This window comes from Brevibacterium sp. FME17, assembly GCF_014897515.1.
GTDB lineage: Bacteria > Actinomycetota > Actinomycetes > Actinomycetales > Brevibacteriaceae > Brevibacterium.
In genome coordinates this window covers 170,262-227,932 of sequence record NZ_JABUYD010000004.1, presented here as the reverse complement: position 1 = coordinate 227,932, position 57,671 = coordinate 170,262, and the positions used below count along the sequence as shown (strand labels likewise).

The 57,671-nt window shown below is 62.7% G+C and carries 52 protein-coding genes and 1 pseudogene (2 of these 53 cut by a window edge); 42 read left to right on the top strand and 11 right to left on the bottom strand.

Going from position 1 to position 57,671, the window contains the following annotated elements:
• Together INT40_RS06310 and INT40_RS06305 are read left to right on the top strand one after the other, a co-directional pair.
• Positions 1-1,394, top strand: partial view of a 3-hydroxyacyl-CoA dehydrogenase NAD-binding domain-containing protein gene (locus tag INT40_RS06310; RefSeq protein ID WP_193095746.1) — the 3' portion only. The gene continues 784 nt to the left of window position 1, outside the view; only the last 1,394 of its 2,178 coding nucleotides appear in the window; its start codon lies beyond the left edge, outside the window; it ends in the stop codon at positions 1,392-1,394.
• 180 nt (positions 1,395-1,574) lie between these two features.
• Positions 1,575-2,495, top strand: coding sequence for an NADP-dependent oxidoreductase (locus INT40_RS06305; RefSeq protein ID WP_096167110.1), 921 nt, complete (start codon positions 1,575-1,577; stop codon positions 2,493-2,495).
• 19 nt (positions 2,496-2,514) lie between these two features.
• Here the strand turns inward: INT40_RS06305 and INT40_RS06300 are convergent, their stop codons facing one another.
• Positions 2,515-3,129: a TetR/AcrR family transcriptional regulator gene (locus INT40_RS06300; RefSeq protein ID WP_069601284.1), complete on the bottom strand. Its 615-nt coding sequence runs from the start codon at positions 3,127-3,129 to the stop codon at positions 2,515-2,517.
• Positions 3,130-3,285: 156 nt separating this feature from the next.
• On the opposite strand from INT40_RS06300, the gene INT40_RS06295 reads away from it, so the two are divergent.
• The 4 genes from INT40_RS06295 to cls all read left to right on the top strand — a co-directional run bounded on the left by INT40_RS06295 (position 3,286) and on the right by cls (position 9,828).
• Positions 3,286-4,899 (top strand): carboxyl transferase domain-containing protein, encoded by a 1,614-nt coding sequence (locus INT40_RS06295; RefSeq protein ID WP_193072269.1) that lies wholly within the window; start codon positions 3,286-3,288, stop codon positions 4,897-4,899.
• An 8-nt stretch (positions 4,900-4,907) separates the two neighbouring features.
• Positions 4,908-6,968 (top strand): acetyl-CoA carboxylase biotin carboxylase subunit, encoded by a 2,061-nt coding sequence (locus INT40_RS06290; protein ID WP_193095745.1) that lies wholly within the window; start codon positions 4,908-4,910, stop codon positions 6,966-6,968.
• Positions 6,969-7,029: 61 nt separating this feature from the next.
• The gene (locus tag INT40_RS06285; protein WP_193095744.1) at positions 7,030-8,202 is read left to right on the top strand and encodes an acyl-CoA dehydrogenase family protein; all 1,173 of its coding nucleotides are present in this window, start codon (positions 7,030-7,032) and stop codon (positions 8,200-8,202) included.
• Positions 8,203-8,355: 153 nt separating this feature from the next.
• Positions 8,356-9,828: a cardiolipin synthase gene (gene cls, locus INT40_RS06280; RefSeq protein WP_101570651.1), complete on the top strand. Its 1,473-nt coding sequence runs from the start codon at positions 8,356-8,358 to the stop codon at positions 9,826-9,828.
• 257 nt (positions 9,829-10,085) lie between these two features.
• On the opposite strand, the gene INT40_RS06275 is transcribed toward cls, so the two are convergent.
• From INT40_RS06275 to INT40_RS06265, 3 genes are read right to left on the bottom strand one after another with little or no spacing between them, the layout of a single operon-like run.
• Positions 10,086-10,907: an HAD-IIA family hydrolase gene (locus INT40_RS06275; protein WP_101570649.1), complete on the bottom strand. Its 822-nt coding sequence runs from the start codon at positions 10,905-10,907 to the stop codon at positions 10,086-10,088.
• A 46-nt stretch (positions 10,908-10,953) separates the two neighbouring features.
• Positions 10,954-12,414 (bottom strand): purine-cytosine permease family protein, encoded by a 1,461-nt coding sequence (locus INT40_RS06270; protein ID WP_193072265.1) that lies wholly within the window; start codon positions 12,412-12,414, stop codon positions 10,954-10,956.
• Positions 12,411-12,578 carry a hypothetical protein gene (locus tag INT40_RS06265; protein ID WP_180958930.1) on the bottom strand — a complete coding sequence of 56 codons (168 nt, stop codon included), beginning with the start codon at positions 12,576-12,578 and terminating at the stop codon, positions 12,411-12,413. The genes INT40_RS06270 and INT40_RS06265 overlap by 4 nt, the downstream gene beginning before the upstream one ends.
• Positions 12,579-12,760: 182 nt before the next feature.
• Between INT40_RS06265 and INT40_RS06260 the strand changes: the two genes are divergently transcribed.
• The 13 genes from INT40_RS06260 (at position 12,761) to INT40_RS06200 (ending at position 27,668) form a co-directional block, all read left to right on the top strand.
• The gene (locus tag INT40_RS06260; protein ID WP_319020922.1) at positions 12,761-13,090 is read left to right on the top strand and encodes a metalloregulator ArsR/SmtB family transcription factor; all 330 of its coding nucleotides are present in this window, start codon (positions 12,761-12,763) and stop codon (positions 13,088-13,090) included.
• Positions 13,091-13,113: 23 nt separating this feature from the next.
• Positions 13,114-13,578 (top strand): SRPBCC family protein, encoded by a 465-nt coding sequence (locus INT40_RS06255; RefSeq protein ID WP_193072264.1) that lies wholly within the window; start codon positions 13,114-13,116, stop codon positions 13,576-13,578.
• Between the two features lie 136 nt (positions 13,579-13,714).
• Positions 13,715-14,254, top strand: coding sequence for a MaoC family dehydratase (locus INT40_RS06250; protein ID WP_219618845.1), 540 nt, complete (start codon positions 13,715-13,717; stop codon positions 14,252-14,254).
• 8 nt (positions 14,255-14,262) lie between these two features.
• Positions 14,263-15,066 carry an HpcH/HpaI aldolase/citrate lyase family protein gene (locus INT40_RS06245; protein WP_101570927.1) on the top strand — a complete coding sequence of 268 codons (804 nt, stop codon included), beginning with the start codon at positions 14,263-14,265 and terminating at the stop codon, positions 15,064-15,066.
• 46 nt (positions 15,067-15,112) lie between these two features.
• On the top strand, positions 15,113-15,778 hold the full coding sequence (locus tag INT40_RS06240) for a peptide deformylase (RefSeq protein ID WP_193072263.1): 666 nt from the start codon (positions 15,113-15,115) through the stop codon (positions 15,776-15,778).
• Between the two features lie 67 nt (positions 15,779-15,845).
• The gene (locus INT40_RS06235) at positions 15,846-16,970 is read left to right on the top strand and encodes a hypothetical protein (protein ID WP_101570640.1); all 1,125 of its coding nucleotides are present in this window, start codon (positions 15,846-15,848) and stop codon (positions 16,968-16,970) included.
• A gap of 56 nt (positions 16,971-17,026) precedes the next feature.
• The gene (gene msrA, locus INT40_RS06230) at positions 17,027-17,557 is read left to right on the top strand and encodes a peptide-methionine (S)-S-oxide reductase MsrA (RefSeq protein WP_101570638.1); all 531 of its coding nucleotides are present in this window, start codon (positions 17,027-17,029) and stop codon (positions 17,555-17,557) included.
• Entirely contained in the window at positions 17,558-18,433 is an 876-nt protein-coding gene (locus INT40_RS21165) for a nitroreductase family protein (protein WP_319021951.1), read from the top strand.
• Between the two features lie 137 nt (positions 18,434-18,570).
• Positions 18,571-19,791 (top strand): MFS transporter, encoded by a 1,221-nt coding sequence (locus INT40_RS06220; RefSeq protein WP_101570923.1) that lies wholly within the window; start codon positions 18,571-18,573, stop codon positions 19,789-19,791.
• 138 nt (positions 19,792-19,929) lie between these two features.
• Positions 19,930-23,616 carry an efflux RND transporter permease subunit gene (locus tag INT40_RS06215; RefSeq protein WP_319021950.1) on the top strand — a complete coding sequence of 1,229 codons (3,687 nt, stop codon included), beginning with the start codon at positions 19,930-19,932 and terminating at the stop codon, positions 23,614-23,616.
• A 24-nt stretch (positions 23,617-23,640) separates the two neighbouring features.
• The gene (locus INT40_RS06210) at positions 23,641-24,402 is read left to right on the top strand and encodes a CPBP family intramembrane glutamic endopeptidase (protein WP_101570635.1); all 762 of its coding nucleotides are present in this window, start codon (positions 23,641-23,643) and stop codon (positions 24,400-24,402) included.
• Positions 24,403-24,532: 130 nt separating this feature from the next.
• Positions 24,533-27,019, top strand: coding sequence for a PhoX family protein (locus INT40_RS06205; RefSeq protein WP_193095743.1), 2,487 nt, complete (start codon positions 24,533-24,535; stop codon positions 27,017-27,019).
• A 163-nt stretch (positions 27,020-27,182) separates the two neighbouring features.
• Positions 27,183-27,668, top strand: coding sequence for a GNAT family N-acetyltransferase (locus INT40_RS06200; RefSeq protein WP_193095742.1), 486 nt, complete (start codon positions 27,183-27,185; stop codon positions 27,666-27,668).
• A gap of 74 nt (positions 27,669-27,742) precedes the next feature.
• Here INT40_RS06200 and INT40_RS06195 read toward each other — a convergent pair whose 3' ends face one another.
• Positions 27,743-28,387 (bottom strand): VOC family protein, encoded by a 645-nt coding sequence (locus tag INT40_RS06195; RefSeq protein ID WP_193095741.1) that lies wholly within the window; start codon positions 28,385-28,387, stop codon positions 27,743-27,745.
• 89 nt (positions 28,388-28,476) lie between these two features.
• On the opposite strand from INT40_RS06195, the pseudogene INT40_RS21160 reads away from it, so the two are divergent.
• From INT40_RS21160 to INT40_RS06185, 3 genes and pseudogenes are all read left to right on the top strand, one after another.
• Positions 28,477-29,487 (top strand): annotated as a pseudogene (locus INT40_RS21160) (phosphatidylglycerol lysyltransferase domain-containing protein); the annotation flags it as partial.
• A gap of 217 nt (positions 29,488-29,704) precedes the next feature.
• The gene (locus INT40_RS21325; protein ID WP_413463551.1) at positions 29,705-30,010 is read left to right on the top strand and encodes an amino acid--tRNA ligase-related protein; all 306 of its coding nucleotides are present in this window, start codon (positions 29,705-29,707) and stop codon (positions 30,008-30,010) included.
• Complete coding sequence (locus INT40_RS06185) at positions 29,997-30,323, top strand: hypothetical protein (RefSeq protein ID WP_193095739.1); 327 nt, start codon at positions 29,997-29,999, stop codon at positions 30,321-30,323. The genes INT40_RS21325 and INT40_RS06185 overlap by 14 nt, the downstream gene beginning before the upstream one ends.
• A gap of 62 nt (positions 30,324-30,385) precedes the next feature.
• Here the strand turns inward: INT40_RS06185 and INT40_RS06180 are convergent, their stop codons facing one another.
• Positions 30,386-30,871: an inorganic diphosphatase gene (locus INT40_RS06180; protein WP_101570621.1), complete on the bottom strand. Its 486-nt coding sequence runs from the start codon at positions 30,869-30,871 to the stop codon at positions 30,386-30,388.
• 113 nt (positions 30,872-30,984) lie between these two features.
• On the opposite strand from INT40_RS06180, the gene dacB reads away from it, so the two are divergent.
• The 3 genes from dacB to tilS are packed head-to-tail and all read left to right on the top strand — an operon-like array spanning position 30,985 to position 34,476.
• Positions 30,985-32,451 carry a D-alanyl-D-alanine carboxypeptidase/D-alanyl-D-alanine-endopeptidase gene (gene dacB, locus INT40_RS06175; RefSeq protein ID WP_193095738.1) on the top strand — a complete coding sequence of 489 codons (1,467 nt, stop codon included), beginning with the start codon at positions 30,985-30,987 and terminating at the stop codon, positions 32,449-32,451.
• The gene (locus tag INT40_RS06170) at positions 32,448-33,464 is read left to right on the top strand and encodes a zinc-dependent metalloprotease (RefSeq protein WP_193072257.1); all 1,017 of its coding nucleotides are present in this window, start codon (positions 32,448-32,450) and stop codon (positions 33,462-33,464) included. The genes dacB and INT40_RS06170 overlap by 4 nt, the downstream gene beginning before the upstream one ends.
• Positions 33,451-34,476, top strand: a complete 1,026-nt coding sequence (gene tilS / locus INT40_RS06165) for a tRNA lysidine(34) synthetase TilS (RefSeq protein ID WP_319020920.1) — start codon at positions 33,451-33,453, stop codon at positions 34,474-34,476. The genes INT40_RS06170 and tilS overlap by 14 nt, the downstream gene beginning before the upstream one ends.
• 41 nt (positions 34,477-34,517) lie before the next feature.
• Here the strand turns inward: tilS and INT40_RS06160 are convergent, their stop codons facing one another.
• Complete coding sequence (locus INT40_RS06160) at positions 34,518-35,768, bottom strand: amidohydrolase family protein (protein WP_193072251.1); 1,251 nt, start codon at positions 35,766-35,768, stop codon at positions 34,518-34,520.
• Positions 35,769-35,879: 111 nt separating this feature from the next.
• On the opposite strand from INT40_RS06160, the gene INT40_RS06155 reads away from it, so the two are divergent.
• From INT40_RS06155 to INT40_RS06085, 15 genes are all read left to right on the top strand, one after another.
• Positions 35,880-37,184, top strand: coding sequence for a CynX/NimT family MFS transporter (locus INT40_RS06155; protein WP_193095737.1), 1,305 nt, complete (start codon positions 35,880-35,882; stop codon positions 37,182-37,184).
• Positions 37,185-37,231: 47 nt separating this feature from the next.
• Positions 37,232-37,783, top strand: coding sequence for a hypoxanthine phosphoribosyltransferase (gene hpt / locus INT40_RS06150; RefSeq protein WP_101570611.1), 552 nt, complete (start codon positions 37,232-37,234; stop codon positions 37,781-37,783).
• Positions 37,784-37,950: 167 nt separating this feature from the next.
• The gene (gene ftsH / locus INT40_RS06145) at positions 37,951-40,089 is read left to right on the top strand and encodes an ATP-dependent zinc metalloprotease FtsH (RefSeq protein ID WP_193072248.1); all 2,139 of its coding nucleotides are present in this window, start codon (positions 37,951-37,953) and stop codon (positions 40,087-40,089) included.
• Between the two features lie 2 nt (positions 40,090-40,091).
• Positions 40,092-40,715 carry a GTP cyclohydrolase I FolE gene (folE, locus tag INT40_RS06140; RefSeq protein WP_193095736.1) on the top strand — a complete coding sequence of 208 codons (624 nt, stop codon included), beginning with the start codon at positions 40,092-40,094 and terminating at the stop codon, positions 40,713-40,715.
• Positions 40,716-40,724: 9 nt separating this feature from the next.
• Positions 40,725-41,606: a dihydropteroate synthase gene (folP, locus tag INT40_RS06135; protein ID WP_193095735.1), complete on the top strand. Its 882-nt coding sequence runs from the start codon at positions 40,725-40,727 to the stop codon at positions 41,604-41,606.
• Positions 41,603-42,496 carry a 2-amino-4-hydroxy-6-hydroxymethyldihydropteridine diphosphokinase gene (gene folK, locus INT40_RS06130; RefSeq protein WP_193095734.1) on the top strand — a complete coding sequence of 298 codons (894 nt, stop codon included), beginning with the start codon at positions 41,603-41,605 and terminating at the stop codon, positions 42,494-42,496. Before folP ends, folK begins: the two co-directional genes overlap by 4 nt.
• Before the next feature lie 28 nt (positions 42,497-42,524).
• A complete protein-coding gene (locus INT40_RS06125) occupies positions 42,525-42,986 on the top strand; it encodes a DUF3180 domain-containing protein (RefSeq protein WP_101570601.1) in 462 nt (153 codons plus the stop codon).
• Positions 42,983-43,483: a PH domain-containing protein gene (locus INT40_RS06120; protein WP_101570599.1), complete on the top strand. Its 501-nt coding sequence runs from the start codon at positions 42,983-42,985 to the stop codon at positions 43,481-43,483. Before INT40_RS06125 ends, INT40_RS06120 begins: the two co-directional genes overlap by 4 nt.
• A gap of 35 nt (positions 43,484-43,518) precedes the next feature.
• On the top strand, positions 43,519-45,282 hold the full coding sequence (locus INT40_RS06115; RefSeq protein WP_226830869.1) for a PH domain-containing protein: 1,764 nt from the start codon (positions 43,519-43,521) through the stop codon (positions 45,280-45,282).
• Positions 45,279-46,184, top strand: coding sequence for a Rossmann-like and DUF2520 domain-containing protein (locus INT40_RS06110; RefSeq protein WP_101570595.1), 906 nt, complete (start codon positions 45,279-45,281; stop codon positions 46,182-46,184). Before INT40_RS06115 ends, INT40_RS06110 begins: the two co-directional genes overlap by 4 nt.
• A 66-nt stretch (positions 46,185-46,250) precedes the next feature.
• The gene (lysS, locus tag INT40_RS06105; RefSeq protein WP_193095732.1) at positions 46,251-47,810 is read left to right on the top strand and encodes a lysine--tRNA ligase; all 1,560 of its coding nucleotides are present in this window, start codon (positions 46,251-46,253) and stop codon (positions 47,808-47,810) included.
• A 4-nt stretch (positions 47,811-47,814) separates the two neighbouring features.
• A complete protein-coding gene (locus INT40_RS06100; RefSeq protein WP_101570591.1) occupies positions 47,815-48,060 on the top strand; it encodes a hypothetical protein in 246 nt (81 codons plus the stop codon).
• Complete coding sequence (locus tag INT40_RS06095) at positions 48,026-48,364, top strand: histone-like nucleoid-structuring protein Lsr2 (protein ID WP_101570589.1); 339 nt, start codon at positions 48,026-48,028, stop codon at positions 48,362-48,364. The genes INT40_RS06100 and INT40_RS06095 overlap by 35 nt, the downstream gene beginning before the upstream one ends.
• A gap of 628 nt (positions 48,365-48,992) precedes the next feature.
• Complete coding sequence (locus INT40_RS06090) at positions 48,993-51,545, top strand: ATP-dependent Clp protease ATP-binding subunit (RefSeq protein WP_101570587.1); 2,553 nt, start codon at positions 48,993-48,995, stop codon at positions 51,543-51,545.
• Between the two features lie 94 nt (positions 51,546-51,639).
• Positions 51,640-52,224, top strand: a complete 585-nt coding sequence (locus tag INT40_RS06085; protein ID WP_193072241.1) for an amino-acid N-acetyltransferase — start codon at positions 51,640-51,642, stop codon at positions 52,222-52,224.
• Positions 52,225-52,245: 21 nt separating this feature from the next.
• On the opposite strand, the gene INT40_RS06080 is transcribed toward INT40_RS06085, so the two are convergent.
• Entirely contained in the window at positions 52,246-53,280 is a 1,035-nt protein-coding gene (locus INT40_RS06080; protein WP_101570917.1) for an A/G-specific adenine glycosylase, read from the bottom strand.
• Positions 53,281-53,316: 36 nt separating this feature from the next.
• Here INT40_RS06080 and INT40_RS06075 point away from each other — a divergent pair, with 36 nt between their 5' ends.
• Entirely contained in the window at positions 53,317-54,099 is a 783-nt protein-coding gene (locus tag INT40_RS06075) for a hypothetical protein (RefSeq protein WP_226830868.1), read from the top strand.
• A gap of 21 nt (positions 54,100-54,120) precedes the next feature.
• Here INT40_RS06075 and INT40_RS06070 read toward each other — a convergent pair whose 3' ends face one another.
• Both INT40_RS06070 and radA read right to left on the bottom strand, forming a co-directional pair.
• Positions 54,121-54,513, bottom strand: coding sequence for a VOC family protein (locus INT40_RS06070; RefSeq protein WP_226830867.1), 393 nt, complete (start codon positions 54,511-54,513; stop codon positions 54,121-54,123).
• Between the two features lie 42 nt (positions 54,514-54,555).
• Positions 54,556-55,908, bottom strand: coding sequence for a DNA repair protein RadA (gene radA / locus INT40_RS06065; protein WP_101570581.1), 1,353 nt, complete (start codon positions 55,906-55,908; stop codon positions 54,556-54,558).
• Between the two features lie 185 nt (positions 55,909-56,093).
• Between radA and INT40_RS06060 the strand changes: the two genes are divergently transcribed.
• The gene (locus INT40_RS06060; RefSeq protein WP_193072240.1) at positions 56,094-56,867 is read left to right on the top strand and encodes a DUF981 family protein; all 774 of its coding nucleotides are present in this window, start codon (positions 56,094-56,096) and stop codon (positions 56,865-56,867) included.
• Between the two features lie 92 nt (positions 56,868-56,959).
• Here INT40_RS06060 and map read toward each other — a convergent pair whose 3' ends face one another.
• Positions 56,960-57,671 carry the 3' portion of a type I methionyl aminopeptidase gene (gene map / locus INT40_RS06055; RefSeq protein WP_193095731.1) on the bottom strand. 56 nt of this gene lie beyond the right edge of the window, so 712 of the gene's 768 nt are visible here — the last part of the coding sequence; its start codon lies off the right edge, out of view; it ends in the stop codon at positions 56,960-56,962.

The window sequence follows — 57,671 nt, the reverse complement described above, 5'->3', positions numbered from 1 at the left end:
CGGCCATTGCCGCCGCCGTCGAAGGTGCCTACGTCGACATCGACACGGCACTGGCAGTCGAAACCCGCTACTTCGTCCACCTCACTCACACGCCGGTGGCGAAGAACATGATCAAGGCGTTCTTCTTCGATCTCGGACACATCAACTCCGGCGGCTCGCGTCCCGATGGCTTCGAACCTCGCCAGGTGAAGAAGCTCGGCGTCCTCGGCGCCGGAATGATGGGTGCCGGCATCGCCTACACCGCAGCGAAGGCCGGCATCGACGTCGTCCTCAAGGACGTCGAGATCGAAGCCGCCGAACGTGGCAAGGCCTATGCGGCCAAGCGTGAGGAATCGGCACTGGCCAAGGGCAAGACGAGCGAAGAGAAGAGCAAGGCTGTTCTAGACCGGATCACCCCGAGCGCCTCGGTTGAGGACTTCGCCGGAGTCGACTTCGTCATCGAGGCGGTCTTCGAGTCCGTGCCCGTCAAGCAGCAGGTCTTCAGTGAGATCCAGGACATCGTCGAGTCCGACGCAGTCCTTGGTTCCAACACCTCGACCCTGCCGATCACGGAACTGGCCACCGGTGTGAAGCGCGATTCCGACTTCATCGGCGTCCACTTCTTCTCACCCGCTGACAAGATGCCCCTGGTCGAAATCATCCGTGGTGAGAACACTTCAGATGAGACCCTGGCGCGCACCTTCGACCTCGTGCAGCAGATCAAGAAGACCCCGATCGTCGTCACCGACTCCCGCGGATTCTTCACCTCCCGTGTGATCGGAACCTTCATCGCCGAGGCTGTCGCCGCCGTCGGTGAAGGAGTGGAGCCGGAAACGGTGGAGCAGGCAGCACTGCAGGCCGGTTACCCGACCGGCGCTCTGCAGCTGCTCGATGAACTGACGCTGACGCTGTCGCAGAACATCCGAAAGGAAACCGAGGATGCAATCACAGCCGCAGGCGGAACGCCAGAAGGCCACCCCTCAGACGGCGTCTTCGACTGGATGATCGAGCAGGGGCGCACCGGACGCAAGGACGGACGCGGCTTCTACGACTACGACGAGAACGGCAAGCGCGCCAAGCTGTGGCCCGGTGTGCGTGAACACTTCAACTCCGGTTCGGCGACGCAGCCTTTCGAGGACCTGCAGGAGCGGATGCTCTTCGCCGAGGCGATCGAGACGATCAAATGCCTCGACGAGGGTGTGCTCACCTCGGTTCCGGATGCGAACATCGGTTCGATCTTCGGAATCGGCTTCCCGGCCTGGTCCGGTGGCGTGCTCCAGTACGTCAACCAGTACGAGGGCGGTCTGAACGGATTCGTCGAACGTGCCAAGGAACTCGCCGCGACCTACGGCGATCGCTTCGCGCCACCTGCCTCACTCGTTGAGCGTGCTGCAGCGAACAACACGTACGAATAGGACTGTCACCGGGTCACTCCGCTGACACAGTCACGGCACTGGGCCGGGTCGGAATCAACCGGCCCGGCCCAGTGCCGTTGAACCTTATAGGAATAGCAGTCGCTGTCATCGTGTTCTGTTTGTGGCAGGCCGGTGACGGCCACGCCTAAGACATGTCGTCCCTTCGAAAGGTCCTCACACATGCGTGCAGCAGTCTATGACCAGTACACCGATGACTTCAGCGACATCACGGTTCGCGACGTTGAAGACCCGAAGGTTCCGCCGGCATCCGTGCTCATCGAGGTCCGCGCCGCGGGAGTCAATCCGGTCGACTGGAAGCTCGTCGGCGGTCACCTCGATCCGGTCATGCCGACCCAGTTCCCAGTCACCCCCGGCTGGGATGTTGCCGGAGTCGTCATCGGACTCGGTTTCGACACCCCGGAATTCTCCATCGGCGATGAGGTCATCGCCTACGCCCGCAAGGACGTACTCGGAGGCGGCACATTCGCTGAGAAGGTCGCGGTCCCCGTCCACGCGGTCACCGCCAAGCCGAAGAGCCTCAGCTGGGAACAGGCGGGTGGACTGCCCTTGGCCGGCGGCACCGCCCTGCGCACCCTCGAAGCTCTGGGTGACATCAACGGCAAAACCGTTCTCGTCCACGGAGCCTCCGGAGGAGTGGGTAGCTTCGCCGTGCAGATCGCGAAATCCTTCGGCGCCCGAGTCATCGGCACCGCCTCGGAGGCCAACCACGACTACCTGCGCACCCTCGGCGCCGAACCGGTCACCTATGGAGACGGGTTGAGCGATCGCGTCCTCGAGATCGCAGGCGGAGAAATCGATGGGGTCGTCGACTTCGTCGGAGAAGTCCTCGAGACCACCCTCGCGGTGCTGAAGGACGGTGGGACACATGCCTCCGTCGCAGATCCCTCGGTGGCCGAGCACGGCGGACGCTACATCTGGGTCCGCCCCTACGGTTCACAGACCGCGCGCGTGGCCGAGCTCGCGGACTCCGGTGAGCTGACAGTGGAGGTGGCCCAGACCTTCAGCCTCGATCAGGTGCCCGAAGCATTCCGCAGCAGCGCGGAAGGACACACACGAGGCAAGCTCGTCATCCTCCCCTGATGTCGGATGGCCTGAAGGCTCAGCCGATCCCCAGTGCAGCCTGAGCGGCGGCACGCAATTCGACCCCGACCACCTCGGCGCTTGAGCGCCTAGCTTGGTACGGGGTCGAATTGATCATGCCGAAGACCGCATGCACGCGCACGGTCGCCGCATCGAGTGACCATCCCGGATTGGCCCGCGCCACGACCTCGGCCCAGCGGCTGACATAGCTTCTCTGCAGGCGACGAACGGTGCGCCGAGAAGCCTCGGGCAAGGCCGCCAGGTCACGGTCCTGAATGCGAATCAGCTCGGGCTCGCTCATCGCGAAGGCGACATGGAAGTCGATGAGCTCGATGAGCGCCGAGGCGGCCGCGTCGTTGTCGTGGCGCGTGATGATCGCGTCCCCGCCTGAGTTCAGATAGTCAGAGATACCGACGAGGAGTTCCTCGAGGACAGCTTCTTTCGACTCGAAATGACGATAGACCGCCGGTGCGGAGATCCCTGCACCCTTGCCCAGGTCATCGAGACGGACTCCGTGGAAGCCATGTTGGGCATAGAGGTTCTTCGCCACCGACAGCAGCTGTTCACGCCGCGCCGCCTTCGCAGCGGCCCGTGACGTGCCGGTTGCCCGGGGTGTCGCCGACTTCGGTGCCATGTCCGTCACCCCAATTCCTTTCTTCGAATTCCGCTCGAGATCTTCGTATTCCGCTCTAGACCATGGACTCGGTATTCCACCGTGCCCGTTGTCACAAAAGCCGTTGAGCAGTATCATAGCAGTCAGTTAACAGTTATTAACTGAAATGAGGATGGAATGAGAGCAGTGGGAACTGCGGTCAGTCCGGCAACGGGGCAGGTCAACGCCGACGCCCATGCCGAACTCATCGCTGAACTCCGGGAACGCATCGCGGCCACCGCGCAGGGCGGTTCCGAGAAGTCCAGGCAACGACACATCGACCGCGGGAAACTGCTGCCTCGGGACCGTGTGGAACATCTGCTCGACCCCGGAACCCCGTTCCTCGAAATGTCCCCACTGGCGGCCAACGGCATGTACGACGATGCCAGCCCCGGTGCGGGAATCATCACCGGCATCGGTCGAGTCAATGGACGCGAATGCGTGATCGTGGCCAACGACGCCACCGTCAAGGGCGGCACCTACTACCCCGTCACGGTGAAGAAGCATCTGCGCGCCCAGGAGGTCGCGAAGGAGAACAGTCTTCCCTGCATCTACCTCGTCGACTCGGGAGGCGCCAACCTGCCCAACCAGGACGATGTTTTCCCCGACCGTGAGCACTTCGGCCGCATCTTCTTCAACCAGGCCACACTCTCGGCAGCTGGCATTCCGCAGCTGGCAGCGGTGCTGGGCTCCTGCACCGCCGGAGGCGCCTACGTTCCCGCCATGGCCGATGAGTCGATCATAGTGAGTGAACAGGGCACAATCTTCCTCGGCGGCCCACCCCTGGTCAAGGCCGCAACAGGCGAGGAAGTCAGCGCAGAGGACCTCGGCGGCGGAGCCCTGCACTCCCGCGTCTCCGGAGTCACCGACCACCTCGCGGCCAATGACTCCCACGCCCTGGAGATCATGCGCGACGTCGTCTCCACACTGGGGCCGAAGGCCCAGGCCAACTGGGACGTCGTCGCAGCTCGGGAACCGCTGCACTCACCCGAGGAACTCACCTCGGTGGTGCCCGTCGACTCGAGGACTCCCTACGATGTCCACGAGGTCATCGCCCGCCTCGTCGATGGTTCCGAATTCCACGAGTTCAAGGCCGAATACGGCACCAGCCTCATCACCGGCTTTGCTCACCTCGACGGCCACCCCGTGGGAATCGTGGCGAACAACGGCATCCTCTTCGGCGAATCCGCGCAGAAGGGCGCCCACTTCATCGAACTCTGCGACCAGCGCAGCGTGCCCCTGATCTTCCTGCAGAACATCTCCGGCTTCATGGTCGGACGAGACTACGAAGCGGGAGGCATCGCCAAGCACGGAGCGAAGATGGTCAACGCCGTCGCCACCGCCCGCGTACCCAAGTTCACTGTGGTAATCGGCGGCTCCTTCGGCGCCGGCAACTACTCGATGTGCGGCCGCGCCTACTCACCCCGCTTCCTGTGGATGTGGCCCAACGCCCGCATCTCCGTGATGGGCGGAGAGCAGGCCGCCAGCGTGCTCTCGACGGTCAAACGCGATCAGATCGAAGGCCGCGGCGAAACCTGGAGTGCCGAGGACGAGGACACGTTCAAGCAGCCCGTGCGTGACCAGTACGAAGCCCAGGGCAACCCGTACTACTCCACGGCCAGGCTCTGGGACGACGGAATCATCGAACCCGGCGACACTCGCCAGGTTCTGTCCCTGGCCCTCGAACTCGCCCGTTTCGGACCTATGGAACGCCCGCTGAATGCCAGCGGCTACGGCGTTTTCAGAATGTGAGCTCATCCATGTTCAATACCGTACTCATCGCCAACCGCGGCGAAATCGCCCTGCGCGTCATCCGCACCTGTCGCCGACTGGGCATCAGGACAGTCGCCGTCTACTCCGACGCCGACGCCCACGCCGCTCACGTCAAGGCCGCCGACACCGCAGTGCACCTTGGCCCCGCCCAAGCCTCCGAGTCCTATCTGCGCATCGATAAGGTCATCGCCGCGGCCAACGCCACCGGCGCTGAGGCGATCCACCCCGGCTACGGATTCCTGTCCGAGAACGCGGACTTCTCCGCTGCCTGCGAGGCGGAAGGAATCGTGTTCCTCGGTCCCGGCGCCGAGGCGATCCGCACTATGGGCGACAAGATCACGGCCAAGAACGCGGTCTCCCAGCGCGGTGTGCCGTTGGTGCCCGGCACCAAAGACGCAGCCATGTCCAAGGAGTCGCTGATCACCGCTGCCGAAGACATCGGCTTCCCGGTGCTCATCAAACCCTCCGCCGGTGGTGGTGGTAAGGGCATGCACGCGGTCTTCGAGCCCTCCGAGTTGCCCGCAGCATTGGATACCGCCCGCCGTGAGGCCGCGAGCTCCTTCGGCGACGACACGCTGTTCCTCGAACGCCTCGTCGCCACTCCGCGACACATCGAAGTCCAGATCATGGCCGACGCCCACGGCAACGTCATCCACCTCGGCGAACGTGAGTGCTCACTGCAGCGCCGCCACCAGAAGGTCATCGAGGAGGCTCCTTCGGCACTGCTCGACGAGGCGACCCGGGACCGGATCGGGCAGGCAGCCTGTGAGACTGCGAAGTCCGTGGGCTACTGCGGGGCAGGCACTGTCGAATTCATCGTCGGCGCCGACCGCCCCGACGAGTTCTTCTTCATGGAGATGAATACCCGCCTGCAGGTCGAGCACCCGGTCACCGAGGAAGTCACCGGAGTCGATCTCGTCGAACTCCAGCTGCGCGTGGGTGCCGGTGAGGAACTGCCGCTGGTCCAGGACGACATCACGATGACCGGCCACTCGATCGAGGCCCGCATCTACGCCGAAGACCCCTCGCGCGGATTCCTGCCCACGGGCGGACGGGCGCTCGACGTCGTCTTCCCCGAAGGAGAGGGCATTCGCGTCGACTCCGGCCTCGACGCCGGGCAGACCATCGCCTCGGACTACGACCCGATGATCGCCAAACTCATCGTCCACGCTCCGGACCGGACTGCCGCGATCGCTCGTCTCGATTCGGCACTCGCCGCCTCAGCAGTACCGGGAATCGTGACGAACATCGACTTTCTGCGCACACTGCTGGGCCTCGACGCGGTGGTCTCCGGTGACCTCGACACCTCACTCATCGACAACCTCGACGAGGATCAGCTGGCCCACACAGCGACCGTGATCGACCGGGAGATTGCTGCCGCCGCGGTGCTCGTCACGGCGGGCCGTGCAGGTACCGACCTCACCGGAGCGATCACGAAGCCTGACCTGTCGGGCACTGTCGGAAACCCAGCGACAGCAGGAAACCCGGCACCAGCCTCGGCGTGGGGGAGACCTACTGCCTGGCGAACCTCACGTCCGGATTTCCGTCCTGTCGTGGAGCTGAACTTCGGGGGCGATGTCTTCAAGGTCGAAGCAGTCGCCGATGATGTCACTGTCGATGACAGCGGCCTGTGGCATGTTCGCGTCGCCGATACCCAGTACACGGCCCGCGTGTTCTCCGATGCTCGGGACCGCAGCATCTGGGTCAGCAGCGACCGCGGCGTCTACGCGTTCACCCGCACCCAGTCCGACACGTCCCTGACCCCGGGTCTCGACGGCGCCGAGGTGCTTGCCCCGATGCCCGGATCTGTCGTCGAAGTCAAGGTCGAGTCCGGAGACCACGTCGAACAGGGCGATCCGATCGTCGTCGTCGAGGCGATGAAGATGGAGCACGTGCTCACCGCACCGGCGACCGGAAGCGTCACCGTCACCGCGGTCCAAGGCGCCCAGGTCGGACTCGACGAGGTGCTCGCCACCGTCGTCGACGAAGCCGCAGCAGAAGCCGCCGACGCAAGCGACGACTTAGCCGCCGCACCAGCAGCCAACTGATCACAACAAACTCATTGACCACAAGAAATCCACTGACCACGCATTGAGCGGGGAGGAAATCATGACAGCTTTCGTTCCGGGCATGCTGCCCGAAGAATACGAGGACCTGCGCCAGGGCGTCGCGAGGTTCGCCGACGAAGAGGTCGCACCGGTCTCCGCCGAACTCGACGCCAAGCACGAGTTCCCCTACGACCTGGTAGCGAAGATGGGCGAGATGGGCCTCTTCGGCCTGCCCTTCGACGAAGAGTACGGCGGCATGGGCGGGGACTATTTCGCCCTGTGCCTGGCCATCGAGGAGATCGGCCGCGTCAACCAGTCGCTGGCCATCACTTTGGAGGCCGGCGTCTCTTTGGGTGCCATGCCGATCTACCGCTTCGGCACCGAAGAGCAGAAGCGCGAATGGCTGCCCAAACTCACCGACGCCTCCGGGCTGGGTGCCTTCGGCCTGACCGAACCCGAAGCTGGCTCGGACGCCGGCGGCACGCGGACCAGGGCCACACTCGAGAACGGCACCTGGACCGTCAACGGCGGCAAGTGCTTCATCACGAACTCTGGCACCGACATCACCCGCCTGGTCACGGCCACCGCGGTGACAGGAACCCGGACCTCGAAGTCCGGCCGTGAGGTCCCCGAGATCTCGACCATCATGATTCCCACAGGAACACCTGGCTTCACCGCCGAACCGGCCTATGACAAGGTCGGCTGGAACTCCTCGGACACACACCCGCTGACCTTCGACAATGTGCAGGTTCCAGAAGAGAACCTGCTGGGTGAGCGCGGCCGCGGCTACGCGAACTTCCTGCGCATCCTCGATGAGGGACGCATCGCCGTGGGCGCCCTCTCGGTCGGTGCCGCGCAGGGCTGCGTGGACGAATCCGTGAAGTACGCCAAGGAACGTCAGGCCTTCGGTCAGCCGATCTCTGACTTCCAGGGCATCTCCTTCAAGATCGCCCGCATGGAGGCCCGCGTGGTCGCCGCCCGTGCCGCCTACTACCTGGCCGCCTCGCGCATGCTCGCCGGGATGCCGTTCAAAAAGGAAGCCGCGATTGCGAAGATGGTCGCCGGTGAGGCAGCGATGGACAACGCCCGCGACGCCACCCAGATCCACGGCGGCTACGGCTTCATGAACGAATACCTTGTCGCCCGCCACTACCGCGACTCGAAGATCCTCGAAGTCGGGGAGGGCACCACCGAGGTTCAGCTCATGCTCATCGCCCGCGAACTCGGTATCTGAGCAGCAGAGACAACACTTCACACCGCCCGCCGAGGTGGTCCCGCGCTTCCGTACGGACGTGCCGGGCCACCTCGGCGGGCGGTGCTGTCATCTGTTGGTTCGCGGCTCCGTTAGTGTGGGGCAGAGGAAAATCCGAGGAGAAGGAGGGGATTTGTGGATCTCAGCGTCGTGACGTCGGTCCTGGGCGTGAGCCTGATCGTCATCGAATATGCGGTGAAGATCATCGCCGTCGGCGTCGTCCCCGAGGACCGCAGGCCGTCCTCGTCCTCGGCCTGGCTGCTGCTGATCCTGTTCGTCCCCCTCGTCGGGATCCCGCTGTTCCTCATGCTCGGCAGCCCCTATATCAACCGGCGCCGGGCACGTATCCAGGCACAAGCCGATGAGCTCATGCACGAAGGCGCCGACGATCTGCCCGACGTGCCGCCATCTCTTGAGGCCCCGTCTGGCTTCGTCTCGATTGCTCAACTGGGTCGCCGGCTCACCGCCCTGCCGATGGTCACCGGCAACAACCACGGCGTCACCAGCGATTACAGGGCCAGCATCGAACGAATGTCAGCTCTCGTCGATGAAGCCCACGAATACGTGCATGTCGAGATCTACATCATGGCATGGGACTGGACGACCGACATCTTCTTCCATGCTCTCGAACGCGCAGCGGACCGAGGTGTGAAGGTCAAGGTCCTCTTCGACCACATCGGTTCTCGCAAGTATCCGGGATTCCACCGCCTCGGCAAGCGACTGACCAAGGCCGGCATCGACTGGCACCTCATGCTTCCGTTCATTCCCTGGCGCGGGAAGCTGCGCCGCATCGACCTGCGCAATCACCGCAAACTCCTCGTCGTCGACGGGAAGAAGGCGATGATGGGTTCGCAGAACATGATCGACTCCTCGTACCTGAAGAAGGCGAACGTGAGGATCGGTCGAGCCTGGCACGACATCATGGTCGAACTCTCCGGCCCCATCGTCGCCGCGGTCGAGGCTGTATTCTCCACCGACTGGTACACAGAATGCGGAGAGTCTCTGGGGATCAGAGCCTATGATCGCGACGCCTACGAGCCCGGTGTGGGCGGTCAGACGAGTGCCATGCAGCTCGTGCCCTCTGGTCCCGGGTTCACCACCGAACCCAACCTCAAGGTCTTCACCTCGCTGATGTACCTGGCGCAGAAGCGACTGGTGATCGTCAGCCCGTACTTCGTTCCCGACGAGTCCCTTCTGGCCGCCGTTGTCACCGCCGCCGAGCGCGGAGTCAACGTCGAACTCTATGTCAGCGAACAGGCCGACCAATTCATGGTCGACCTCGCCCAGTCCTCCTACTACCGCTCGCTGCTCGAGGTCGGCGTGCGGATCTTCCGCTACCCGAAGCCCCAGGTCCTGCACACGAAGTGCCTCATCGTCGATGACGAGTACGCGGTCATGGGGTCCTCGAACCTGGACATGCGCTCCTTCGGCCTCAACTACGAGATCAGCCTGCTGGCGACCGGTGGAGACCTGGTCGATGACATCGCCGAGGTGGTCGTAGATTACCAGCGCGAAAGCAGCGAGCTCTCCCTCGGAGAATGGGAGCAGCGGCCGCTGATCCGCCGCTACCTGGAGTCCGTGATGCGTCTGACGTCCTCGCTGCAGTGAGGACGTGACTGAGGACGTGACTGAGGGCGGCGGCTGCGGCGGACTGCTGCGGCGCATTGAGCCGAGGCACATTGAGCCGAGGCACACGGCACCGAAAGTCGCTTTCGACGAAACTCGGGTTGAGCGTCGACAATCATATGCGCACATATGTTTCTCGACGCTCAACCCGATCCGTGCCGGAAGTGGCTTGCTCGCGGCCCATGTTTCGACGCTGAGACCGTTATTCGTCCGGTGTTTGGCTAGGCAGGTAGGTTGCTTCAGGCGGACCCGGTGACGTCGGGGCCCATCTCCTCGAGCTGGTCGAGAGGGACGTCGAGGAGGTCATGAACTCCGTTGACGATCTCATTGGGGCGGAAGGGGAAACGGTGTACATCCTCGGCGGTGGAGATTCCCGAGAGGACGAGCACGGTGTGCATGCCTGCCTCCATCCCGGCAATGATGTCGGTATCCATCCGATCGCCGATCATCGCGGTGCTCATCGAGTGGGCGCCGATCTGGTTGAGCGCTGAACGGAACATCATCGGATTCGGCTTGCCCACGACATAGGGGTCACGGTTAGTGGCCTTCGTGATCAGCGCGGCGATGGCGCCGGTTGCTGGGAGGACACCCTCGGGGCTGGGACCGGTGGCATCGGGGTTGGTCACGATGAAGCGTGAACCACCGTCGATGAGGCGGATCGCCTTGGTGATCGCCTCGAATGAATAGGAGTGAGTCTCGCCGACAACGACGAAGTCCGGATCGTTCTCCGTCATGATGAAACCGGCCTCATGGATTGCGGTGGTCAGTCCCGCCTCACCGACGACGTAGGCGGTACCGTGCTCGACTTGGTTGGACAGGAAGTCTGCGGTGGCCATGGCGGAGGTCCAGATCTTCGATTCGGGAACATCGAGGCCGTTCGACCTGAGTCGGGCTGAAAGGTCCCTGGCGGTGTAGATCGAGTTGTTCGTCAGGACCAGGTACGGAATGTCGGCCTGACGCCACTGTGCGAGGAGCTCGGCCGCGCCGGGCAGGGGATTGTTCTCCCTGACCAGAACACCGTCCATGTCGGTCAACCAGCATTCGATCGAGTCGCGATCCATGTCTCTCCTGAAGATAGTCGTTGAGCCGATGCGGCTGCCTCCTAGCCTAGTCGGGTTTGGCAGCCTGAGTCTTGACCCTAAGGAATCCGCCCTTGCCGCGGGGAATGGTCACGGTCTTCGTCAGCACGTAGTAAAGGGTTCCGGAGACGAGCATCGAGGGGATCGAAGCCGTGAGCCACCGGAACGCCTCGGTCGGAATGTAGTCGATCGGGTCGAGCAGCAAGGTATAGACGAGGGCACCAGCGGCCATGGTGGTGAACGCGACGAGATTGAAACCGCCGGTGAAGTGATACGGCGATCCAGGTCGGTTGTCATACATCGCACGGATGTCGAGATGCTGCCTGCGCAGTATGAAGAAGTCGACGAACTGGATCGCGCACAGAGGACCAAGCACAATCGCACCCCAAGAGACGAAGCGACCGTAGTTGTTGTACGTGATGTCGGGGAAGAATACGAGTACCACTGCCGGGACGAGAATGAGTCCGCCGAGGACAGGCCAAGGGAGCCTGCGTCCCACGTTGCCGGTGCCACCGCGAACAGCGACGAGCGCCGCGTAGCCTTGGGCGACGATGGAGTTGATGTTGGCGAAACCGACGAAGATGAGGGCGAGGCCGCCAAGGACGAACCCACCGAGTGGAATCATCCACTGTGTGGGATCGTCGGAGCCCAGTGCAAGGGCCGAGAACGCACCCACGATCGCAGCGATCACCGAGGCGAGGAAGAGCCCGATCATGTTCGGCCAGTAGGCCGCGCGCGAGCTTCTGGTCAGGCGGGCCAAGTTGCCGACGTTGGGCCACCACGCGAGGCCCCCGGCGACGTTGAGCTCGATGGCGAGCATAAACGCCATGTGCTTGTCGAAATCGGCGGCGAGTGGTTCCAAAGAGACGAGTTCTGACCAGCCGATCTGCGTGAAGATCAGGACGAGCATGAGAAGGGTGACCACGACGAGGCCGGGGGAGACGACCTTGTTGACGGTCTCGATCGACTTCGGGCCGCGCATCAGGATAAGCCACGAGATGATCACGGCGAGGAGTCCAAGCAGCTTGACGATCAGGCTGTCGGGGGCGAGATCGGTGCCGAAGAGCTCGTTGCTGACGTTGGCGAACGCATGCCCGCACATGATCGCCAGAACTGCAGCCCAAGCGGCTGCGAGCAGTGCGGAGAGGGCGAGCATGATGGCTCGACCACCTGCGGTGCCGAACGATGATCTGAGCGAGACGAACTGTTCGATGCCATATCGGACTGCAGGGATGCAGGGGGCCAGGGCGACGAAGATGATGCTGATTCCATAGCCGATCACTATGCTGGCAACCGCCTCTTTGGCGCCGACATAGTAGGCAACTGCGCCGCCTTGGAGGAACGCCCAGGTTGCGATGGCAAGTCCGATGTTCGCCGCAGAGAAGTCCCAGAAGCTCCAGATCCGGTCCTTCTTCAGGAGCGGCAGGTCGCTGGTCGAGCTGGCGTCATGCAGTGCTGTGCGCTGGAATCGTTGACGGTCGCTGCTCACAGAAAGCACCAGCCCACCACGACGAGAGATGTGACAGCGAGGACGACGATCGAGATGACGATGTCTCCGGTCGGCAATGGCGCAAGGACACCCTCCTCGCTTCCTGGGTCCTCGTAGAGGTCGAGGCGGCGGTCGAGTTCGGTGCGGAAATCCTCGTCCATCATGAGCTGTGGTCTCCTTTGACCAAGTGAGAAAGAAAGTCGTAGATAGGTGCGGTTGTCAGTGTGCCGCATGACACTATACCGTCCGGACGGTTCTGTTTGGCAGAAAACCCTTGACAGCCGATCACACCGGAGTATTGTAGTATTTACTTAATTAAGGAAGTGCTGAAATTAATCTCAACTCTGTGTTCGGTGCTCTGGCCGACCCGACCAGGCGGGCGATGATCGATCGTCTGAGGGAAGGCGACCTCAGCGCCGGTGAATTGGCCGAACCGTTTCCCATCAGCAGATCGGCAGTGTCGCAGCATCTCAAAGTACTTGAAGACGCTGGACTGATCACTCGGTCCAAAAATGCACAGAGACGGATCGTGCATCTCAACGTCGAGGGTCTGAGCGCGGGTACAGACTGGCTGCTGGCAGCACACATGGATTGGGAGCAGTGCTTCGACACACTCGACCAGGTGCTGGCCGAGACTTCGCCCCCAGGCGAACAGGCTGAGGGCAGACAGCAATGATCGACTCACAGAGGAGAACCATCATGAATGAGAACGAAAATGAGAATGAGAAGCCCGGTTTCACAATAGTCCGCGACTTCGCAGCACCTCGGGACCGTGTCTGGGAGGCCTGGACCAACACCGATGTCATGGCCCGCTGGCTCCATCCGGAAACGCTGGTCACACCGCGCGAATCCGTCAGCGTGGACCTGCGCGTTGGCGGTCTCTACACCTACTCCATGCGCATCGAGGAGACAGGACAGGAGTTCCCGACGGCGGGCAAGTACCTCGTGATTGAGAGACCGCACCGGCTCGACTTCACCTGGGGGAGTCCCGGCGACGTCGACGAGGCACCTCAGATCAGAATCGAGTTTGAGGAAGTCGATGCAGGCACCACCCGGATGACGTTTGCGCTGACCGGCATTCCCAATGACTCGGGTTCCGATGCCAGCGCCTACGACGGCTGGGATTCCGCCTTCAACGTCTTCGAGTCTGAGATCGCAGGCTGAGATCGCAGGCGGACCCAGGATCCAGTGCGGACCCGGGCCCCACAGCAGGGACCCGGGTTGCCTGCTGTCCGACGCCAGGCGTTAAGCTCAAATCACGACAATCGGGCAGAGACGCAGTGACACAGAGGAGTGACGCATGAGTGAGCAGAAGGTCATCGAACAAAGAGGTCTGTGGCTGGATGAGATGGAAGTCGGTGCGATCTACAAGCACGCTCCCGGCCGCACCATCACCGAGGCGGACAACACCTGGTTCACGGCTGTGACGATGAATACTCAGGCCCTTCACCTCGATGCAGCCTTCGCTGCGACCGAGCCCTTTGGTCAGCGCCTGGTCAACTCTATGTTCACCCTCTCCACCCTTATCGGGCTTTCGGTCACGCAGCTGACGCAGGGCACGATCGTCGGCAACCTCGGCTTCTCCGAAGTCGCCTTCCCCGCCCCGCTCTTCCACGGCGACACCCTCTACGCCGAGACGACGATCCTTGACAAACGCGCCTCGAAGTCTCGTCCCGGGCAGGGCATCGTGACCCTCGAGCACCGCGGCTACAACCAGGACGGAACCCTCGTGGCCAAGGCCGTGCGTCAGACCATGATGTTCGACTCCAGCCACGCCGGTGAAGCAAAGAAGGTCCCCGCGCAGCAGGAGGACACCATCCAGAACGAAACCGGAAAGTGAGCACCACGATGGCATTGGATTTCAAACCCGCCTGGCTCTTCGTCCCCGGTGACCGCCCGGACCGCTACACGAAGGCCGCCGAACGCTCCGACATCGTCATCCTCGACATCGAGGACGCGGTCAACGACGGCGACAAAGCCACTGCCCGCGAAGCGATCATCGACTACCCGCTCGATCCCACCCGCACGGTGGTCCGCATCAATGCGCGAGATTCGGAGCACCTCGGCGAGGACATGGCAATGCTGGCCAAGACCGAGTACACGGCCGTCATGCTGCCGAAGTCCGAGCACGCCTCCGACCTCACAATCCTTAGCGACTACCAGGTCATCGCACTGATCGAGACGGCGCTCGGGGCCGTCAACGTCGCCGAGATCGCCGCCGCACCCAATACCTACGCACTCATGTGGGGATCCGAGGACCTCATCGCCGACCTCGGCGGAGGATCCTCGCGCAATGCCGACGGAGGCTACCGTGACGTGGCCAAACACGTACGCAACTCGACCCTGCTGGCCGCTCGCGCGCACGGAAAGTTCGCCCTCGACTCGATCTGGGCGAATATCCCCGACCTCGACGGTCTGGGGGAGGAAGCCGAGGACGCCGTCCAATCCGGGTTCAGCGGAAAGGTCTCCATCCACCCCAACCATGTTCCCGTCGTCCGCGATGCGTTCCGCCCCAGCGAAGAGCAGTTGACCTGGGCGAAGGCCGTGCTTGGTCTCGCGAAGACCGAGAAGGGTGCCTTTGCCTACGAGGGCAAGATGATCGACGCCCCACTGCTCAAGCACGCCGAACTCATCGTCGCCCGAGACGTCTGAGCCCGGTGATGACCGGGACGATGCCCCGTCCGCGAGGAGTTGGTCAGTGAATGATGCCGATGCGCTCATCGCCACCCAGATCCGAGCCGTCCTCGTAGCGGCCGCGGACAATGGCGGCGTGGCTCCGATCGTCGAGGCCGGCGACCCGATCCTGCGCCAGGTGACCCGTCCCTTCGACGGACAGGTCGACGACGCCGAGCTGGACCAACTCGCCGAGGTGATGCGAGCGACCATGCTCGGCGCGCCCGGCGTAGGACTGGCCGGACCACAGGTGGGCATCGGCCTGTCCATGTTCGTCGCCGAAGACCCCGGCAGTCTCAATCCGGAGGTTGCCGCGGTGCGGCAACGGACCCCGATGCCCCTACGCGTGGTCCTCAACGCCGACTACAACCCGGCCACCTCGGAAAACGTCGCCTTCTATGAGGGCTGCCTGTCGATCCCCGGCTACCAGGCCATCGTCGCTCGTCCTCGCGAGATCGAACTGCGAGGTCAGAACCTCGACGGCACTGCCATCGCCGAGGTCGCCTCCGGTTGGTCGGCGCGCATCGTCGCGCACGAGACCGATCACCTCGAAGGAGTCATGTTCCTTGACAAAGCTGAGATGCGTTCCCTTTCGACCAACACCTCGGTGGCGAAATTCTGGAACCAGCCATCGACTCAGAAGGCAGCCAGCGAGCTCGGGTTCGCCCTGCCGAGTTCAATGCTGCTCTGAGGCCGGAGGACTCGCCCTCTGGGACGATTTCCATAATTGCCACAGGAGACCATGTTTCGATTGAGGCATGCGTTTTCCCGATATCCCTCTACGTCATCGTCGTCTCGTGCGTGCTATCGCCGTTGCCGGAACCAGCGGCCTCGCACTGGTGCGCAGGCGCGACTTCGCGCCCGAACACGACCGTGCGGCCCGCTTGGGCAATGCGATCGCCAATGCAGGACTGACCTGGATCGCCGGAACGCGGGCCTTCGCGGGGCCGGACGAGAGTGAGCTCGACCTCGGCGCAGCGTTCGGAGCCGTCGGCTCGGAAGCGGGACAGCCCGCCCGGTACTCGACAGTGGACCCGATGGAGCAGGAGGAGAGGACCCGGACCTTTCGCAACCTCACCACCGCTTTCGCCTCCGGTGCCCTCAGCTGGGCCCTGTGGCACCCGACGCAGGACTTCGTCGATAGGATCGACGCCAAATTTCCTGCCGGTTTCGGGCGCGGACTGGGCGCAGGCGCCAGCGGAGCGTTCGTCGCAGGCGGTGCAGCCCTGCTCGACAAATTCGCCGAGCTCGACCAGGCCGAATACTGGGAGAACGCTCCGGTCGAGATCGAACTGCCGGAGCATATCCGCGGAGCCGTCGATCAGCTGCTCGCACAGCCGCATCCGGTCTCTGCCGAGTCCGCTGAGGCGGTGCGAGCACAGTTCGACTCGGCACGATTTTTCGTGTGGGTGACCTATTCGCGCACACAGCATCCGGGTGATGATCCCATCACCTTGGACCCGCAGCAGCTCTCCGCGCTGCTGGACGTTGAAGACATCACCACGATCGATGTCTACCCCGAGGCATCGGCTCGACTCGTTGTGCCGAAGAATCAGACCTATCCCGTGACCGGCGTCCAGGACGTTGCGGGCATCCACGACGCTGAGGGGGCGGCCCCGCAGGAACTTCGCCTCGAGATAGCCGATGGCCTCCTCAGCCGGATCGATCTCAACGCCGTCGACGAAGACTCACCCGCACGCAGCTCAGACGACCTTCCAGGTTCAGAGAGGCCGGGGATGCTCTATCCTTTGGGACTCGACGGTGACGTGGACGGCTACTTGAGCCGCTATGAGATGGAGGATGAGGAATTCGACGCAATGCCCCTCACTCTTGACCGGTGGCCCGGTCCGAAGCAGCTGCGGTTCATCTCTGAATGCGGTTAGGCTCACTACACGTGCCCGCTCGGGAATAAGCACACGCTGACATCGTTGTACGAGATATGAGTGAACTTCGTACTTTGACCCTGGGCGCCGGCTGCTTCTGGTGCCTCGATGCCGTCTACCAGCGGACGAAGGGCGTGACCTCGGTGATCTCCGGATACACCGGCGGTCACACTCCGAACCCGCACTACCGCGAAGTCTGCTCCGGGGCTTCCGGTCACGCCGAGGCCCTGCAGGTCACCTTCGATGCCGAGATCGTGCCCGAAAGCGTCATCCTGGGGCTCTTCTTCACCGGTCACGACCCGACGAGCCTCAACGCTCAGGGCTATGACGTGGGAACTCAGTACCGTTCAGCCATGTTCTACTCCGATGAGGAGGAGAAGGCGCGCTTCGCCGCCGCCATTGCTGAAGCGCAGGAGATCTTCGACCGCCCGATCGTCACGACGCTCGAACCGCTGGGGATCTTCCACACCGCCGAGGCTGTTCACCAGGACTTCTACACCGAGAACAGCAACAACGGGTACTGCCGTGTCATCATTGATCCGAAGCTGTCCCACGCGCGGGAGGCATTTGCGGAATGGGTGAGCTGAGTGTCGAAACACAAGGATTCGTCTGATCATCGCAGCTCGAAGAAGCACAGCGGCTCGAAGAAGTCAGACAAGAAGCGTCCGAAGGACGGTAGTGCCTGCGAGGTGACGAAGGGTCGCGTACGCGCGCACTTCCTCGACGGCGAGACCGGACCATGGGCGAAGAGGCTCGCTGATCAGGCCTCGGCGGCAGACGACGTAGTTGCAACCTCAGCCTCAGCGCCAAAGGCTGACAGCGCGAATGCGGCAGCCGAGGTTGCAGCAGCATCGCCTCGGCACCAGGGCCCTGACTACACGGTGCCGTCCTCGATCGACATCGTTGCCGACCCGGTCCTGCATGCCATGTCCACGAGGCGGTCGATCTCGAAGGTCGATGGCGAGACACCGAACGACTCCGATCTGCGCGAGATCATCCGCTCGCTCTCTTCTGTCGCCGACCACAAGGGCCTGCGACCCTGGAGATTCATCATCCTCCGCGGCGAAGACAGGCACCGCCTCGGCGTAGCCCTCGACGAAGCTGCCGCTGTGACACGAAAGCCGGGGGAGAGGAACGAGAAGCCGTTGCGGGCCGAACTGCTTCTCGCTCTCGTCTCCTCCCCGAGTGAGAACCCGAAGGTTCCCGAATGGGAGCAGCACGCCACTGCAGCTGGCGCCGGACACTTACTCGAACTCGCACTCTGGCAGGCAGGGTGGGGCGTAATGTGGCGCAGCGGAACCATGACCAACGAACCAGCCGTCCGCAGACTCCACCGGCTGAGTCCCGGTGAATTGCTCATGGGCTGGTTCTACATCGGGGCAGTACCCGAACGCTACCGAGAGCGCATGGCGCACAGCACCAGGCCATTGCCCGACCCCGACCAATTCCTTGAAACCCTGTGACCGACTGAGACGACGTGACTGACAAAGACGATGTGCCCGAACACTCTGACGCGCCAAGCACCGAGGCGCTGAACGGCGAAGCGGCGAACCCCGACGCGCTCGCGGCCGCGAAGGCCGCCACCGCCGAATCGCGGCGACTGCCGAAGGAGATCTACGTACTCGTCGCCGCGGCCTTCATCGTGGCGTTGGGCTACGGCATCATCGCCCCGGTTCTGCCGCAGTTCGCCGCGAGCTTCAACTTCGGCGTCACCGCGGCCACGATCGTCGTCTCCTCCTTCGCCTTCTTCCGGTTCGTGTTCTCACCGACGTCGGGCCGCCTCGTCGACTCCTTCGGGGAACGCCGGATCTACATCTCCGGCCTCCTCATCGTCGCCGCCTCCACAGCGGCCGTGGCGTTCGCTCAGAACTACTGGCAGCTGCTGGTCTTCCGCGGCCTCGGCGGTATCGGTTCGACGATGTTCAGTGTCTCCGCGATGGCGCTGATCATTCGACTCGCACCCATCGACGCGCGGGCGAAGGCCTCGAGTACCTATGCCACCGCCTTCCTCGTCGGTAACATCGCCGGACCCGTCCTGGGTGGGGCGATGGCAGGCTGGGGCATGCGCATACCCTTCATCATCTACGCCGTCGGTCTGCTCATCGCGGCCATCGTCGTGCGCATCTTCCTCGCCTCCACCGCAGAAGCGGGATCTTCGACGAAGCTCGGGCGCGCTCGCCTCGAAGCGGCCAAAGGTGACCCACAGCAGGAGGTCATGACTTTCCGGCAGGCCTGGAGCGACTCCGCGTACCGCAGTGCGCTGCTGTCCGCGTTCGTCCAGGGCTGGTCGGCGATGGGCATCCGTGTGGCCATCTACCCGCTCTTCGCCATCCAGGCGCTCAAAGCCGACACCGCAGTGGCTGGGCTGGCGCTGACGATGTTCGCAATCGGCAACGCCTCGGCCGTGACAGTCGTCGGCCGGTTCGCCGACACCTACGGACGCAAACCCTTCATCCAATGGGGTCTGCTTGTCCTCGGACTGACCACCGCAGCCCTGGCCTTCACTGATGCGATCTGGCTGTTCTTCGTCTTCTCCATCGTCGCCGGCGTCGGATCAGGACTGGCGAACCCTGCCCAGCAGGCAACCGTGGCTGATGTCATCGGACGCGACCGCAAGGGCGGGCGAGTTCTGTCCCGCTACCAGATGGCTCTCGACGGCGGTGCCATCGTCGGTCCGATCATCGCCGGAGCTATCGTCGATCGCTTCGACTACTCGTGGGCGTTCCTGCTCACCGGACTCCTCGGCGTTCTGGCCGCTGCCTTCTGGTTCACCGGTCGTGAAACCAAGCCGCGCACGGGTCGGGAATCTCGCGAAGTGTAGGCCGCGAAGAACACCGTGGAGCGCCTGCTCAGGGTTCACTCATGTGTTGCTGACAACTTAACTCACTAGTATGGGGCACCGAAGCATTTTTTCTGCAGGCGATCCCTGCGTTTGCACCGCCGAAAAGAAAGTCCCCACGTGAGTTTTCTGACCCGCCTGAGCCTGCGAAACCGCGCACTCATCGCGCTCATCTCCGTCGTCGCCATCATCTTCGGAGTCATCGGAGCCGGTTCCCTCAAACAAGAGCTGTTCCCCTCTCTTGAGAACCCTCAGGCGACGGTCACCGCCTCCTATGAAGGTGCGACGCCTGAAGCCGTCGAGCAGGAGGTCACCGATCCGCTCGAAGGTGCGCTGACAGCGTTGCCGGAAGTCGAGGACATGACGTCGACGTCCTCGGCCGGCAGTTCGTCGATCACCGTGAGCACGAAGTATGGAGAGGACTCCGATGATGTCGTGAAGTCCCTCCAGCGTGCGGTCTCCCAGGTTGAGTCCACTCTGCCCGATGGGGTCGAGCCCACGGTCAACACCATGGGCACCGACGACATCCCGGTGCTGGCACTGTCTGTGACCTCGGACGCCGACGAGGACAAACTCGCGGCCAACCTCGATGACATCGCCGAACCCGAACTGAAGAAGATCGATGGCGTCTCACAGGTCATGATCTCCGGTGCGAAGACAAAACAGGTCGAGATCAGCATCCGCCAGGACGACCTCGAGGACGAGGGCGCGAGCCTCGACGAGATCGCCGGCATCCTCCAGTCCAACGGCGTTCCCACCTCGGCCGGCGAGCTCAAGGGCGACAGCGGAACTGCCCCGGTCGAGGTCGGCACCCGGATCCGCTCGGTCGACGCGATCAAGGACCTTGTCGTCACCGGCAAGGACGGCCCGATCAAGGTCTCCGACGTCGCCGACGTGAAGATCAAGAACGCTCCCGTCGATTCGATCTCCCGCACGAACGGCAAGCCTTCGCTGTCGGTATCGATCATGAAGGAATCCGACGCGAACACCGTCGACGTCTCGCAGGCGGTTGCCGACAAACTGCCCGGGCTCGAGAAGTCCATGGGCGATGACACGAAGTTCGTCTCGGCCTTCGACCAGGCTCCATTCATCGAGCAGTCCATCCACGACCTGCTCAACGAAGGCGGACTCGGACTGATCTTCGCCGTCCTCGTCATCCTCGTCTTCCTGTTGTCAGTGCGAGCCACGATCATCACTGCGATCTCGATTCCTCTCTCCCTCCTCATCGCTATGGTCGGGCTGTGGATGGGCGGCGAGACCCTGAACATGCTGACTCTGGGTGCGCTGACGATCTCCATCGGCCGCGTCGTCGATGACTCGATCGTCGTGATCGAAGCGATCCGACGACGGCATTCCTCAGGTGGTGAGAAGTTCTCCAACATTCTGGCAGCGGTATCCGAGGTCTCTGGTGCTGTCACGGCCTCGACCCTGACCACTGTCGCGGTCTTCCTGCCCTTGGCATTCGTCAGCGGCCAGACGGGGGAGATGTTCCGTCCCTTCGCACTGACGGCCACCATCGCTCTGCTCTCGAGCCTGTTCGTGGCACTGACCATCGTGCCCGTGCTCGCCTACTGGTTCCTGCGTCAGCGGGAGGCGAAGGTCAAGCTCACGAAGGCGGAGAAGAAGGAGATCCGTCGCAACCGCAAGGGCATGCTCTCGGACTGGCGCAAAGAGACCAAGACCGCCAAGAAGGAGTCGAAGAAGCACAACATCCTCTCCACCGGCCGTCACGACGAGTCCGGCGCCGCGATGGCGGGAGCAGGGACTGCCGACTCACACGAGGGCACTCGCACCGCAACCGCAGGTGCCGCCTCGGCGGACGCTGCCTCCACCGGCCCACGCTACGGCGAGGTCGAGGAGGAAGCCGGAGAGGTCGACGAGCTGGCGGGCATGCACTCGCCGGTCACGCGACTGCAGAAGACCTACATGCCGGTCATCGGATTCTCGACCAAGCACCCTGTCATCATGATCCTCGCCGCGGTCCTCATCCTCGTGGGCACCGGAGCAATGGTCCCGCAGCTGAAGACTGAGCTCTTCGGAGACACCGGCCAGGACAGTCTGCAGGTCGCCCAGACCTTCGACCCGGGCACCGATCTCGACGAGGCGTCGAAGCAGGCCGAACCGGTCGAGAAGATCCTCGAAGACAACAAGGACGTCGAGTCCTACCAGCTCTCCGTCGGTGGAACGACCTTCGGCTTCACCGATGACTCGTCCATCACCGGCACCTACATCGTCAACTCGAAGTCCGGAGTTTCGGCGCAGTCGATCTCTGACAAGCTGCAGAAGGAATTCGACGATCTCAAGGACGTCGGTCAGGTCGAAGTGCAGAGCCAGAGCTCAATGCCCGGCGCCCAGACCATCGACGTCACACTGTCGGGATCCGATGCCAAAGAACTCGACGACGCCACAAAGGCCGTCACGGACAAACTCGAAGGAGTCTCCGGTGCCCAGTCGGTGACCAGCGACCTAGAAGCGGTTCAGCCGGTCATCGAAGTCAAGGTCGATCACAAGAAGGCCGCGAAGGAGAACCTCACTGAGGCCACGATCGGGCAGTACGTCCAACGGGCGATGCACGGACAGAACATCGGCGAAGTCGTCATCGACAACGTTTCGCACTCGGTTTTGCTCTTCGACCGCAACGCGGACACCGTGGACAAGCTCAAGGATCTCAAGATTCCCGGAAAGCCCAAGGAGACGGCTCCACCCGCAGGCGACGCCGGTGCTGCAGGAGCCGCTGATGCAGGCGACGCGGCTGGCGGCGACGCTGGTGGTGCAGCCGGTGGCGCAGGCGGCAATGCTGGTGCAGCCGGTGACCCGGGTGCGCAGGCCGGTGCTCCGGCACCGACGTCGAAGCCGCGCTTCATCAAGCTCGAAGATGTCGCCGAGGTCAAGGAAGTCAAGACCGCTCCGACGATCCGCCACACGGATTCGCAGCGTTCGACCACTGTCTCGGTCACGCCCGAGGGCGATGACCTGGGAACTGTTTCAACTGATGTGCAGAGCGCACTCAAGAATGTCGACCTGCCCGACTCCGTATCCGTTGACACCGGCGGTGCCACACAGGAGCAGAACGAAGCGTTCTCCCAGCTGGGCTTGGCCATGCTCGCTGCGATCCTCATCGTGTTCATCATCATGGTCGCCACGTTCAAGTCGCTGCTGCAGCCGTTGATCCTGCTGGTCTCGATCCCGTTCGCGGCCACCGGTTCCATCGCGCTGTCGCTTCTGACCGATACTCCGCTGGGCCTGACGTCGATGATCGGTCTGCTGATGCTCATCGGCATCGTGGTCACAAACGCGATCGTGCTCATCGACCTGATCAACCACTTCAGAGCTCGAGGGGTCGAACTGCGAGCGGCCATCGTCCACGGTGCCCGGTTGCGCTATCGACCGATCCTCATGACCGCCTCGGCGACGATCTTCGCGCTCGTGCCGATGGCCCTGGGGCTGACCGGCGGGGGAGTGTTCATCTCGAAGCCGCTGGCGATCGTGGTCATCGGCGGTTTGGTCAGCTCGACCTTGTTGACGCTGATCCTCGTGCCCGTCCTCTACCTCCTGCTCGAAGGGGCGAAGGAACGCCGGGCCGAGAAGAAGTACGTGAAGAACATGGCCCGTGGCCAGGTCCTCGATGTCGCCGAGGCGAGAGCCACACAAGGTCCGGATGCGACGGACCGTGCCGCCTCAGCAACATCCACCGCCGAGGCGGGTTCGGTGGCCACAGCCGAACGAACCGAGCGCGACGAGTCGACGCAGACGGTTGGTGACTCCGCGGTGGAGGACCCGGACGGGGACGACGCACCGAAGCACTGACCTGCTCCGGTTACAGTAGGATCCATGAGAAACGAGCTCGAACCGCAGGAGAAGAAGCGCCTGTGGTTCGAGCTCGGCCTCGTTGCAGCACTCTCGTTGGGACAGTCAGCTGTCTATGCGATCGTGCGTCTGTCCGACATCGCCACCCGCGGTCCGATCAGTGAAGCCCAGGCGAAGCTCAACACTTCGATGTCGCCGCGGCCCGGATTCGATCTCATCTACCAGATCCTCGGCATCGGGTTCACTCTTGTGCCCGTGCTCCTGGCCCTGTATCTACTCACTCGCGACACCGATGCCCCGCCCCTGAGTACACGCCTGGGCGTGAGAGGCCAGAGCGGGAAGGACCTCGGTCGCGGAACTCTCATCTTCCTCATCATCGGCATCGGCACCCTGGGTGTCTACGCGGGCGGCAGGGCACTGGGGATCACGGCCGAGATCCAGCCGGCCAACCTCGGCGATCATTGGTGGACCATTCCCGTGCTCATCCTGGCCGCGGCGAAGAACGGCATCCTCGAGGAGGTCATCATCTTCGGCTTCGGTGCAGAACGCCTCCAGCGTTTGGGTTACGGCATGTGGCCGATCATCATCAGCCTGGCCATCTTCCGTGCCAGCTATCACCTGTACCAGGGCATCGGGCCGTTCATCGGCAACGTCGCCATGGGCATCATCTTCGGGTGGTACTTCATGCGTCGGGGCAGGCTGGTGCCCCTGGTGTGGGCACACTTCATCATCGATGCCGTGGGCTTCCTGGCCCCGGGAATCCTCACCCTCATCGACATCGGCTGAACTGGTTCATGCGCAGTTCACCGAACGGTAGTTCTGGGTCCAACTGACCCTGAAAGTCTCGACTTGGTGAGCCCGACTCCGTTTTGTGAGGCGGGGCCGAGAGACTCGATCCGAGGAGACAAGCGAACCGATGGCACCCCTACGTGAACTTCTGCCCATGGCCGGACACGTCCGTGGCAAGCGCAGCCCCGTCACATGTGCACTCAAATGTGACAACGCGTGCACGAAGGCGATCTGCAACACCTCGTCCAACAGCTACTTCCGCGACATCGTCGGGGCACAGCTGTCTCGCCGGGCAGTGCTGGGGGCGTCGGCGGCAGGAGCATTGGCCATCGCAGTCACGACCGCACCGAGCCCGGCCACGCGTGCGGCAGCGGCCGCCGCAGGCACGGGAGGCAGCCTCGACTTCACTGCGATCGACCCGGTCCAGCACGAGGTCGATAAGTTCATCGTCCCCGAGGGGTACTCCTGGCATCCCGTCGTGCGCTGGGGTGACCCTCTGTTCCCGGACGCCCCGCAGTTCGATCCCGAGAACCAGAGCGTCGAGTCACAGCGCCGTCAGTTCGGCTATAACAACGATTTCCTCCAGATCCAGGTCGACGAGGGCGGAGACGGCAACCGGGCTCTCCTGTTCTCGAACCAGGAGTACACGAATGACGCGATTATGTACCCGGACAGCATGGACAAGGCCACCCAGCGTGCCATCAGCCGCGACGCACACGGGCTGACGGTTGCCGAACTGGTCAGGACCAACGAGAAGACACCGTGGAGGGTCGACGTCAACGGTGCAAACAACCGTCGCTTCCTCATCAACACCGAATACGAGTTCACCGGTCCGGCAGCCGGGTCCGATCTGCTCCGGACCAGGGATTATCCCAAGGGCGACAAGGCTCAGGGAACCCTGGGCAACTGCTCTGGCGGACTGACTCCGTGGGGCACGTTGGTCTCCGGCGAGGAGAACTTCAATTCCTACTTCAAGGCACAGGGCACCTCGGCGGCGGACAAACGCTACGGCCTGAGCAACGAAGCCTCCGCGAACGGCTGGGAGGAAGACCTGCAGCGCTTCGACACGAACAACTCCGGCTACGCCAACGAAGCGAACCGATTCGGCTGGATCGTCGAGGTTGACCCGCGTGATCCGGACTCGACCCCGCGCAAGCACACCAACCTGGGGCGTCTCAAGCATGAGGGCGCCAACATCACGATCGCGGACTCGGGCCAGGCCGTCGCCTACATGGGCGATGACGAGAAGTTCGACTACCTCTACAAGTTCGTGTCCAAGGGCAAGTACGTCGAGGGCGACCTGTCCCACAACATGACCCTGCTGACCGAGGGCGACCTGTTCGTCGCGAAGTTCACGGGCAACTCCCCGAAGAACGAGATCGACGGCAGCGGCGATGTGCCGGCCGACGGTGAGTTCGACGGCAGCGGGCAGTGGCTGCCGCTGATCAAGAACGGCAGATCACAGGTCTCGGGCATGGCCATCGACGAGGTGCTGGTCAACACCCGGCTGGCGGCCGACAAGGTCGGTCCGACGAAGATGGACCGCTGCGAAGACGTCGAGCCCAACCCGGTCAATGGGAAGATCTATGTCGCGTGTACGAACAACTCCGACCGTGGTGTGGACGGCAAGGCCGCAGCCGACGAGGCGAACCCGCGCACCGAGAACCGAGACGGACACATCGTTGAACTGACCGAACGCGACGGCGACCACACCGGCACCGAGTTCGACTGGACCCTGCTGCTGGTCTGCGGTGACCCGAAACAGGGTGACACGACCTACTTCTCAGGCTTCCCCGAAGACCAGGTCTCGCCGATCTCCTGCCCCGACAACGTCACCTTCGACTCCGCCGGGAACCTGTGGATCTCCACAGATGGTGCACCAGACGGCATCGGCTACTGCGATGGTCTGTTCAAGGTCACCATCGACGGTGAGCAACGGGGCCGCGTCGAGCAGTTCCTCTCCGTCCCACGTGAAGCCGAGGTCTGCGGGCCACTCGTCCACGACTCATACAACTCGGCGTTCGTGGCCGTCCAGCACCCCGGTGAGGACGGCGAATGGTCAGATCAGCACTCACGGTTCCCCGACTACGTGGATGAGTCGGATGTCGAGAAGGGCGTTGCGGCGGTTCCGCGCCCGACAGTAGTGCAGGTGATCAAGGGCAGCGGCGAAGAGCCCACTGAGGCTCCGACAGAGGACCCGAAGGACACCGACAAGGACACCGACGCCGAAGGCAACGAGGACGGTTCGGCCGACAGCGGCGACGGAAGCTCCTCATCCGAAAGTTCGAAGTCCGGCTCGCACGATGGCGCACAGGACGCTGCCGCGGCGGCCGGAGCGGCGGGTGCAAGTGACGCCGGTTCAAACGGCGGCTCAGGATCAGGGGGTTCGGGAACTGGCGGTTCGGGCGCGAACGGCGGATCCGGCTCCGGAGGCTCGGGTTCCGCTGGTGGCGGTGACCTGCCGCGCACAGGCAACGACAGTACCCTGCCATTACTCGGCGGAGGTGCTGGCCTGCTCGCCGCAGGCAGCGCCATGGCCACTGCCGCGCACATGCGCAGGAAGAAGTCTGGCGAGGGCGTTGAAGACCTTCCCGAGGAGTCGGCGGTGGTCTGATCCGACGGGCCCACCTGAAAAGTAGTCTCCACGACAGGCTCGGGGCGGTCGAAATGCTTCTCGACAAAGTGTCTGTGCGGCGAGTTCAGCACTCCGTCGTCCCACGTAGTCACGGCACAAGTCTATTCTTGCCCGCGCCGAACTGGCATGTTTAGCTGACAGGATGACTGAGACCCTCGCACTCCGCCCGCTGTGTGTCGGCGACGCCGCCGAAATGGCGGTCGTTCTCTCTCATCCTGACCTCTACCGGTACACGGGAGGCGAGCCGCCCAGCGAAGCTGACCTCAATCGGCTCTATGGCATCCAGACGCGCGGTGGGCCTGCCGACCAGTCCGAGGTGTGGCTCAACGACATCGTCATCGTGGGGGACGCGCAGCGAGCTGTCGGATTCGTCCAGGCGACGCTTCCGGCCGATCAGCGATCGGCGGAGATCTCCTGGGTGATCGGGCGCCCGTGGCAGGGCCTTGGGTACGCAAGTCGAGCCGCGCTGCTCCTCATCGACGGCCTGCGTACGCGCGGAGTTGAGCAGGTCATCGCTCATATCCATCCAGATCACGAGGCATCTCAGCGCATCGCCCAAGGCATAGGAATGAAAGCATCCGACGTCGTCGTCGACGGAGAGACCCGGTGGGTCGGGTTCTTCGGATGATTTGAGGGCAGCACACCGAATCGGTGTGCTGCCCTCAATGCTCGCGGCTGTCAACCAGTATGGTCTGCAGCCACTCAGATGGTGACGAGGCCGTTCTTAGCGGTTTCGAAGCTGATCGACATGATGCCGGGGGCGCCGTGTGGTGACGACCAGTCGATGTGGATCTCCGGGATCGGCTTGGGATCCTGGGTTCCCAACCAGTCGCGGAGTCGGTCACGATCCCCGGCAATCTGAAGGGTGTCGATGGCGACGTCGCCATTGGTCTTGTAAGACGAAGGATGCTGAGACGAGTCGGCAGACCACTTGATGAAGAACGGAAGCTGAGGGTCGGCGATGAGCCCCTTGATTCCGATCTGCAGCCACTTGAGTTCCAGACCTGATTCCGGGGTGCGGTTTCCGTCGACGGCTTTGCGTTCGAGACGGGTCTCCACTCCGGCGAGGTCATCGACCGAGACGCACCAGCCCATCCAGCCGCCTCCGAGCTCGGAGCGAGCTCGGACTGCTTGGCCGAAGGGTGTTGACAGCGCGGCTGGGTGCTCCAAGGCTTCTACGACTTCGAGATAATGACCATTCGCGAGAGGGAAGATCAGGTTTCTGGTACCGAATCGAGGATGCACACCACCGTCGTAGGGAACCACACCGAGCTTCTCCGAGATTCTCTCGGCAGTCGCTTTGTACCCGTCTGGTTCGCTGGCGAAGGACACATGATCGAGTTTCATACCTCGACAATCGCATAACCTGGCTCACACTTCTTATTAGGCTCACCTAAACTTTCGGTTCTGCTCGCAGGCGAGGTTCATCCAGGCGAGTGTGCAAACATCTCTTTCATGCGCACCGCAGCAGTGTCAGCACCCGGCACCCCGGCGTGTTCGTCCGGTGGCTGCCGCGCCTGCTAGTCCTGATCGCGGTGCTCATGCTCCTCCAGATCCTCATTCCCTCCGACAGGTGGGTCGGCACGGGACTGTCCTTCCTGTGGGCCTGGGTGGTCCCGGCGAACCCCGTGGACTTCGCGTCCTCGGTCGTTCTCGTCATCCTCGCCGGTGCCCTGAGCATTCGAAAAAGAGCCGCTTGGTGGGTTCTCCTCCTGCTGCTGGTGTTCACTCTCGCAGCCACTGGAGCGGTGGCTGTGGTGCTGGCGCTCGTCAAACCCTCGTTGCTGACGCGGGATCTGGCCACCAGCATGATCGTTCCGGCCCTTGTCCTCATCTGTCTGCTCGTCCATCGCCGTCGCTACACTGCCAAGACCCAGCCGTGGGGCTTCTTCAAAGCGCTCGCAGTTCTGGTCAGCGAAGTGCTTCTCACAGTCCTTGTAGTCTTGGCGGTCCAATTCCTCACCGGTGGGCTCTCCCTGTCCCAAGCGCGGCAGATCATCGCCGAACTCTTCGGATTCCGGGACTACACGGACTCGAGTTGGATGCTCTCGCTGTTCGGCTTCGGGTCGGTTACCAGCATCATCCTCGCCTTCTGGACGATGCTGCGCTCCCAACGCTTCGCCGAGCACATCGACCTCGATGAGGAGCGTGCGATCCGCCAGTCTCTGGCAGATCATTCCAATGACTCTCTCGGCTACTTCAGCACCCGCCGTGACCGTTCGGCCCTATTCGCCGGCGACTTCAGCTTCGCTGACCTACCCGAAGTCCAGCGCGCCGTCGCCAACCTCACGAGGCTCGGCTACACCCTGCGAATCCGTCAGCAGTCTGAGACGCCTGCCGATGAGTTGGCCAGTCTGGCTGCGTTTGCCGATGAGTGGCGCGATGGGGAGACCGAGCGAGGTTTCTCCATGGCGCTCGGTCGCATGGGCGATTCTGCCGATGCCCGCACTCTGCATGTTGAGGCGCTGTTCCCGGCCCACGACGCGAAGCATCCGCCGCCATCCCGGCGCCGAGAACGGGGCACCGAATTCATGATCGCCGGGCTCATGCGTGAAGCTGGTGGCCTCGGAATCGCTGAACTTCGCCGTCTTCCGCACCGCCTTCGAACAGGGCAAGGAACTCGGCGAAGAGGAAGAGATCACGACGCAGACACTGATCGAGTCCATGCAAAACTCCGGCAGGCGCACCGGCGTCGACGTTCGTCCCAGCATGGGTTGGGGCACGCTGCTGCAGGCGATCTACGAGGAGGTCGCGGAATCGTCCACGGTCGCCCCCACCTTCTACACGGACTTCCCCGAGACTTCACCCCTGACCCGACAGCAGAGGAAGGATCCGCTTCTGACAGAGAAGGGGGACCTCATCGTCTTCGGATCAGAACTGGCCACGGCCTGCTCCGAGCTCGTCGATCCCGTCTTCCAACGTAAAAGGCTCCTGGCTGCACTCTCTGGATACGTTCTTGTCTGCAGATGAGATCCGCGAATTCATGGCACATGTGTCCCACTGGGGCATGCTGCGCCAAGTCAGCTCCGCCGATGGGCTCGATCTTGGAGTCTTCGAAGACCAGTACGCGAACATCGAAACCTTGAAGGCGGCCTGCGCGGAATGGCTGAGCTACCGCAGCCAGGCGGCGGAACTGACGGCGCTGAGAGCCCGCACAGTCCCGGTTCGGACTCCCACCTCGGCGCTCTTCGCTCCGCTCTTCCGAACCGGAGACGACTGTCGATCCTGGACCGCGGATTCTCATCCTTGGGCGTCACCCAGATCGAAGACACACGGCATCTGATGATGATCGACCGCCCGGAGGCGATCATCCGGGCGGTCGAGAAATGCAGTGTGTGACGTTACTCAGTGGGAGTCTTTGAAGCGCTTGATCGAAGCCTCGACTTCGGCTTCGGCCTCGGCGCGGCCGACCCAGCTGGAGCCCTTGACGTACTTGCCCGGCTCAAGGTCCTTGTAACGGGTGAAGAAGTGCTCGATCGAGTCTAGGGTGAACTGGTCGACGTCGCCGATGTCCTGGTAGCTCTCCCAGCGAGGATCGCCGGCCGTGACGCCGAGGACCTTGTCGTCGCCGCCGGCCTCGTCTTCCATCTTGAACATGCCGATGGGGCGCACATCGATGAGGACGCCGGGGAAGAGCGGTTCGGGCAGCAGCACGAGAACGTCGAGCGGGTCCCCGTCGTTGCCCAGGGTGTCTTCGAAGAAGCCGTAGTCTGCGGGGTACTGCATCGAGGTGTAGAGGTAGCGGTCGAGCTTGACTCGGCCGGTCTCATGGTCGACCTCGTATTTATTGCGTGATCCGCGCGGGATCTCGATTGTGGCCAAGAGTTCCATAGTGCTCCTTCAAGCTAGGGTTGCATCACTAGAATAGAGCTTACAAGTCCTCACGAACGAACAACCACAACGGTTACGGTGAGGACGACTGCGATGAGGATGAGAGCCAGCGTTTGAACCAGAGTCCTGAGGCGAAGAGGCGCAAGCCCTCGAAGAAGGCTGTCGCGGGCATCACCGCAGGCAGCCTCGCACTGGTGCTGGCCGGAGTCGCGGCCGTCGACGCCTACGATGTCTTTCCCGAACTCCCGGGGATCCTGACCACGGAGCCCGCCATCGAGGTCCAATCCGTCCCCGCACCGAAGGCTCAGGGGCAGGAAGTGCCCGCCCCCGCCTCGGCGCTGGAAGACTCTGCACCCGTGCCGACCAAGGTCGCCGACAAGGTGGACAAGGTTCTCTCCGACGCCAAGGTCAAGGGGTTCGGGATCGAAGTCCGTGACGGGCTCAGCGATGACATCCTCTACGCGAAGAACGAGAACAAACCTCGCACACCGGCCTCGGTGACGAAGGTGCTCACCGCCTCGGCGGCGCTGCTGACGATCGGCGGCGAGAAGCGTCTGAGTACGACTACGAACTTCGACCCATCCACGTCTACGGTGACCCTGGCCGGTGGCGGCGACTCCCTGCTGGGCGCGGGGGAGTCCCAGCCAGGTGCCGTGAACGGCCACGCCGGCCTGACGACGCTGGCGCAGCAGACAGCGGAATCACTGAAGAACGAGAACGTCGCCGAGGTGGCCCTGGACTTGGACACGTCCCGGTACTCGGGCGAGGACTTCAGCCCCGGATGGGAACGTGCCGATATCGCCAAGGGCGTCATCACCCCGATCCAGCCGCTGATGATCGACACCGGTTACGTCGGCAGCACTGACAAGGAATGGCGCGGCCGCAGCGAACACCCGGCCAAGGACGCCTTCGCCGTCTTCTCCAAGGAGCTCAAAGCGGCCGGCATCACGGTCACCGACACCCCGAAGCCCGCCGCGAAGTCAGACGAGGACGCCAAATCTGACGAGGACGCGAAGTCCAGCGAGTTGGCGAGCGTGGAGTCGGCCACGATCTCCGAGATCGTGGAATACGCCCTCGTGCACAGTGACAACGTCGTCGCCGAGGTCCTCGGCAATGAGGTCGCCATCGCCTCGGATCAGCCGGGCAGTCTGGAAGCCGGGCCGAAGGCCGTCTTGGAGGCGCTCTCCGACTCCGTAGACCTGGGCAAGACTCACCTCGAAGACACCTCGGGCCTGTCCTATGACAACCAGATCAGCCCGCACGACCTGACGACCATTCTGCAGGCATCGGTCGTCGCTGACGACTCGCTCTCCAGCCTCATCAGCTACATGCCCGTGGGCGGACTCACCGGTACGCTCACGGACAGATTCACCAAAGATAAGAACGCAGCCGGCACGGTGCACGCGAAGACGGGGACGCTGTCGACTGTGACCTCACTGGCCGGCGGGGTGCTCGACGCCGATGGACGCTATCTCGTCTTCACCCTGCAGATCGACGACGTGGACAAGGACAAGATATTGGAAGCCAGGAAGACCGTGGACGACATCGTGGGAGCACTGGCGAATTGCGGCTGCCTATGATCATCGATGAGAAATTCGCCGCCCGCACAGCCAGGGAACTCGTTCCCGCAGCGCGAGTACCCGACACCGATGAACTCGACGCCCTGGTCGCCGGGCTCAAGGACAATGCTCTGACGGCGCAGGAATTGGTCGTCGACTCGTTCCTCCTCGACCCGGCCCACGCCGACGATGTGCGCACCCGCCTGGGCGCCGGCTCCGTACTCGTGCTCGATCAGATCGGCTGGATCAAAGCCAACGCCCAATCACTCAACGGCATGGTCGACGTGGACTCCCTGCCCGCACCTGTCGGGCCGGGTGCGGCGAAGGCGGCCGCCGTGGAACTGGCAGGCGTGCTCTCGCTGCTGTCCACACGAGTCCTGGGCCAATTCGATCCCTTCGCCGTGGCCTCGGGGCGCCTGATGTTCGTCGCACCCGCCGTCCTGCTGGCCGAAGAAGCCATGAACGTGTCCCCGCGCGACTTCCGCATGTGGGTGGCCCTGCATGAGGCGACGCACCAGGTCCAGTTCGCCACCGCCCCCTGGATGCGCGAGCACATGCGCTCTCTCCTGTCCCAGGTCGTCGCGACCCCGCTCAAGGCGCCTGGCATCAGAGGCCTCGCCGACGCCTTCTCCACGGTGGGCCAGATTGTCAAGGGCGATGCGAGCATGGTCGACCTGATCAGGGACGAAGGTATGCGCAGCGCACTCGACGAGGCCACGGCCATCCTCAGCCTGCTCGAGGGCCACGCGGACGTGGTCATGGATGAAGTCGGCATCGAAGTCATCCCGAGCGTAAGGAAGCTGCGCCGCAAGTTCGAAGCCCGCCGGGACGCTGGCCAGGGCGGGTTCCTGTCGAACCTGCTGGGCATGAATCTCAAACTCGCCCAATACCGCGACGGCGCCGCATTCGTCCGCGCCATCCGCAAGGAAGTCGGCCAGACCGGTTTCTCCGCCATCTATGCCAGCTCGGAGAACCTGCCGAGGAGCCAGGAGATCCACACCCCGAGCCTGTGGCTGGACCGTGTCCACGGCTGAGGCGACCCCACCTCGGCGACCGAGCCTTGACCCGGCCAGCGGGACGATCCGCAACTGTGTTCGTGCGGCGTTGGCCCAGGTGGGGGAGCAGCAGCCGGACGTCATCGTCGCGGTCTCCGGGGGAGCGGACTCAATGGCGCTGCTGCACGCCTGCGCCTTCCTGCACCGACGAGGGGAGCTGGAAGCACGTGCCGTGACTGTTGATCACAGCTTGCAGTCCACTTCCGCCGAGGTGGCCCGCCGGGTCGTCTCCATCGCGGAATCCTGGGGTGTGCCCGCCGAAATCTCCACTGTCACCGTCAATGCTGGTGAGGAGGGACTTGAAGCCGCCGCCCGCGATGCCCGCTACGGCGCACTCGAAACCGCGAGAGTGGCTCACGGCGCAGATTGGGTGCTGACCGCCCACACCCGAAGCGACCAGGCGGAGACGGTGCTGCTGGGCCTGATGCGTGGTTCGGGCACGAGATCCCTGGCCGGAATGGCTCTGCAGACAGGGCAGGTGATCCGCCCCCTCCTCGACGTTGACCGGACCACGACCGTCGCCTCCTGTCGGGCTCAGGGCATCGAGGTCTGGAACGACCCGATGAACACCGACGACTCCTTCGCCAGGGTGCGAGCCCGCACCCTGCTGGCGACCTTGGAGACCGAACTGGGCCAACCCCTCACCGCGAACCTCTCACGCACCGCCGAATTGTGCCGTGCCGATGCCGACTGCCTCGATGATTGGGCTGAGACTCCCGTCGCCACTGTGCGTGGACGCGCCGAGGTGCCGTTGACAGAACTGGCGGGACTGGAAGATGCGATCCTCTCCCGAGTCGTGCGCGAATGGTTGATCTCCCTGGATGTGCCGGCACAGAGTTTCGGGGCCGCCCGCGTCAGCGAACTGTGCGCCCTGATCCGCGAACCGGGGACTACGGGTCGCGCACACGCTCGTCTGTCACTGCCCGGCGACACCGAAGTCATCATCACTGCGCAGTCGCTGCGCTTCCGACGCGACGCAAAGACCAGCTGACTTCGGCACCCGGTCGGTCGATTCAGCGCCGGTCAGTGGGCTCAGCGTCCGCTGTCGACCAGGTGACCGGCGGAGGCCACGAGCTCTCCGTTCTTGAAGACATCACGATCGGCAGGACAGTCCATGATCGCCGAGGTGACCGTATCGGCGGCGAGCAACATGAAATCCGCCGGTGCACCGATGCCGAGACCGAAACGAGCATCATCGACCAGAGCGGTTGCGTCCGGTCGCGCGCCAGCCATCACCTGCGCCCCACCGCGGGAGGCGATGTCCAGGCAGGTCTCGATGTCCTCATCGCGGCGAAGCCCATTCGTGAACGCCAGCTGCCAGGTCCGGCGCAGCAGGTCACCGTCGCCGTAGGGACTCCAATAGTCGCGCTGACCGTCTTCGCCGAGGCCCAGCGCCACCCGATTCTCACGCAGGCCCCGCTGCGGCAGGACACCGTTCTGTGGTGCCACGGTCGTCAGTGAGATGCCCGCCTCGGCGAGGAGCTCGACGATCCGTTCGACCTCCGGCGTAGGATTCGAGCTCAGGGCGAAGGCATGGGAGATCGTCACCTGCCCCTGCAGGCCGAGAGCCTTCGTGCGGTGAGCGATCTCTTCGACCGTGAACACACCTGCACTTCCGCGCTCATGGAGATGGATGTCGATGCCCTTCCCGTGCTTCTCTGCAAGACCGAAGACGACATTGAGATGCGCGACCGGATCACGGTCGTATTGGAGCGGATCAAGTCCGCCGACCAAGTCAGCACCCTCGTTCAACGCCGCATCGAGCAGGTCTCGCACACCCTTTTCGTGCACGATGCCGGCTTGCGGGAAGGCCACGATCTGAGAGTCGAGGACCGTGGAACGATCGGCCAGAGCATCCCGGACGCCGAGGAAGCGCTCCAGGCCGCAGTCGGCGTCGATCTGGGTGTGCGAGCGGATGCGGGTGCCTCCCGAGGAGACGATCTTTGCGATCACGTAGTCCGCCTGGTCACGGACGCTGCGCTCGCCTGACCGCCAGTTCTCCCGATCGTTCATGATGAAGCCGTGCAGTGTTCCGTCTGCCGTGTGGGGACGGAATGTCTGGCCCATGCGATTCGAATCGAGGTGGGCATGAACGTCGCCGAGGCTGGGCAGCAGTGCTCGTCCTGCCCCCTCGATGACGTCGCCCTCAGCGTCGGTGCGGTTAATCGCCTCCGCCGATGCACTCGGCGTGAAGGAGACGAAGCGACCGTTCTCGATCTCGACATCAACCGCCCCCGCATCGGCGGTACGGGGAAAGAGGCGAACATTTCTCAGAGTGGTCATCATCATCCTTCATCGTCGACAGGGCGCCTGGACCTCAAATGGTATACCGTGATGCGGCTCGGAAAGGGGGGCCATGGTCCGAGCCTGTACATCGTCTGAAAGGATGACCCAATGACCCCTCAGCCTGAACACGGCCATCGTACTGGTCGAGGACTCGATGTGCTGGCGCTTGCGTGCCTCATCCTCATCGCCTGCTCGCTGCGACCGGCCGCATCGTCGCTGGGCCCCGTCCTCTCCGAAGTCCAGGGTGCATTCACCTTGGTCGAATGGCAGACGGGCCTGCTCACAGCACTTCCCGGACTGATCTTCGCGATCTGCGGGTTCATCGCCGTCCCCGTGCTCAAGAAGATCGGGCTCTTCAACTCACTGCTGATGACCTGCGTGCTGATCACCGCGGGTGTCGGTGCCCGGGTGCTCGTCGACGGCTGGGTCGCCTTCGCCGGACTGACCGTCGTGGCCCTGGCCGGAATGTCGATCGGAAACGTCATTCTGCCGGTCTACGTCAAGGCACGCTTCCCGTATCGAGCCAACCTCGGCGCTACGGCCTTCACAGTGTCCCTGGGGATGGGCTCGATGTTCCCCGCGTTCCTCACCGCACCCGTCGCCAGTCACTTCGACAACTGGCGCGTGGGACTGGGCATGTGGGCGCTCGTGCCGGCATGTGCACTGGTCACCTGGATCATCCTCAAGCTCGCCCGATCCGTACCCAACTTGGATCAGTCCGAGCAGGACACGCACGAGGTGGCCCCACCTCGGCGACACATCTTCACCTCGGCCAAGGCCAGGTACATGGCGATGTTCTTCGGTCTGCAGTCGGTCAACGCCTACGTCCAGTTCGGGTGGCTGCCGCAGATCTACCGTGATGCGGGACTCGACCCGGTTCTCGCCGGAATCATGCTCACGGTCGTCACCTTCGGCGGAATCCCCGGCGGCTTCCTCGCCCCGCAGATCATCATGCGCAACATCCTGCCGCGCTTCTTCCTCGTCAGCTTCTCCGTCAGTGCCGTGGGCGGCTACCTCGGGCTGCTCCTCATGCCCACAACTGTGCCGGTGCTGTGGGCCATCCTCCTGGGCTACGGTGGTTTCGCCTTCCCGGCTGCGCTCGCCCTCATCACGGGCCGCACGCACGCCGTGTCGATCACCGCCCGAACCTCCGCATTCGTGCAGTCCAGCGGCTATGTGCTGGCCGCGATCGGACCCTTGGCAGTCGGGGGACTCCTCGGACTCAGCGGCGGCTGGTCGGTTCCGTTGTGGTTCATGATCGGTGTGGCAGTGCTCATGGGCGTGACCGGATACCTGGCCGCAGCCCCGGGCACGGTCGACGATGATCTGGCCACATCGGACCGCCATGGTGGCAACACAGATCTCCACAGCGGCACGACAGACCTCCGTGGTGGCACGCCAGGGCAGAAGTGAATCATAATGGAGACACACCCCACCCCAAGCGAGGAGAAACGACTTCAGTGGACATCAACGATCTCGGCAATGACATCGAAAAGGTACTCGTCTCGGAAGAACAGATAGCCGCACGACTCGTTGAACTGGCGACCGCCATCGATGAAGACTACAAGGGCAAGGATATTCTGCTCGTCGGTGTCCTCAAGGGCGCTGTCATGGTCATGGCAGATCTGGCTCGCGCGCTCCATTCGCCGGTCACCATGGACTGGATGGCCGTCTCCTCCTACGGTTCGGGCACCAAATCCTCCGGTGTCGTGCGCATCCTCAAAGACCTCGACACGGACCTCTCTGATCGTCACGTGCTCATCGTCGAGGACATCATCGACTCCGGTCTGACCCTGTCCTGGCTGGTCCAGAACCTGCGTTCGCGTGGAGCGGCGACCGTTGAGATCTGCACGATGCTGCGCAAGCCCGAGGCGGTCAAGGTCGACATCGACGTCAAGTACATCGGCTTCGACGTTCCCAACGAATTCGTCATCGGCTACGGACTGGACTACGCGGAGAAATACCGCAACGTTCCGTTCGTCGCCACCCTGGCTCAGCACGTCTACAGCTGAGCATTGCGCATGAGCGTTCCGCGCATTGACTGAGTGCTTGTGGCACCGGGGAACAAAACCGGGTGCATTCGAGCTATGTCACTGCGAGGTATTAGGCTGTGGGGGATGTTCCCAGGCAGCCTCGGTAGCCTGAACAGGTTGCCCACATCTTTTTCCTGAGAGGACTTATGGCCGAGTCGAATAAGCGTCGCCCACTGCTCAATAAGGCGACGAAAGGCCCTTTGGTCTGGATCGTGTTGGCACTCCTCGTAGTGTCCATCGGAGCTCTGCTCTTCAGTCGAGTCGGATTCAGCCAGATTGACACCGAGCAAGGTCTCAAACTGCTCCAAGACGACAAGGTCGAACAGGCTAAGATCGTCGACAAGGACCAGCGCGTCGATCTGACCTTGAAAGACGACCTCAAGATCGAGGACAAGGACTTCGGCAAGAAGGTTCAGTTCTTCTACGTGGAGCAGCGTGGAGAACAGATCGTCAAGGCCGTGGATTCGGCCGAGCCCAGCAAGGGATACACCGACGAGGTGCCCAAGCAGAGCTGGCTGATGTCCCTGCTGGGGACCCTCATCCCATTCGTGATCATCTTCGTCGTCTTCTGGTTCCTCATCTCGCAGATGTCGGGCGGGAAGATGATGAACTTCGGCAAATCGAAGGCGAAGCTGGTCAACAAGGAAAATCCTGACATCACGTTCAAGGACGTCGCCGGAGTCGATGAGGCTCTCGAGGAACTCGAAGAGATCAAGGAGTTCCTGGCCGAACCCGAGAAGTTCAAGGCCGTGGGAGCCAAGATCCCCAAGGGCGTCCTCCTCTACGGTCAGCCCGGTACCGGCAAGACCCTGCTGGCGAAGGCCGTAGCCGGTGAGGCTGGCGTTCCCTTCTACTCGATCTCCGGCTCGGACTTCGTTGAGATGTACGTCGGTGTCGGCGCCTCCCGTGTGCGTGACCTGTTCGAACAGGCCAAAACGAACGCACCCTGCATCATCTTCATCGATGAGATCGACGCCGTCGGACGCCAGCGCGGAGCAGGCATGGGCGGTGGCCATGATGAGCGCGAACAGACGCTCAACCAGCTGCTCGTCGAAATGGATGGCTTCGATGTGAAGACCAACGTCATCCTGATCGCCGCTACGAACCGTCCCGACGTGCTCGACCCGGCACTGCTGCGCCCCGGTCGCTTCGACCGTCAGATCCCCGTCGAGGCCCCAGACATGAAGGGCCGTCAGCACATCCTCGAAGTCCACTCCGAAGGCAAGCCCCTGGCCGAGGACGTCGATCTGGCGCAGATCGCGAAACGCACCCCGGGATTCTCGGGTGCCGACCTGGCCAACGTCCTCAACGAGGCAGCACTGCTGACCGCGCGTGAGAACTCGAAGGTCATCGACAACCACATCCTCGACGAGGCGATCGACCGAGTCATCGCCGGACCGCAGAAGCGGACCCGCCTGATGAACGACAAGGAACGCCTCATCACCGCCTACCACGAGGGCGGACACGCGCTTGTTGCCGCAGCGATGAACCAGACCGACCCGGTCACCAAGGTCACCATCCTGCCCCGCGGCCGAGCCCTGGGCTACACCATGGTCCTACCGAGTGAGGACAAATACTCCACCACACGCAACGAACTGCTCGACCAGCTCGCCTACGCCATGGGCGGTCGTGTGGCCGAGGAAGTCGTCTTCCACGACCCCACGACGGGTGCCAGCAACGACATCGAAAAGGCGACGAACATCGCCCGGAAGATGGTCACCCAGTACGGCATGAGCGACAAACTGGGCATGGTCAAGATCGGCGACGATCAGGGCGAGCCATTCGCCGGGCGCGGCTACGGCGGCGGAGACGAGTACGGCGATGCGACGCTGTCCTCGATCGACCGTGAGGTCCGAGAGATCATCGACGCCGCCCATGCAGACGCCTACTGGGCGCTCACGCACAACCGCGACGTCCTCGACGACCTCGCCTACCAGCTGCTTGAGCGGGAGACTCTCGATCAGGCGGCACTGGCAGAGATCTTCATTCCCATCGTCAAGCGCCCCACCCGCGATGTGTGGCTGGCCAACGATGAACGTCCGGTTTCCGAACGTGGCCCGATCGTCCCGCCTGCTCCCTTGAGCGGGGATCGCAACGGTCAGGGCAACGGCAGCTCTGAGGCCGACACCACGGACGTCCCGGGCGCCGGACCCACGGGGGTGAACGGACCTCATGTTCCCCATAACCCAACGGGACCGATCAATCCCAATGATCCGACCGGCTCAACAGGACCAACCGGCCCGACCGGACCACACAATTCCGAAGGCAGCGGAGAGAACGGCTAGTGATGTCAGAGCTCGAAGAGGTGACGGAGGTCCTCGGTGAGGCACCTGCCGGCACCGGCAACAAGGTCGATCAGCTTCGGATCGCCGCAGCTGTGCGTGAGATCCTCATCGCCGTCGGCGAGGACCCTGATCGCGAAGGGCTGCTGGAGACCCCGGCCAGGGTCGCCCGCGCCTACGAAGAGATCTTCGCCGGACTCCACCGTGATCCGGCCGACGTCCTCGGCGTGACCTTCGACATCAGCCACGAGGAAATGGTCCTCGTTCGCGACATCGACCTGTATTCGACGTGCGAACACCACCTGGTGCCGTTCCACGGAGTAGCACACATCGGCTACATCCCCAGCAAGAACGGCAAGGTCACAGGGCTGTCCAAACTGGCACGGCTCGTCGAGATATATGCTCGTCGCCCTCAGGTCCAGGAACGACTGACGACTCAGATTGCCGATGCCATCGTCGAGCATCTCGAACCTCAGGGCGCGATCGTCGTCGTTGAGGCCGAACATCTGTGCATGACCATGCGGGGAGTCCGGAAACCCGGTGCCTCCACCGTCACCTCGGCGGTGCGCGGGCAGCTGCGCGAAACAGCATCCCGGGCAGAAGCCATGAGTCTGATCCTCCGGAGATAGAGGTCTCACATGCCCACACCGGAACGCACGAAGATCATGGGCGTACTCAACGTCACGCCCGACTCCTTCTCCGACGGCGGTCGCTACTTCGACCACGACGCCGCCATCGCCCACGGTTTCGAACTGCTGGACTCCGGCACCGACATCATCGATGTCGGTGGGGAGTCCACACGGCCCGGATCGGTCCGCGTCGATGAGGCAGAGGAACTGCGCCGCGTCGTCCCGGTGATCCGTGAACTGGCCGCTGCGGGAGCTGTGATCAGCGTCGACACCATGCGAGCCAAGGTCGCCGAGGCGTCACTGAACGTCGGTGCCCACATCATCAACGACGTCTCTGCCGGACTCTCGGACCCCACGATGCTGGCCGTCGCCGCCGAGACCGGAGCCCCGGTCGTGCTCATGCACTGGCGAGGTTACCTCGACCGTGCTTCGGCATCCTTCCACTACGACGATGTCGTGACCGAGGTGATCACCGAGCTGAAGACGAGAATCGACGAGGCGATCACCGTCGGTGTGAAGACTGACAACATCATCCTCGACCCGGGCCTGGGTTTCTCGAAGAACGCCGAACACAACTGGCAGATCCTCGGCGCCCTCGACGAATTCGCGAATCTGAATCACCGGCTCCTGGTCGCTGCCAGCCGCAAGCGCTTCATCTCCACACTGCTCTCACCTGAAGACTCGAAGCTCGCCGAGGAGTCGGCGAAGGACCAGGCCACAGCCGCGATCTCTGCACTGTCGGCCAGAGCAGGAGCGTGGGCGGTGCGCGTCCACGAACCCACCACCTCGGCGATCGCGGTCAAGGTCATCGACGCCGTGAACTCACATGCCACGGCACCCGCACCGACTGCCTCCGTACCGAATTCCGCCGCCGGCGAGGACAAACTATGAGCGCCCACCCGGATCTGATCGAACTGCGCGGGTTGACTGTGCGCGGCAACCACGGGGTTTTTGACTTCGAGAAACGTGAGGGTCAAGACTTCGTCATCGACGTCATCCTGCGCACCTCCGTGTCTCGGGCCGCGGTCACGGACGATATCGCCGACACCGTCCACTACGGCGAACTCGCCGAGGACGTGGCACATATCGTCGAAGACAACACCTTCGACCTGATCGAGACCTTGGCTGCCCGGATCGCCGAGCACTGCCTGGATCTGGCTGAACACGTCGAGGTCGTCGTCCACAAACCCGGTGCCCCCATCGAACGGTCCTTCAATGACGTCAGCGTCACCGTCGTCCGCTCCCGCGAGGCTGCCGTCGATACCCAGCCGGCCGAGACCGAGGCGTACCTCAACCTCGGGGCCAACCTCGGTGAGGCGGCGGACACACTCGACCAGGCCGTTGACGCCCTCGACAGGCACCCCAGAATCACTGTGCGCAGACGATCATCGCTGTACCGCACCGCGCCCTGGGGCGGAGTCGAACAGAACGACTTCCTCAATCTGGGCCTCATCGTGACCACCAGCCTGCGCGCCCGCGAACTGCTGGCTGTGGCGCAGGGAATCGAAGTCGCCTGCGGACGGACCCGGGAACAGCGCTGGGGGCCACGCACCCTCGACATCGACCTGATCAGCTTCGGGACCAACGGTGAGGAACTCGTCCTCGACACGGAGACGCTGACCCTGCCCCATCCGCGTGCGCACGAACGCGCATTCGTCCTCGCACCCTGGGCCGAGCTTGCTGAAGATGCAACAATACTCACGCCCACCGGTCCACGGTCTATCACTACGGTCCTCAGCGAGCTGGACGACCAGGAAATCACGCGAGTCCCGGCCCCATAGGTGCCTGAGGTTTGAGAGACTTGGAGCTATGCAGCGAACATCATCGGGGACTCTCGTCATCTGGGCCGTCATCGGCGCCGTGCTGGCGCCCTTAGTCGATGTGCTGCTTGAAAGCCAGGGCTTCTCACTGCCGGGGCTGCCCTGGTTCGCGATCATCGGGATGCTCGTGCTCGCTGCGGTGCTGCTGGTCCTGGGTTGGCCCATCAAGAAGTGGAATGATGGCGACCGGACCAAGGAGATCGACCCTCTCCAAGCGGCACGTGTGGCCGTGATGGCCAAGGCCAGCGCTCTGACCGGAGCCGGGCTGGCCGGCTGGTATATGGGAAACGCGGCCTACTATTTCCTGTCCGCACCAGGCATCCGCAATGACTTGGCGGCAGGTATGCTTTTCGCTATGATCGCAGCCGCAGCGTTGATGATCGTCGGCCTGATCGTCGAAGGCTTCTGCACGCTGCCCCCTCAGGACCCACCAGGAGCCGAAGCAGCATGAGCCGAAACTTCAACTACCTGTCCGGAACCGACGCCGACTTCAACAGAGTCAGCCCCAAATACGGCCTCAAAGAGACAATCGCGACCCTGACGATCTTCGTCCCGATGATCATCGTGGCACTCGTCTTCGCCATCATCTTCACCTCCGAGGTCCCGTGGCTGCACGCGATCTGGGTCGGCCTGGTGGCGCTCACGATCTTCCTCGTCGTCATCATCATCCGTCAGGCCAAAGCCATCGGGTATGCCGAGAGGGCCGATGACCTGCTCATCCGGCGCGGAATCATGTTCCAGAAGGCCACGGTTGTCCCGTACGGACGTCTGCAGTTCGTCGACGTCGACGCAGGTCCCATCGATCGCATCTTCGGTCTTGCCACCGTGAAACTGCACACCGCCTCGGCAGCCACAGACGCCACCATCCCTGGCCTGCCCCGCGCCGAAGCTGACCGCCTGCGCGATAGCCTCGCAGGCCTGGGCCAGGCCAATTTGGCAGGACTGTGAGCATGGGGGAGGACGAAGCGAACGACCAACCTCGAATGCCCACCAGCGACCCAGCAGCCGACCACACAAACGATGATCTCGGGGCACCCGAAGTGTGGCACCGCGTACACCCGCTGACGCCGATCCTCGAGAGCCTCGGCGTGCTCGTGGGTATCTTCATCGCCGCTGCCTACGGGCTGCAGAACTTCGCGCAGACCGCTATCGAAGACCTGGCCAGGGGCGATGGCGTCGACCTGGGATTCGCCGGATGGCTGCGCACCCACCCCCTCATCATCTTCGGCGTCGTGGGAGGAATAGTCTTCATCCTCCTCATCACCGCTCTCTTCAGCTGGTTGGCGTGGAGAGTCATGGGGTATCGGATCGATTCCGAAGCCATCTACTATCGGCGTGGTCTGCTGTCGAAGAAGTTGCGCAAAGCCCGGCTGGACCGCGTGCAGTCCATCGACTTGCAGCAGAAGCTGCTGCCCCGCGTCCTGGGAATGGCAGAACTCGTCTTCGACGTCGCCGGCGGCACCGATTCCAACATCTCTTTGAAGTACCTGTCGAAGAAGCGTGCCGAGGGACTGCGCGACGAACTTCTCGCCGATGTCCGCGCGAAGAAGCAGGGTGAGCAGACCCCGACCGGGGCAGTCCCCGCCGAGACGGTCGCCGGTTCACCCGCCGACACCATCACCGACCCCGCCGAGGCTGTGCCAGGAGCTCCCAGTGAGTCCGAGGCAGCCATCGATCGCTCCGTACCCGAACGACGCGATGACAGCATCGGTGTGCGCCTGAGCAAACGCCTCGGCGCCCTCGCCGACGACGCCTCACACGAGGCCGAGTCGAGCATCAACGAACTCTTGGCTCCATACAACGTCTCCGCCGATGTCAGTGATGAAGGCGAGATCATCCGTGTGCCCGTGCACCGTGTCGTCGTCTCTTCACTGTTGAAATCCGAGACGATCATCTCGGTCTTGGTCGTCTTCTTCGTCATCGCCACAGCCATCGTGCTCCTCGCAATGGGGCTGACCGAGGCCTTCATCCCGATGCTCGTCGCCACCATCCCCGGCCTGGTCGGGGCCTTCTCCGCCTTCCGGAAGAACCTCGACAACGCGAACTTCGTGGTCAAACTCGGGGAGAGCGGACTGGCCGTCAACCACGGACTCGTCTCCACCTCCCGCAAGGTGATCCCGCTCGACCGGCTGCAGGCCGTCTGCCTTCATCAGCCGCTGCTGTGGCGGTGGGCCGGCTGGTGGAAGGTCGAATACAACATCGCCAGCGCCGGAGGCTCGGGCGAATCGAACGTCCTCCTTCCGGTCGGCGACATCGACCAGGCTCTGCTCATGGTCGGCCTCGCACTCCCAGATCCGCAGATGCCAGAAGACCTCAGCGCAGCAACCCTGGTGCGCTCGGCAATGTACGACCGCAAGTCCGAAGACCCGCGGGCCGGTGAGGCAGAAGGCCTCTTCCACGGCCAGCCCCGGTCTTCAAAGCTCATCGACCCAATGGTGTGGAAGCGGCGAGCCTACGCCGTGACCGGATCTCTGCTCGTGCTTCGGATGGGTGTCCTGGACCGTCGTGTCGACTTCGTACCCCATGTGCGAGTGCAGTCGATGAGTTATCACCAAGGTCCACTCATGCGTTCCCTTGGTCTGGGCACGGTCGCCGTGCACTCCACGGCCGGGCCCATCAACCCCCGGGTCACCCATCAGAGTGTCGACGATGCGAAGCTGTTCTTCAGCGAGCACTCCGAACGCACGCGGCTCGCGCGGCAGCACTACGACGAGGAAGCTCGCAGAGCCAAGGAAGGCAGGCCATGAGCCACCCAGGATTGAGCCAGGACGAGGCACCTCGCCTGGGTATCGGAATCATCGGTTGTGGAAAGGTCGGCGCGACCATCGGCGCAGCTTGGCGCGAAGCCGGTCACGCCATCATCGGTGTCAGCGCCACCTCGGCGCAGAGCCTGCAGCGGGCCGAGGAGATGCTGCCAGGAGTACCGGTGCTGGCCCCGGACGATGTCGCAGACCGTGCGGAGCTTCTGCTTCTGGCCGTCCCCGACGATGAGATCGAATCCTTCGTCAAAGGCTTGGCGAAGGTGTCACGAATCCATTCGGGCCAGATCCTCGTCCACTGCTCGGGCCGGTATGGAACAGATGTCCTCGAGGCCGGGATCAGCCTCGGCGCGCTGCCGATCGCCCTGCATCCATCACTGTCCTTCACCGGAACCTCAGTCGATCTGCCACGGCTGCGGCAGTCGACGGTCGCCGTCACCGCGCCGGCGCCGATACGTCCGGTGGGCCAGGCACTCGTCGTCGAGCTGGGTGCCGAACCGATCGACGTGGCCGAAGCGGACCGTCCCCTCTACCACGCGGCCATCACCCACGCCTCGAATCACTCGATCACGATCCTCAGCGAAGCCATGGAGATGCTCGCCGAGGCGGGTGTGAGTGAGCCTTCACGTGTACTCAGCGCCCTCGTCGACGCGAGCGTGACGAACACACTGCAGAACGGACCGAAGGCGCTGACCGGACCCATCAGCCGCGGAGATGTGGGCACGGTCTCCGCACATCTGGCTGCACTCAGTGAGTTCAGTCTCAACGTCTCCAGTCCCGCAGCACGCAACAGCTACATTGCCCTGGCCAGATCCACCACAGCTAAGGCTCTGAGCCTGGGACGGATCACGCAGTCGCAGGCACAGGAGATCTTGTCCCGTCTTGATTGACTACGGGTGTCATTGATCGCCGGTCCGAATTCCCCCTGGGGCCGCGCTCACGGTAGCCTGGAGGGTATGGCAGATACCGAGTCGAACACGCCCGAAAACGCAGACCTTTCACCCGAGCATCTTGATCCCGAACAGATCAGGATTCGAAAGGAAAAGCGCCAGCGGCTCTTGGACTCCGATACCGATGCCTATCCGGTCGGAGTCCCGCGCACGCACACCCTCGCAGAAGTTCATGCCGCGCATGACGGACTGGAGGCCGGTGACGAGACCGAGGACGTCGTCGGCGTCGTCGGTCGTGTCGTTTTCGTGCGCACCACCGGCAAGCTCTGCTTCGTGACCCTGCAGTCGGGAGACGGAACACGACTCCAGGGCATGCTGTCCCTGCGTGAAGTGGGGGAGGAGCGACTCGGTGAGTTCAAGACCGATGTCGATCTGGGAGACTTCCTGTTCGTCCACGGCAAGGTCATCAAATCCAAACGCGGAGAGCTCTCCGTGCTCGCCGATTCCTGGTCGATGGCCAGCAAGGCACTGCGCCCGCTGCCAGGCCTGCATACCGAGCTGGCCGAGGATACTCGGGTGCGCCAGCGCTATCTCGACCTGATCACCCGCGAAGAAGCGCGGAAGACCATGCTGACTCGAGCAGAGGTCATGTCGTCCCTGCGACGCACGTTCGCAGGGCAGGAGTTCGTCGAGATCGAGACTCCGATGCTCCAGTTCATGCACGGTGGTGCCTCGGCCCGTCCGTTCAAAACACATATGAACGCCTACGACATCGACATGTTCCTGCGCATCGCGCCAGAGCTCTTCCTCAAGCGGGCGATCGTCGGCGGTATCGAGAATGTCTTCGAGATCAACCGCAACTTCCGCAATGAGGGTGCCGACTCCACCCACTCGCCGGAGTTCGCGATGCTTGAGGCCTACCAGTCCTACGGCGACTATCACTCAATTGCTGACCTGACGAAGACGCTGGTCCAGAATGCGGCCCAGGAGGCCACCGGATCTCTCGTTGTCACACTCGAAGACGGCGAGGACTACGACTTCGGCGTCGACTGGCCCGTCGTCAGCATGTATGAGACCTTGACCGAGGAATCCGGAGTCGAAGTAACCCCGGAGACCGGGCTCGATGTTCTCGACAAGATCGCTGCAGACAACGACGTCGACCTGGGTGGAGTATTCCGCTCGCACGGCAAATACGTCGAGGAGCTGTGGGAGCACTTCTACCAAGACAAGCTGTGGGTTCCGACCTTCGTCACCGATTTCCCCGTCGACACTTCACCCTTGGTCCGTGAACACCGCACCAAGAAGGGTGTTGTAGAGAAGTGGGACCTCTATGTTCGCGGTTTCGAATTGGCCACTGGCTATTCCGAGCTCGTTGATCCAGTTGTCCAGCGTGAACGCTTCGAGTCGCAGGCAGCTGACGCGGCCAAGGGCGATGATGAAGCGATGGGGCTTGACGAAGAATTCCTAACCGCGATGGAACACGGAATGCCGCCGACGGGCGGCATGGGAATGGGGCTTGATCGCCTGCTCATGGCTTTGACCGGCCTAGGAATTCGAGAAACGATTCTCTTCCCATTCACGAAGCCAATTGCCACTGGCAATTCGGAAATGCCTGAGGAAGGTTGAGCACATGATGGATCTGATGAAGGCTCTATTGCCGTCGATCTGCGTCGCTTTGCTGTTCTGGTACGTGATGAGGAATATCTTGCGAGCAGATCGGACTGAACGTGAACAGATCGATAAATTCTATGCAGAGCAAGAGATTAGCGAATTAGGCGATAATCATGAATCAGATGTTAAGATGACTGCGGCAAATACTTCTGATTATGAAAAGAGTGAACATGGCAAGGGAGATGCGACTCGTTCTCACGGATGATTTCGATGGCTCGGAGGCGTCAGAGACTGTTCGCTTCAGCCTCGACCAAGGTACCTACGAACTTGAACTGTCGACAGAGAATGCCGAAAAGCTCCGTGAAACATTCGCCCCGTTCATCGCCAAGGCTCGTCGGGTAGCCAATCCGGGTGGCCGTGGACGTCGTGCAGGATCAGGTTCGACTGCCGGTCCGAAGCGCGACACAGCCAAGATCCGCGAATGGGCACAGGCAAACGGCTACCAGCTGGGCGATCGCGGGCGGATCCCGCTTGAGATCGTTCAGGCATACGAAGCCGCAGACAGCTGATTTCACTGGAATCAACCACAGTCGATAACTGAAGCGGTATAGGGAATCGGTTGATTGCAGTCGATTCCATAATTGTTTCCTGAAGGGCCAACGGTTCAACCGTTGGCCCTTCAGTGTTCCCGGTAAAGAGTTTCGCCAGGAAGAGATCCGGAACCTGTGCTGGAATAAGCTCCCTGCGAAAGACGTTCTACTCACCGAATTCCGAGCGGCGATGTCGAATACGAAGTGTGACATCAGCCCAATTCTCACCTGATCGCAGACAGCGGGATATGACCGTTTACTCAATTCCAGTTGACGGTGATCCAGGGGATATCTCGACATCCCGGTGAACGCCCAGCCGAGCAGTGTCGAACCGATTCATCTCAGCGACGCGGCATTACCAGATCGACGTGGCATTAGCGCAATGAGCGCGGAGACCATGATGGTGTCTTTCGTAAGGGAACTGACGCTCGTCTGAGGGTGGGCGGCGCAGGTAACGGACTGCGGTGTTCGCTGCGGGAGGATGCAGAAAGGGCGAACACCGAATTTCGCCCACAGCCAAACGGGTTCGGCTGATGGCGAAACGTGCAATAGATCGTGGCCAATGGTCGTTAGGCTCTAAAGAATAACAAGACCGAGGAGGGTGAATATGTTCGAGCGGTTCACTGACCGAGCACGCCGAGTGGTAGTGCTTGCCCAGGAAGAAGCAAAACTACTCAAACATAACTACATCGGAACCGAGCACATCCTGCTTGGCCTGATCCACGAGGGTGAAGGCCTGGCAGCCAAGGCACTCGAGGGAATGGATATCTCCCTCGAGCAGGTGCGCGACCAAGTCCAAGAGATCATCGGACAGGGACAGCAGGCCCCGAGCGGGCACATCCCGTTCACTCCGCGGGCGAAGAAGGTCCTTGAGCTCAGCCTCCGTGAGGCTCTGCAGCTGGGACACAGCTACATCGGAACCGAGCACATCCTGCTCGGTCTGATCCGTGAGGGTGAGGGCGTCGCCGCACAGGTGCTCGTCAAACTGGGCGCCGACCTGGGACGCGTCCGTCAGGAAGTCATCAAGCTTCTGTCGGGCTACCAGGGCAAGGATCCAGTCTCCGCAGGCGGACGCGAAGAGGGCACCCCCTCCGGTTCGCTGGTCCTCGACCAGTTCGGAACGAACCTGACGGCAGCTGCACGCGAAGGCAATCTCGATCCGGTCATCGGCCGGCACGAGCAGATGCAGCGCGTGATGCAGATCCTGTCTCGCCGAACCAAGAACAACCCTGTCCTCATCGGTGAACCCGGTGTCGGCAAGACCGCAGTGGTCGAAGGACTTGCGTTGGCCATCGTCAACGGAGAGGTCCCGGAGATCCTCGAAGGCAAGCAGCTCTACACCTTGGACCTCGGTTCACTGGTGGCCGGCTCTCGCTACCGCGGTGACTTTGAGGAACGCCTGAAGAAGGTCCTCAAGGAGATCCGCACACGCGGGGACATCATCCTCTTCATCGATGAGATCCACACCCTGGTGGGTGCGGGTGCCGCCGAAGGCGCCATCGATGCGGCTTCGATCCTCAAGCCCATGCTGGCCCGAGGCGAACTGCAGACGATCGGTGCGACGACTCTTGATGAGTACCGCAAGCACATCGAGAAGGATGCTGCCCTCGAACGTCGGTTCCAGCCGATTCAGGTTCCCGAACCGTCGCTGGCCCATTCGATCGAGATCCTCAAGGGGCTGCGCGATAAGTACGAAGCGCACCACAAGGTCACGATCACGGAAGGCGCACTCTCCGCCGCCGTGAACATGTCCGACCGCTATGTCAACGACAGGTACCTGCCGGACAAGGCGATCGACCTCATCGACGAAGCAGGTGCCAAGCTGCGCATCTCGCGTCTGTCGGTGCCGCAGGAGATCCGCGACCTGGAGGAGAAGATCCTCGAGGCTCGTCATCGCAAGGAAGCCGCCATCGACGCTCAAGACTTTGAGCTGGCAGCATCTGAGCGTGACTCCGAGATGAAACTGCAGCAGGACAAGGACGAGCAGACCGAAGCCTGGCGCAAGAGCGGCAAGGACACTTCTGCCGTCGTAGACGCTGATCTGATCGCCGAGGTTCTGGCAGCAGCGACCGGTATTCCTATCTTCAAGCTCACCGAGGAAGAATCCTCGCGTCTGCTGCGGATGGAAGACGAACTGCACAAGCGGATCATCGGGCAGGACGACGCAGTCAAGTCGATCTCCCGTGCCATCCGCCGCACACGTGCAGGTCTGAAGGACCCGAAGCGTCCGTCCGGTTCGTTCATCTTCGCTGGCCCCACGGGCGTCGGCAAGACCGAGTTGGCGAAGGCTCTCTCGGAGTTCCTGTTCGGTGATGAGGATTCCCTCATCAGCCTGGACATGTCGGAGTACTCGGAGAAGCACACTGTGTCCCGACTCTTCGGTTCGCCTCCAGGCTATGTGGGCTACGAAGAGGGCGGTCAGCTGACGGAGAAGGTCCGTCGCAAACCGTTCTCGGTGGTCCTCTTCGACGAGGTCGAGAAGGCTCACTCGGATATCTTCAACTCGCTGTTGCAGATTCTCGAGGACGGCCGTCTGACCGATTCGCAAGGTCGTGAGGTGGACTTCAAGAACACCATCATCATCATGACCACCAACCTGGGTACGCGAGACATCTCGAGTGGTCTGCAGCTGGGCTTCCAGGTTGAGGGCAGTACGAACAACAACTACGAGCGCATGAAGCAGAAGGTCAACGAAGAGCTCAAGCAGCACTTCCGGCCTGAGTTCCTCAACCGCGTCGATGACACGATCGTCTTCCCGCAGCTGAACAAGGAAGAGATTCTGCAGATCGTCGATCAGTTCCTGGCTCGTCTGGACGCCCGTCTGGCCGATCAGGGAATGAAGGTCGAGGTCAGCGAAGCGGCCAAGAGCCTGCTGGCCGACCGTGGCTACGATCCGGTCTTGGGTGCTCGTCCGCTGCGTCGGACGATCCAGCTCGAGATCGAAGACCACCTGTCCGAGAAGATCCTGTTCAAGGAGATCGGCAGCGGTCAGACCATCAAGGTCGACGTCAAGGGAGAAGGCAAGGAAGCGGAATTCACGTTTGAAGGCGTGGAGACTGAGAGCATTGCTGTCAGCGGTCCGGATGATTCCGGTTCCGGTGGAGAGCTCGCCGGCGCCGGTTCGTCCGGTGGCAGCGGATCGGGAAGTTCCACTTCCTGATCTCCTCCTAGTGCGCTGAAATGGCCCGGGGACACAGCACAGGCTGCGTCCCCGGGCTTTTTCATGCCCGGCGCCGATGGTGTTGAATGAAGGTATGAGCTCAGCGCCAGTCGACTTCGACCATCAGCAGGTCTCCTCAGACCACCATTTCAACCATTCCCTGCCCGGCGGTCTCTATCTGCGCCGGGCGCGGACGAGCGACGTCAAGGGGATTGAGGCGCTGGTCGCGCCGCTGGCAGAACAGCGCATTCTGCTGGCCAAGGACACCGTCACCTATTTCGAGACCCTGCAGGAATTCTGGCTGGTGGTGGACCCTCAGCCAGACGGGACTGAAATTCTGGCTGGTTGCGCGGCATTGCACATCATCTGGACTGACCTGGCCGAGGCACGCACGGTGGCCACCTCACCAGACTATCGGGGGCGTGGGGTGGGCAAGGCCCTCATCCGACAGCTCCTGGCAGATGCAGTGGCAATCGGCGTCGACCGCGTCTTCTGCCTGACCTTCGAAACCGGATTCTTCGGTTCGCTCGGATTCGAACCGATCAAGGGCATTCCCGTCTCGCCAGAGGTCTACATCGAGCTTCTGCACTCCGCCGACGAAGGCGTTGCCGAGTTTCTGGACCTGGCCCGCGTCAAACCCAATACGCTGGGCAACGCCCGCCTGATCAAATTCCTCTGAGGTCCCCTATGGGCAGCGACATCACTGGGGGAGGCTGAGGCGCTCCTGGTGCTGGGCAGCGAGTCCATCGACGACGAGCGCGTTGATGATGCGTTTGATCCGCTCTGAATCAGCAGTGAGGTCGCGCATCGTCTGCAGAGATGCTGATGTCTTGAGCCCGATCGTGTCGAACAGATCCGGATCGATGGTAGTCGTTGGCGCCGTGAAAAGGTCGATGGCCACAGAATCGTTGAAGTCGGCGCCGGCCTCGGTGTGCGCGGACTTGAGGACGTCCATGACGGCGCCGCGCAACTGACGGTCCGTGCCCGCCCACTTCTGCGTCTTCGGTTTATTCGCCGAGGCGGGTCTTCCCGCCTTCAGCCAGGCACAGATGTCATTGAGCGGGCAGGCCTGGCATTGGGGATTTTTGGCAGTGCACACCAGCGCCCCGAATTCCATGACCCCCGCGTTCCACTTCACGTGGACCGTTTCGGGCACGAATCGGCTGGCCCACTGCGTCTCTGCACGGCCCGGTGAAGCTGAGGGCCGATCTCGGCCTGCGAAGAGGCGAATGAGAACACGACGCACATTGGTGTCGAGCACGGTGGTGCGCTCACCGTGGGCGAAGGAGGCCACCGCTGCTGCAGTATACGAACCGATGCCAGGGAGTCGTTCGAGCTCCTCGGCGGTCTGTGGCACCTGCCCATCGAGCTCCTCGGCGATCACCCGCGCGGCCTCCTGCAGACGCAGGGCTCTGCGCGGGTAGCCGAGTCGGTCCCAACGCTGAAGCACCTCCGCGGTGGGGGCCTGCGCCAGGTCGGTGGGGGTGGGCCACTTCTGCATCCATTCTCGCCAGCGGGGCTCAACTCGGGCGACGGGAGTCTGCTGGGACATGATCTCGCTGACGAGGATGGCCCACGCACTGGTGTCTGCGTCTCGCCAAGGAAGGGGCCGAGCGGCAGACTCGAACCACGTGATAATCGTCTCGCGAACACGGGCGATGTCCGTGTCTGCAACCGTGGGGAATGGAGAATCAGGAGGCGAAGATCTCGATTCGGCAGAGGCTCGGTGTGTCATTTGGATGCTCATACGCTTCGGCCTAGGCTCAAAGCGATGACTCCTTCCAATCGTGGTTCGCAGCCGAAGAACGGTGCCAGGCAGCCCCGCCAGTCTAACGGGAAGCTGCCAGCACACGTGTACCGTCGGCGACGCTACATGCTGTTGTTGGCCAGTCTCGTGGTGATCGCTCTGCTGGTGCTCGGAGTCGTCGGAATCGTCAAAGGACTGGGCGGAGGCGGCAACGAGAAGCCTGCAGTCGAGGACACTCCGTCGGCAAGCCCGACCTCGGCAGCTCCGGTCCCGGATAAGAAGGCCGCGAGCGGGAAATGTCCAGTGGACAAGGTCGGGCTCAAAGCCAAGGTCGACAAGAAGAGCTTCAAAGAAGAGGCCAAGCCGAAATTCAAGATGGTGATCGAGAACAAACACACCGCTACCTGCCTCATCGATGTCGGCACGAAGGAACAGGAGTTCCTGGTCAAGAAGAACGGCGATGTGGTGTGGTCCTCGAAGTTCTGTGCTGCCGATAAGGACGAGAACGCTGAGGTTTCGACCGAGTTCGCGCCCGAGTCGGAGAAGTCTGCCCAGTTCGAATGGAACCGCGTCCAGGTCGACAAGAACTGCAACCGGACGAACAAAGAATTCGGTGCGGGAGACTACGAGCTCGTGGTCAAACTCGGCGATGAGAAGAGCAAACCGGCGAAGTTCGAACTGGAGAAGGACGCGGCCACCAAGGCCAAAGAGAAGAAAGAAGCCGAGGACAAGAAGGCAAAGGATGAGAAGTCCGATGCGCCTACCGAGAAGTCCGAGGCCCCTGCCGAGAAGGCAGCTGACGGCTGAAGGCCAGCGGACGGCTGAGGATCAGGCTCCGCGGTAGGACCCCACGCCCCAGGAGTTGCCGTCATGGTCGCGGAAGTCGAATTCCCGACCGCCATGAGGCTGCGTGGCCACCGGGCGGACAATCGCGTGTCCCAAGTCGATGATCTCCTCGTAGAGGCGGTCGACTTCTCGTTCGGTGTCGACGACGACGTAGATGGAACTGCCTCCGACGCTGTCCAGGGCCGATCCGTCATTGCGGACTGAGCCGAACATGATTCCGCCCGTCTCGCCCAACGCGTACTCGGCATGGACGATGATCTCGGGATCAGCCTCGTCCCTGACGGTGAGCCGCTCCGTGAACCCGAGCGCGACCAGCAGAGCGGTCGTGGCGGCCGCATCTGTGGTCCTCATTGCGGGAAAAACTGTCGTGGTCATGCTTCCAGGATGCGCCATTTTCGTGCAGAAGTCCCGAAAATGTCACCGATTGCTTCCCAGAAGGATTTCGACAGCCTCCGAAACGTGCTCACATTCTTTGACTCGCATCCCCTGCGGAGTGGCGACGTTGCGCAATGCGCCGTGAGCAACGATCGCATGGGTGATGCCCAGACGCGAGGCCTCGTTGAGCCTCTGGCCGAGATTGGGGACATTGCGTATCTCTCCCGAGAGGCTGATCTCACCGATCGCAACGAATTTTGCGGCCAGCGGCTTACCGATCGCGGCCGAAGCCAGTGACAGGCAGATCGCCAGATCGCTGGCAGGTTCTGCCAACTTCGCACCACCGACAGTGGCGGTGAAGACATCAGACTTGGCCAGACTGATGGGCCCGATCTTCTGACTGAGCACGGCAAGCATCATGGCCACCCGGGAGGAGTCAACCCCGGAGACGGACCTGCGGGACTGCCCGCCGGCGGATTCGGTGATAAGGGACTGAACTTCGACGAGGAGAGGACGTTTGCCCTCCTGCGTCACCGTCAGACAGGTCCCTGGAGGATTGCTGCCGCTGCGGGAGAGGAAGAGACCAGAAGGATCTTCGAGGCTCTTGATGCCGTTCTCCTCCATGTCGAAACAGCCGACATCGTCGGTGGGGCCGAAACGGTTCTTCACAGCTCGCAGCAAGCGCAGGCGGGAATGCCGTTCTCCTTCGAAGTTGCACACTACGTCGACGAGGTGTTCGAGGAGCCGGGGGCCGGCGATTGTGCCGTCCTTCGTGATGTGGCCGACGAGCACGGTCGGCAGCGACCGGGCCTTCGCTTCGCGAATGAGAGCTGCCGCGACTTCTCTGACCTGAGTGACGCCACCGGGCACACCGTCGATCTCGGAGGATGCAAGAGTCTGGATGGAGTCGACGACGAGCATGTCGGGCGACTCTGCCTCGATCATTCCCAGGACCGCGCCCAAGTCTGTCTCCGCGGCCAGCAGCAGGGTGTCTTCGAGTGCGTTGATGCGTTCGGCACGCAGACGCACCTGACCAGCTGATTCTTCGCCCGTGACATAGAGGACCTTGGACCCGAATTTGGCGACGCGTGCCGCCACATCAAGCAGAAGCGTCGATTTGCCGACGCCTGGCTCACCGGAGAGGAGGACGACGGCGCCGGGGACGATGCCACCGCCGAGGACACGGTCGAATTCGCTGACGTAGGTGGTTTTGGCCTGAGCCAGAGTGGAGTCGATCTGGTTGATCGACTTTGCCCCACTGGACTTCTTGACCTTCGTCTTAACCGAGGTCTTCCCAGCACCCTTCTCCTCGAGCGTTCCCCAGGCTTGGCATTCCGGGCAGCGCCCCAGCCATTTGACGGTCGAATAGCCGCATTCCGTGCAGGTGAAAGACATAGGACAATTCTGACACGGTGCACTGACACGGCCGATGCACAGGCACCGAGGTGATCCCACCACACGTGAGGACGAGCCAGCTGTTCAGCGTGCTCACTAGGAATTCTCGGCAGATTCGCATGGTTATGCCTGGTGACAAACGAATAGTGACGAGCGAGGCCAGAGTGCCTCAAGAAGGAGGCCCCATGGGTTCGGCTTTGACCGGCGAACAGTCGCCGGGAATGATCGACTGGGCAGCGATGCCCACCTACAACACCATCATGTCCGTAGCGGTCGGCGCAGGGTTGCTGGCAGTCGTGCTGCTTTTCGTGGACCTGCGGAAGGCAAGCGGAGGCGACGAGACATCCGAACGACGGAGGTCGCTGAGCACCGACGGCTGGGCCATCATATTCGGTGTCCTAGGAGTGTTGCTGACTGCGACCGGACTGCACATGACATTGTCCTGGCCTCTGGCAGCGGGCGGTTTCGCCTTCGACAACATCATCTTCGGCGAGACGAGCCTGGCCTTCGGCGTCATAATGCTCGGTGCCGCCATCTATCTTTGGAAGCGCGGGGCAGAACTCAAAGCAGATCCCGCGCCACTGAGGCTGGCAGCGCGCACGGCCCGTCCGCTGTCCATCTTCATTGCTGCATTGGGACTGGCATTGTTTGCCATCGCGATCGCCGGAGTCACCTACCAGTTGTTCGCCGCCCCACCACAGGAGCCGATCTCGGGTGCCTTCGCTGACTACCCGATGATCGAGGCGACCTTCATGTCGCTGCTCTTCGCACTTGTCGGTGTCGGAGCAGTCGTGTTCCCGTTCGCCGTGAACACTGTTCTGCGGGCTCCCGCTGGCGCCAAATCCGGGTGCGCAGTCAAGACCGTCGGAATCATGTTCACGATCACCGGCGTCTTCTTCGTGCTCTTCGGTGCCATGAACTACTTCACCCACATCGGACTCGTCGTCAACACGATGTGACCGAGGCGAAGACCGTAGAACCGGTCATGCAATAGAAATCGGGCTCCCAACGAACGCTGTCGTGGGGAGCCCGACTTGTGCCCAGGTCGATATCAGTCGAGGGCGGTGAGGATCCTGGGTCCGTCCTCGGTGATGGCGATCGTGTTCTCTGAATGCGCGCCGTTCGAGCCGTCGGCCAAACGCAGCGTCCAACCGTCCTTGTCGACGGAGAGCTGCTTCGAGGTGAATGACCACCAGGGTTCGATCGCGAGTGTCAGACCAGGCTTGAGTACCAGCCCGCGACCGCCCTTGCCTCGGTTGGCCACGTGCGGATCTTCGTGCATCGTGTGTCCCAGGCCGTGTCCGCCGAAGTCGAGGTTGACGGGAATGCGCTGTTCATCGGCGATATCGCCGATGGTCTTCGAAATGTCGCCGAGGCGGTTGCCCGGCTGCGCGGCCGAAATGCCGGCTTCCAGCCCGGCCCAGGTGGAGTCGATGAGGCGCTGATCCTCGTCGCTGCCGTTGCCGACGACGACGGAGCGCGCTGCATCGGCGACCCAGCCGTCGATGGACACGGCGAAGTCCAGAGTGAGCAGGTCGCCGTCCTTCATCACGTAGTCGTGGGGTTTGCCGTGGAGGACACCATCGTTGACGGAAAGGCAGATGACGTTCCGGAAGGGGCCTTCGCCGAAGGAAGGGGCATAGTCCCAATAGCAGGACTTGGCACCGGCCTCTTCGATGAGCTTTCGTGCGCGCTTCTCCAGATGCATGATGTTCATGCCCGGTTCCGCGAGCTCAGACAATTCGGCCAGTGTCTTCGCGACG

Bases quoted from the DNA above. Each gene is read 5' to 3' on its own strand.
- INT40_RS06305 (WP_096167110.1), top strand. From the start codon at position 1,575: ATGCGTGCAGCAGTCTATGACCAGTACACCGATGACTTCAGCGACATC.
- INT40_RS06300 (WP_069601284.1), bottom strand. From the start codon at position 3,129: ATGGCACCGAAGTCGGCGACACCCCGGGCAACCGGCACGTCACGGGCC.
- INT40_RS06295 (WP_193072269.1), top strand. From the start codon at position 3,286: ATGAGAGCAGTGGGAACTGCGGTCAGTCCGGCAACGGGGCAGGTCAAC.
- INT40_RS06290 (WP_193095745.1), top strand. From the start codon at position 4,908: ATGTTCAATACCGTACTCATCGCCAACCGCGGCGAAATCGCCCTGCGC.
- INT40_RS06285 (WP_193095744.1), top strand. From the start codon at position 7,030: ATGACAGCTTTCGTTCCGGGCATGCTGCCCGAAGAATACGAGGACCTG.
- INT40_RS06275 (WP_101570649.1), bottom strand. From the start codon at position 10,907: ATGGATCGCGACTCGATCGAATGCTGGTTGACCGACATGGACGGTGTT.
- INT40_RS06265 (WP_180958930.1), bottom strand. From the start codon at position 12,578: ATGATGGACGAGGATTTCCGCACCGAACTCGACCGCCGCCTCGACCTC.
- INT40_RS06255 (WP_193072264.1), top strand. From the start codon at position 13,114: ATGAATGAGAACGAAAATGAGAATGAGAAGCCCGGTTTCACAATAGTC.
- INT40_RS06250 (WP_219618845.1), top strand. From the start codon at position 13,715: ATGAGTGAGCAGAAGGTCATCGAACAAAGAGGTCTGTGGCTGGATGAG.
- INT40_RS06245 (WP_101570927.1), top strand. From the start codon at position 14,263: ATGGCATTGGATTTCAAACCCGCCTGGCTCTTCGTCCCCGGTGACCGC.
- INT40_RS06235 (WP_101570640.1), top strand. From the start codon at position 15,846: ATGCGTTTTCCCGATATCCCTCTACGTCATCGTCGTCTCGTGCGTGCT.
- msrA (WP_101570638.1), top strand. From the start codon at position 17,027: ATGAGTGAACTTCGTACTTTGACCCTGGGCGCCGGCTGCTTCTGGTGC.
- INT40_RS06210 (WP_101570635.1), top strand. From the start codon at position 23,641: ATGAGAAACGAGCTCGAACCGCAGGAGAAGAAGCGCCTGTGGTTCGAG.
- INT40_RS06205 (WP_193095743.1), top strand. From the start codon at position 24,533: ATGGCACCCCTACGTGAACTTCTGCCCATGGCCGGACACGTCCGTGGC.
- INT40_RS06200 (WP_193095742.1), top strand. From the start codon at position 27,183: ATGACTGAGACCCTCGCACTCCGCCCGCTGTGTGTCGGCGACGCCGCC.
- INT40_RS06195 (WP_193095741.1), bottom strand. From the start codon at position 28,387: ATGAAACTCGATCATGTGTCCTTCGCCAGCGAACCAGACGGGTACAAA.
- INT40_RS21325 (WP_413463551.1), top strand. From the start codon at position 29,705: ATGCAAAACTCCGGCAGGCGCACCGGCGTCGACGTTCGTCCCAGCATG.
- INT40_RS06180 (WP_101570621.1), bottom strand. From the start codon at position 30,871: ATGGAACTCTTGGCCACAATCGAGATCCCGCGCGGATCACGCAATAAA.
- INT40_RS06170 (WP_193072257.1), top strand. From the start codon at position 32,448: ATGATCATCGATGAGAAATTCGCCGCCCGCACAGCCAGGGAACTCGTT.
- INT40_RS06160 (WP_193072251.1), bottom strand. From the start codon at position 35,768: ATGACCACTCTGAGAAATGTTCGCCTCTTTCCCCGTACCGCCGATGCG.
- INT40_RS06155 (WP_193095737.1), top strand. From the start codon at position 35,880: ATGACCCCTCAGCCTGAACACGGCCATCGTACTGGTCGAGGACTCGAT.
- ftsH (WP_193072248.1), top strand. From the start codon at position 37,951: ATGGCCGAGTCGAATAAGCGTCGCCCACTGCTCAATAAGGCGACGAAA.
- folE (WP_193095736.1), top strand. From the start codon at position 40,092: ATGTCAGAGCTCGAAGAGGTGACGGAGGTCCTCGGTGAGGCACCTGCC.
- folP (WP_193095735.1), top strand. From the start codon at position 40,725: ATGCCCACACCGGAACGCACGAAGATCATGGGCGTACTCAACGTCACG.
- folK (WP_193095734.1), top strand. From the start codon at position 41,603: ATGAGCGCCCACCCGGATCTGATCGAACTGCGCGGGTTGACTGTGCGC.
- INT40_RS06125 (WP_101570601.1), top strand. From the start codon at position 42,525: ATGCAGCGAACATCATCGGGGACTCTCGTCATCTGGGCCGTCATCGGC.
- INT40_RS06120 (WP_101570599.1), top strand. From the start codon at position 42,983: ATGAGCCGAAACTTCAACTACCTGTCCGGAACCGACGCCGACTTCAAC.
- INT40_RS06115 (WP_226830869.1), top strand. From the start codon at position 43,519: ATGCCCACCAGCGACCCAGCAGCCGACCACACAAACGATGATCTCGGG.
- INT40_RS06110 (WP_101570595.1), top strand. From the start codon at position 45,279: ATGAGCCACCCAGGATTGAGCCAGGACGAGGCACCTCGCCTGGGTATC.
- lysS (WP_193095732.1), top strand. From the start codon at position 46,251: ATGGCAGATACCGAGTCGAACACGCCCGAAAACGCAGACCTTTCACCC.
- INT40_RS06100 (WP_101570591.1), top strand. From the start codon at position 47,815: ATGATGGATCTGATGAAGGCTCTATTGCCGTCGATCTGCGTCGCTTTG.
- INT40_RS06095 (WP_101570589.1), top strand. From the start codon at position 48,026: ATGGCAAGGGAGATGCGACTCGTTCTCACGGATGATTTCGATGGCTCG.
- INT40_RS06090 (WP_101570587.1), top strand. From the start codon at position 48,993: ATGTTCGAGCGGTTCACTGACCGAGCACGCCGAGTGGTAGTGCTTGCC.
- INT40_RS06085 (WP_193072241.1), top strand. From the start codon at position 51,640: ATGAGCTCAGCGCCAGTCGACTTCGACCATCAGCAGGTCTCCTCAGAC.
- INT40_RS06080 (WP_101570917.1), bottom strand. From the start codon at position 53,280: ATGACACACCGAGCCTCTGCCGAATCGAGATCTTCGCCTCCTGATTCT.
- INT40_RS06075 (WP_226830868.1), top strand. From the start codon at position 53,317: ATGACTCCTTCCAATCGTGGTTCGCAGCCGAAGAACGGTGCCAGGCAG.
- INT40_RS06070 (WP_226830867.1), bottom strand. From the start codon at position 54,513: ATGACCACGACAGTTTTTCCCGCAATGAGGACCACAGATGCGGCCGCC.
- radA (WP_101570581.1), bottom strand. From the start codon at position 55,908: ATGTCTTTCACCTGCACGGAATGCGGCTATTCGACCGTCAAATGGCTG.
- INT40_RS06060 (WP_193072240.1), top strand. From the start codon at position 56,094: ATGGGTTCGGCTTTGACCGGCGAACAGTCGCCGGGAATGATCGACTGG.